This window comes from Nitrospirota bacterium, assembly GCA_030684575.1.
Classification (GTDB): domain Bacteria; phylum Nitrospirota; class Nitrospiria; order Nitrospirales; family Nitrospiraceae; genus Palsa-1315.
In genome coordinates, this window is sequence record JAUXVD010000003.1 from 170,856 (window position 1) to 228,526 (window position 57,671).

General features: G+C 56.3%; 51 protein-coding genes and 1 pseudogene (2 of these 52 cut by a window edge). 44 read left to right on the forward strand and 8 right to left on the reverse strand.

Annotated features, from left to right (window positions below; all coding sequences use genetic code 11):
* From Q8N00_01145 to Q8N00_01165, 5 genes are all read left to right on the forward strand, one after another.
* Positions 1 to 161 carry the 3' portion of a polysaccharide biosynthesis/export family protein gene (locus Q8N00_01145; GenBank protein MDP2381389.1) on the forward strand. The gene continues 454 nt to the left of window position 1, outside the view, so only the last 161 of its 615 coding nucleotides appear in the window; its start codon lies off the left edge, out of view; it ends in the stop codon at positions 159 to 161.
* A 110-nt stretch (positions 162 to 271) separates the two neighbouring features.
* Positions 272 to 1,411: a hypothetical protein gene (locus Q8N00_01150; GenBank protein ID MDP2381390.1), complete on the forward strand. Its 1,140-nt coding sequence runs from the start codon at positions 272 to 274 to the stop codon at positions 1,409 to 1,411.
* Positions 1,412 to 1,420: 9 nt separating this feature from the next.
* Complete coding sequence (locus Q8N00_01155) at positions 1,421 to 3,193, forward strand: Wzz/FepE/Etk N-terminal domain-containing protein (GenBank protein ID MDP2381391.1); 1,773 nt, start codon at positions 1,421 to 1,423, stop codon at positions 3,191 to 3,193.
* A gap of 15 nt (positions 3,194 to 3,208) precedes the next feature.
* Entirely contained in the window at positions 3,209 to 4,039 is an 831-nt protein-coding gene (locus Q8N00_01160; GenBank protein MDP2381392.1) for a CpsD/CapB family tyrosine-protein kinase, read from the forward strand.
* Positions 4,040 to 4,074: 35 nt separating this feature from the next.
* Positions 4,075 to 5,493 carry an AAA family ATPase gene (locus Q8N00_01165; GenBank protein MDP2381393.1) on the forward strand — a complete coding sequence of 473 codons (1,419 nt, stop codon included), beginning with the start codon at positions 4,075 to 4,077 and terminating at the stop codon, positions 5,491 to 5,493.
* A gap of 21 nt (positions 5,494 to 5,514) precedes the next feature.
* Here Q8N00_01165 and Q8N00_01170 read toward each other — a convergent pair whose 3' ends face one another.
* Positions 5,515 to 9,201 carry an aldo/keto reductase gene (locus Q8N00_01170; GenBank protein ID MDP2381394.1) on the reverse strand — a complete coding sequence of 1,229 codons (3,687 nt, stop codon included), beginning with the start codon at positions 9,199 to 9,201 and terminating at the stop codon, positions 5,515 to 5,517.
* A 431-nt stretch (positions 9,202 to 9,632) separates the two neighbouring features.
* Between Q8N00_01170 and Q8N00_01175 the strand changes: the two genes are divergently transcribed.
* From Q8N00_01175 to rnd, 3 genes are all read left to right on the forward strand, one after another.
* Entirely contained in the window at positions 9,633 to 11,075 is a 1,443-nt protein-coding gene (locus tag Q8N00_01175) for an NAD-dependent malic enzyme (protein ID MDP2381395.1), read from the forward strand.
* A 95-nt stretch (positions 11,076 to 11,170) separates the two neighbouring features.
* Positions 11,171 to 11,800, forward strand: a complete 630-nt coding sequence (locus Q8N00_01180) for a DnaJ domain-containing protein (protein MDP2381396.1) — start codon at positions 11,171 to 11,173, stop codon at positions 11,798 to 11,800.
* A 7-nt stretch (positions 11,801 to 11,807) separates the two neighbouring features.
* Positions 11,808 to 13,022: a ribonuclease D gene (gene rnd / locus Q8N00_01185; protein ID MDP2381397.1), complete on the forward strand. Its 1,215-nt coding sequence runs from the start codon at positions 11,808 to 11,810 to the stop codon at positions 13,020 to 13,022.
* Positions 13,023 to 13,063: 41 nt separating this feature from the next.
* On the opposite strand, the gene arsC is transcribed toward rnd, so the two are convergent.
* Positions 13,064 to 13,414, reverse strand: coding sequence for an arsenate reductase (glutaredoxin) (gene arsC, locus Q8N00_01190; protein MDP2381398.1), 351 nt, complete (start codon positions 13,412 to 13,414; stop codon positions 13,064 to 13,066).
* Positions 13,415 to 13,506: 92 nt separating this feature from the next.
* Between arsC and Q8N00_01195 the strand changes: the two genes are divergently transcribed.
* Entirely contained in the window at positions 13,507 to 13,884 is a 378-nt protein-coding gene (locus Q8N00_01195; protein ID MDP2381399.1) for a hypothetical protein, read from the forward strand.
* 10 nt (positions 13,885 to 13,894) lie between these two features.
* On the opposite strand, the gene Q8N00_01200 is transcribed toward Q8N00_01195, so the two are convergent.
* Complete coding sequence (locus Q8N00_01200; protein ID MDP2381400.1) at positions 13,895 to 14,284, reverse strand: hypothetical protein; 390 nt, start codon at positions 14,282 to 14,284, stop codon at positions 13,895 to 13,897.
* A 285-nt stretch (positions 14,285 to 14,569) separates the two neighbouring features.
* Here Q8N00_01200 and Q8N00_01205 point away from each other — a divergent pair, with 285 nt between their 5' ends.
* The 4 genes from Q8N00_01205 (at position 14,570) to Q8N00_01220 (ending at position 19,494) form a co-directional block, all read left to right on the forward strand.
* Positions 14,570 to 15,703, forward strand: a complete 1,134-nt coding sequence (locus tag Q8N00_01205; protein ID MDP2381401.1) for a citrate synthase — start codon at positions 14,570 to 14,572, stop codon at positions 15,701 to 15,703.
* A 110-nt stretch (positions 15,704 to 15,813) separates the two neighbouring features.
* Complete coding sequence (locus tag Q8N00_01210) at positions 15,814 to 16,263, forward strand: Hsp20/alpha crystallin family protein (GenBank protein MDP2381402.1); 450 nt, start codon at positions 15,814 to 15,816, stop codon at positions 16,261 to 16,263.
* Between the two features lie 333 nt (positions 16,264 to 16,596).
* Entirely contained in the window at positions 16,597 to 18,039 is a 1,443-nt protein-coding gene (locus Q8N00_01215; GenBank protein MDP2381403.1) for a class II fumarate hydratase, read from the forward strand.
* A gap of 96 nt (positions 18,040 to 18,135) precedes the next feature.
* A complete protein-coding gene (locus Q8N00_01220; GenBank protein ID MDP2381404.1) occupies positions 18,136 to 19,494 on the forward strand; it encodes an FAD-dependent oxidoreductase in 1,359 nt (452 codons plus the stop codon).
* Positions 19,495 to 19,519: 25 nt separating this feature from the next.
* On the opposite strand, the gene Q8N00_01225 is transcribed toward Q8N00_01220, so the two are convergent.
* Positions 19,520 to 20,380: an NAD(+)/NADH kinase gene (locus Q8N00_01225; GenBank protein ID MDP2381405.1), complete on the reverse strand. Its 861-nt coding sequence runs from the start codon at positions 20,378 to 20,380 to the stop codon at positions 19,520 to 19,522.
* 255 nt (positions 20,381 to 20,635) lie between these two features.
* Between Q8N00_01225 and Q8N00_01230 the strand changes: the two genes are divergently transcribed.
* From Q8N00_01230 to thiE, 14 genes are all read left to right on the forward strand, one after another.
* Complete coding sequence (locus Q8N00_01230) at positions 20,636 to 23,062, forward strand: ATP-dependent Clp protease ATP-binding subunit (GenBank protein MDP2381406.1); 2,427 nt, start codon at positions 20,636 to 20,638, stop codon at positions 23,060 to 23,062.
* 95 nt (positions 23,063 to 23,157) lie between these two features.
* Entirely contained in the window at positions 23,158 to 24,264 is a 1,107-nt protein-coding gene (tsaD, locus tag Q8N00_01235; GenBank protein ID MDP2381407.1) for a tRNA (adenosine(37)-N6)-threonylcarbamoyltransferase complex transferase subunit TsaD, read from the forward strand.
* Positions 24,221 to 25,972, forward strand: coding sequence for a GTPase HflX (hflX, locus tag Q8N00_01240; protein MDP2381408.1), 1,752 nt, complete (start codon positions 24,221 to 24,223; stop codon positions 25,970 to 25,972). The genes tsaD and hflX overlap by 44 nt, the downstream gene beginning before the upstream one ends.
* A 32-nt stretch (positions 25,973 to 26,004) precedes the next feature.
* Entirely contained in the window at positions 26,005 to 26,667 is a 663-nt protein-coding gene (nth, locus tag Q8N00_01245) for an endonuclease III (protein MDP2381409.1), read from the forward strand.
* Positions 26,668 to 26,675: 8 nt separating this feature from the next.
* On the forward strand, positions 26,676 to 27,542 hold the full coding sequence (locus Q8N00_01250; GenBank protein MDP2381410.1) for a YicC/YloC family endoribonuclease: 867 nt from the start codon (positions 26,676 to 26,678) through the stop codon (positions 27,540 to 27,542).
* Positions 27,539 to 28,228, forward strand: a complete 690-nt coding sequence (gmk, locus tag Q8N00_01255; GenBank protein MDP2381411.1) for a guanylate kinase — start codon at positions 27,539 to 27,541, stop codon at positions 28,226 to 28,228. Before Q8N00_01250 ends, gmk begins: the two co-directional genes overlap by 4 nt.
* A 41-nt stretch (positions 28,229 to 28,269) precedes the next feature.
* Positions 28,270 to 28,626: a DNA-directed RNA polymerase subunit omega gene (locus tag Q8N00_01260; GenBank protein ID MDP2381412.1), complete on the forward strand. Its 357-nt coding sequence runs from the start codon at positions 28,270 to 28,272 to the stop codon at positions 28,624 to 28,626.
* A 3-nt stretch (positions 28,627 to 28,629) separates the two neighbouring features.
* Complete coding sequence (gene coaBC / locus Q8N00_01265) at positions 28,630 to 29,892, forward strand: bifunctional phosphopantothenoylcysteine decarboxylase/phosphopantothenate--cysteine ligase CoaBC (protein MDP2381413.1); 1,263 nt, start codon at positions 28,630 to 28,632, stop codon at positions 29,890 to 29,892.
* A gap of 6 nt (positions 29,893 to 29,898) precedes the next feature.
* Complete coding sequence (locus tag Q8N00_01270) at positions 29,899 to 30,744, forward strand: tetratricopeptide repeat protein (protein MDP2381414.1); 846 nt, start codon at positions 29,899 to 29,901, stop codon at positions 30,742 to 30,744.
* A gap of 108 nt (positions 30,745 to 30,852) precedes the next feature.
* Positions 30,853 to 31,350, forward strand: coding sequence for a type II 3-dehydroquinate dehydratase (gene aroQ / locus Q8N00_01275; GenBank protein MDP2381415.1), 498 nt, complete (start codon positions 30,853 to 30,855; stop codon positions 31,348 to 31,350).
* 47 nt (positions 31,351 to 31,397) lie between these two features.
* On the forward strand, positions 31,398 to 31,958 hold the full coding sequence (efp, locus tag Q8N00_01280) for an elongation factor P (protein MDP2381416.1): 561 nt from the start codon (positions 31,398 to 31,400) through the stop codon (positions 31,956 to 31,958).
* Positions 31,955 to 32,527 carry an acetyl-CoA carboxylase biotin carboxyl carrier protein gene (accB, locus tag Q8N00_01285; protein MDP2381417.1) on the forward strand — a complete coding sequence of 191 codons (573 nt, stop codon included), beginning with the start codon at positions 31,955 to 31,957 and terminating at the stop codon, positions 32,525 to 32,527. Before efp ends, accB begins: the two co-directional genes overlap by 4 nt.
* Positions 32,528 to 32,561: 34 nt before the next feature.
* Entirely contained in the window at positions 32,562 to 33,902 is a 1,341-nt protein-coding gene (gene accC, locus Q8N00_01290) for an acetyl-CoA carboxylase biotin carboxylase subunit (GenBank protein ID MDP2381418.1), read from the forward strand.
* A gap of 72 nt (positions 33,903 to 33,974) precedes the next feature.
* Complete coding sequence (thiE, locus tag Q8N00_01295) at positions 33,975 to 34,631, forward strand: thiamine phosphate synthase (protein MDP2381419.1); 657 nt, start codon at positions 33,975 to 33,977, stop codon at positions 34,629 to 34,631.
* Here the strand turns inward: thiE and bioD are convergent.
* From bioD to Q8N00_01310, 3 genes are all read right to left on the reverse strand, one after another.
* A complete protein-coding gene (gene bioD, locus Q8N00_01300; GenBank protein ID MDP2381420.1) occupies positions 34,582 to 35,352 on the reverse strand; it encodes a dethiobiotin synthase in 771 nt (256 codons plus the stop codon). The genes thiE and bioD overlap by 50 nt on opposite strands.
* A gap of 172 nt (positions 35,353 to 35,524) precedes the next feature.
* Positions 35,525 to 36,271 carry an SDR family NAD(P)-dependent oxidoreductase gene (locus Q8N00_01305; GenBank protein ID MDP2381421.1) on the reverse strand — a complete coding sequence of 249 codons (747 nt, stop codon included), beginning with the start codon at positions 36,269 to 36,271 and terminating at the stop codon, positions 35,525 to 35,527.
* A 922-nt stretch (positions 36,272 to 37,193) separates the two neighbouring features.
* On the reverse strand, positions 37,194 to 40,157 hold the full coding sequence (locus Q8N00_01310; protein ID MDP2381422.1) for a proline dehydrogenase family protein: 2,964 nt from the start codon (positions 40,155 to 40,157) through the stop codon (positions 37,194 to 37,196).
* A gap of 154 nt (positions 40,158 to 40,311) precedes the next feature.
* On the opposite strand from Q8N00_01310, the gene Q8N00_01315 reads away from it, so the two are divergent.
* From Q8N00_01315 to Q8N00_01365, 11 genes are all read left to right on the forward strand, one after another.
* A complete protein-coding gene (locus tag Q8N00_01315; protein ID MDP2381423.1) occupies positions 40,312 to 41,175 on the forward strand; it encodes a fatty acid desaturase in 864 nt (287 codons plus the stop codon).
* A gap of 176 nt (positions 41,176 to 41,351) precedes the next feature.
* Positions 41,352 to 42,227, forward strand: coding sequence for an Mrp/NBP35 family ATP-binding protein (locus Q8N00_01320; protein MDP2381424.1), 876 nt, complete (start codon positions 41,352 to 41,354; stop codon positions 42,225 to 42,227).
* Positions 42,228 to 42,254: 27 nt separating this feature from the next.
* Positions 42,255 to 42,560 carry a Rieske (2Fe-2S) protein gene (locus Q8N00_01325; protein MDP2381425.1) on the forward strand — a complete coding sequence of 102 codons (306 nt, stop codon included), beginning with the start codon at positions 42,255 to 42,257 and terminating at the stop codon, positions 42,558 to 42,560.
* Between the two features lie 31 nt (positions 42,561 to 42,591).
* A complete protein-coding gene (locus Q8N00_01330) occupies positions 42,592 to 42,957 on the forward strand; it encodes a hypothetical protein (GenBank protein MDP2381426.1) in 366 nt (121 codons plus the stop codon).
* 22 nt (positions 42,958 to 42,979) lie between these two features.
* A complete protein-coding gene (locus Q8N00_01335; protein MDP2381427.1) occupies positions 42,980 to 43,345 on the forward strand; it encodes a hypothetical protein in 366 nt (121 codons plus the stop codon).
* Positions 43,346 to 43,347: 2 nt separating this feature from the next.
* A complete protein-coding gene (lipA, locus tag Q8N00_01340) occupies positions 43,348 to 44,280 on the forward strand; it encodes a lipoyl synthase (protein MDP2381428.1) in 933 nt (310 codons plus the stop codon).
* A 78-nt stretch (positions 44,281 to 44,358) separates the two neighbouring features.
* Entirely contained in the window at positions 44,359 to 44,745 is a 387-nt protein-coding gene (locus Q8N00_01345; GenBank protein MDP2381429.1) for a nuclear transport factor 2 family protein, read from the forward strand.
* A gap of 225 nt (positions 44,746 to 44,970) precedes the next feature.
* Entirely contained in the window at positions 44,971 to 45,441 is a 471-nt protein-coding gene (locus Q8N00_01350) for a hypothetical protein (GenBank protein ID MDP2381430.1), read from the forward strand.
* An 807-nt stretch (positions 45,442 to 46,248) separates the two neighbouring features.
* Entirely contained in the window at positions 46,249 to 47,022 is a 774-nt protein-coding gene (locus Q8N00_01355) for a DsbA family protein (protein ID MDP2381431.1), read from the forward strand.
* 130 nt (positions 47,023 to 47,152) lie between these two features.
* Positions 47,153 to 48,088, forward strand: a complete 936-nt coding sequence (locus Q8N00_01360) for a PAN domain-containing protein (protein ID MDP2381432.1) — start codon at positions 47,153 to 47,155, stop codon at positions 48,086 to 48,088.
* 137 nt (positions 48,089 to 48,225) lie between these two features.
* Positions 48,226 to 51,138, forward strand: coding sequence for an FG-GAP-like repeat-containing protein (locus Q8N00_01365; protein MDP2381433.1), 2,913 nt, complete (start codon positions 48,226 to 48,228; stop codon positions 51,136 to 51,138).
* Positions 51,139 to 51,379: 241 nt separating this feature from the next.
* Here Q8N00_01365 and pgm read toward each other — a convergent pair whose 3' ends face one another.
* Entirely contained in the window at positions 51,380 to 53,029 is a 1,650-nt protein-coding gene (pgm, locus tag Q8N00_01370; protein MDP2381434.1) for a phosphoglucomutase (alpha-D-glucose-1,6-bisphosphate-dependent), read from the reverse strand.
* 269 nt (positions 53,030 to 53,298) lie between these two features.
* On the opposite strand from pgm, the pseudogene Q8N00_01375 reads away from it, so the two are divergent.
* From Q8N00_01375 to Q8N00_01400, 6 genes and pseudogenes are all read left to right on the forward strand, one after another.
* Positions 53,299 to 53,628 (forward strand): annotated as a pseudogene (locus tag Q8N00_01375) (IS3 family transposase).
* Between the two features lie 305 nt (positions 53,629 to 53,933).
* A complete protein-coding gene (locus tag Q8N00_01380; protein MDP2381435.1) occupies positions 53,934 to 54,176 on the forward strand; it encodes a hypothetical protein in 243 nt (80 codons plus the stop codon).
* Positions 54,167 to 54,454: a hypothetical protein gene (locus Q8N00_01385; GenBank protein MDP2381436.1), complete on the forward strand. Its 288-nt coding sequence runs from the start codon at positions 54,167 to 54,169 to the stop codon at positions 54,452 to 54,454. The genes Q8N00_01380 and Q8N00_01385 overlap by 10 nt, the downstream gene beginning before the upstream one ends.
* A gap of 141 nt (positions 54,455 to 54,595) precedes the next feature.
* Positions 54,596 to 55,942: a cytochrome ubiquinol oxidase subunit I gene (locus Q8N00_01390; protein MDP2381437.1), complete on the forward strand. Its 1,347-nt coding sequence runs from the start codon at positions 54,596 to 54,598 to the stop codon at positions 55,940 to 55,942.
* An 11-nt stretch (positions 55,943 to 55,953) separates the two neighbouring features.
* Positions 55,954 to 56,988, forward strand: coding sequence for a cytochrome d ubiquinol oxidase subunit II (cydB, locus tag Q8N00_01395; protein ID MDP2381438.1), 1,035 nt, complete (start codon positions 55,954 to 55,956; stop codon positions 56,986 to 56,988).
* A 445-nt stretch (positions 56,989 to 57,433) separates the two neighbouring features.
* Positions 57,434 to 57,671: the 5' portion of a hypothetical protein gene (locus Q8N00_01400; GenBank protein MDP2381439.1), read on the forward strand. The gene runs 50 nt beyond the window's last position; only the first 238 of its 288 coding nucleotides appear in the window; its start codon is at positions 57,434 to 57,436; the stop codon falls past the right edge of the window.

The following is a 57,671-nucleotide window of genomic DNA, read 5'->3' on the forward strand; positions in this document are numbered from 1 at the left end:
GCGGGTTAACCCCGTTTGCCGCGGAGAATGACATCAAGATCGTGCGTCGGATCAAGGGACGCCAACAAACCTTTCCCTTTCGATATGGAGATGTGCGAAGGGGGAATGATCTCGAACAGAATATTCTTCTGCAACGCGGCGACGTCGTCATGGTGCCCTAAGGGTTGTGAGTTATATGCGATGGAATGATGTGGGTGGAGTCGGTGGTCGTTCGAGCAGGTGGAAGAACGCCTGTCGGTCGATCGTGTGGGTCTGTCTTCTAGGATGTGGAGTGGTAGGCCAAAGCGAGGCGGCCGAGTGGTCAGTATTGCCCTCGATTGGAGTCAAGGGACTGTACAACGACAATTTGCTGTTGACGCCACTGCCTCACAGCGAGACCTATGGTTATTGGGTGTCACCTGCAGCCGAACTGGCAGGGAAGACGGAACGCCTTGAAGTCAGTGGCCGGGTCGCTGCCGATTTCGTGTCCTACTATGGAGGGGAGGACAGCCGATTTACCAATGTCTTTCTTCCGGTGGCCGTGCGCTATAAGACCGAGCGAGATCTACTTGGGTTCACCGGGGGATTTACCCGCGACAATACGTTGATGGGTGAGCTTCTGACGACCGGCGTTGTCTTGCGATTTACACAGCGGAACCAGTGGAATGCCGCACCAACTTGGACTCGGACCTTGACGGAGAAGCTTTCCGTACAAAGCTCTTTTCAGTTTACCGATACCACGTATGAGAATGGCTTGCGTCTTGGCCTGGCAGACTATCAACTCCTTGGTGGAGCCGGTGGGCTGCTCTATCAGTTGACCGAACAGGACCAACTCCAACTTACCGGTTCGTACGTGAACTTCCATACGACCAACGCCCCCTCTGCATTTCGCGCCAGCTTTCCTGGTGCAAACCTGAGCCTGACCCATGCCTTTACGGAGACCCTGACCGGGACAGTGTACGGAGGCCCTCGTTTCGTGAGTTCATCCGTCACGGCGGTCAACGACAAAGTGACGTCTCAGAGCACCGTTTGGCTGTATGGCGCCAGCCTCGCGAAACAGTTTGAACGCACGTCGATTCAAGTGAACATGGCTCGGGATATTGTGCCGAGCGGGTTTGGCTTGCTGCTTCAAACGGACCGTGCAGGCGTGACCCTGTCGCATAATATTTCCGAAACACTGACTGGCTCCATCAACGGATCAGGGTATCTCGTCTCAGGCATCACGAAGCTCGCGGGAGGGAGCAGCTTTCCGGATGCCCGCTACTTCACGGCCACTCCCGCGATCGCCTGGAAGTTTCTGGAGTGGTGGAAGCTTGAGGTTTCCTATACGTGGCGACGACGCGAAGTGGATGGCTTCTCGGACTCAGCGATGTCCAATGCCACGATGTTCATGTTAACCTACTACCCTCCAAAGCTGTCGTTTTCCAACTAGACGTTTTACATGATGACAAACAGACCGGGCACACAGGAATCCGAACCCAGCCAGAGCCTCCAGTCCTACGTGGCTATGTTTCATCGTCGCCGGACGTTGATTGTCCTGGTTGCGACGGTGTTGTGTGTCCTCAGTCTCGCCGTCGCTTTTTTGTGGCCGCCGGTCTACAAGTCTATGGCGATGATACTGATCGAGGAACAGGAAATTCCATCAGAGCTCGTCCATTCGACGATTACCAGTTATGCCGATCAGCGTATCGAAACCATCAAACAACAAGTCATAAGCCGGACGACTCTGTGGAAGGTCGTGGAGCAATTCAATCTCTATCCGGACATGCGGCGGAGCAGCCCCGTTGAAGAAGTTGTGAAGCAATTCGCCAAAGACATCGCCGTCGAAGTGATCAGCGCCGACGTCGTGGACAAACGGACCCAACATCCCACGAAGGCGACCATTGCCTTCACCGTGGCGTACCAGAGTAGTTCGCCAGATTTGGCTCAGCAGGTCGCCCAGGAGCTGACCAGTCTGTTTCTGGGGGAAAATCTCAAGAGCCGTGAGCGTCAGGCGCAGGAGACCACCGCCTTCCTTCAACAAGAGGCGGAGAATTTGTCCAGGCACATCGGCGAAATCGATGGAAAGATTGCCCAGTTCAAGCGGCGGGCGAGCGGGGCGTTGCCGGAACTGATGCCGCTGAATTTGCAGCTCATGAGTCAGTCCGATCGAGAGCTCATGGACATCGACCAGCAGATTCGAACGCTTGAGGAGCGCAAAAGCTATCTTGAGGGGGAACTTGCAACCATCAAACCGAACACCCCGATCATGTCCGTAAGCGGAGAACGGATACTGGACTCATCCGAGCGCTTGCGAGGCCTGCGAGCAGAATATGCCGGCGCATCGGCCAATCTATCCTTCGACCACCCCGACATTATCAAGATGAAGCAGGAAATAGAGTCCCTCGAAAAGGAGACGGGGCAACTCCCTGAGGTTGAGGAAGCGGCCAAGCAGCTGACCAACGCCCGTGCGACGCTGGCCATCGCATCGGAGCGGCTTGGGAAAGAGCATCCAGATGTCGTGCAGGCTCAGAGAAAGATCGTTGCGCTTGAAGCGGAAGTCGGGCGGCTCAACGTGGTGACACGCAAGAGCGCTGCGCAACGACCGGAGAACCCGGCCTACATCAATCTCCAGGCCCAGCTGAACTCCGCTACCTCTTCCCTCGGCGCTCTGCGGGCGACGCGCGCGGCAGTGAAGCAGCGGCTCGAGGATTTTGCCACCCGCCTCGAACGGACTCCCCAGATGGAGCCCGACTACCTCTTCCTGACGCGCGACCGTGATACTTCGGGGCAGAAGTATCAGGAGATCCGGTCCAGGCTCCTCGAAGCGAAGGTCTCGGAAGGCTTAGAGGTTCGTCAAAAAGGCGAGAGGTTTTCTCTCATCGACCCGCCCACTCTGCCGGAGAAACCGGATAAGCCCAATCGGATCGCCATTGTTATTCTTGGGTTTATGTTCGCGATCGGCGGTGGCATCGGTTCCGGAGCCGTCGCGGAATTGCTGGACCATTCGATACGGACACCGGAGCAGCTTGCGCTGTTAACTCAGGCGTTTCCGCTATCCGTGATTCCCTTCATGCCGAACGAAGATGACCTCGCCAGGGCGATCACCCGGCATCGGCTCATGAAAACGGCAGGTCTCACTGTGCTGCTGACCGCCCTCCTGCTGATGCATCTCTTTTGGCGTCCGTTGGATGTCTTGTGGTTTGCCGCGCTCAAACGATTTGGCCTAGAGTAGGGGGAGGAGACATTGATGGACCGATTTCGAACGGCACTGCAGCTCCACAAAGACCAACAGGGTCAGTCTGGAAACAGGCCATCTACAGGAAAGGATGCCGCCGGCCATCAGCCCCCTCCTCCCATTGTCTATACCAAGACGAGGTCGCTGGCTATTCCACTTTCTGTGCTTCGCCAGCGGCGAGTGATGGCGGCATACGACAAGGGCCCCTTCGTCGACGCATTTAAGATTTTGCGAACTCAGGTCATGCATCGCCTTCGTGAAAATGCCTGGAATGTGTTGGGTGTCACCAGTCCGGGCCACAATGAAGGCAAGACGTTGACTGCAGTGAACTTGGCGGTGAGCCTTGCGATGGAGACAGCCCAGACGGTGCTTCTCGTCGACGCGAACCTCCGTCACCCTAGCGTCCATGAGGTCTTTGGCCTCAATGATTGTCCAGGCCTTGCAGACTACCTGCTGGACAACCAGCCACTTGAAGATCTCTTGGTCCATCCTGGGATCGGCCGATTCGTCCTGCTGCCGGGAGGAAGGGCGGTCTCCAATTCGACCGAAATTCTCACCTCGCCTAAAATGCTGGCGTTAGTTGAAGAGCTGAAACATCGCTACCCCTCGCGGATCGTGATATTCGATCTGCCCCCGCTGCTGCACACGGCCGATGTGCTCGCCTTCTCTCCCTACACGGATGCGCTGCTCCTGGTCGTGGAGGAGGGAAAGACGACGACCGAGGAGGTGCAACGTGCCCTGTCGCTGGTTAAAAAATCCCGTCCCGTGTTGGGAACGGTACTGAATAAGGCCGGGCAATTGGCCGCGACTCCTGCTAGCATGAAACAGTTACTGTCCCTGTAGCGCGGAAATCACCGAGGCCAGATCGCGAGCACTGTATGTACGAATCATTTTACGGACTTCGGGCGAAACCTTTCGCGCTCCTGCCGGACGGAGAGTCTCTCTATCCAGGATCGACCCATCGCGCCGCCTATAGCCTCCTGGAATACGGCCTGGTCAACGAAGCGCCGTTCATGGTCCTGACCGGGGAACCGGGAATGGGCAAGACCTCGCTCCTGCGAAAGTTGATTGCGGAGCATCACGACAAGTATTCGATTGGTTTTGTGACCAATGCGCGGTACGACGTGGAGCATCTCCTGCCTTGGATCCTCCTTGCTCTTGGCCTCAGCCAGAAGCGGTTGGACCCCGTGGAGGCCTACCATGTATTTTCAGAGTTTATGACTCGGGAATCGAAGCGAAACCGTCGCGTGCTGCTCATTGTCGACGAAGCGCAAAGTCTGGGGTCCGAGCTGCTGGAAGAATTGCGGCTCCTCTCCAATTTGAACGACGGTAAATCCCTGAAGCTGCAAGTCATTCTTTCCGGACAGCCCGACCTCCACACACTCTTGCAGCGGATCGACATGACACAATTCGCCCAACGTATTGTGGTCGATCATCACCTGGAGCCCTTCACCGAGGACGAGACCAGCCAGTATATCCTCCATCGATTGCACAAGGCCGGCGGCACCCAGACCATATTCACCGAGAGGGCCTGCGTGCTTGTCCATCGGTTGAGCAAGGGCATCCCTCGTTTGATCAATCAGATCTGTGATATCTCACTGACGTATGGTTTCGCGGAACAAACCGGCGTCGTCACGCACAATCTCGTCGCCCAGGCTGCCCTCGATCGAACCAGAGGCGGGATTCTTCCGCTCGGCAAGGTCGACGAACTCAGTGCTCTGGCAACCGCTACTGACGACTCAGCGGGCACTCCTATTGCGGCGCTCCAGCTGAACGTGCCGTCGTTTCGGCCAGAGGCATCAGTCGAGGATCCCCCTGTTCACCAATCGGTGGTAGCTCCGGATGTCCTCTACGGGCAGGCCGTGACATTGAGAAAAGAGAGACGCTTCAAAGAGGCCATCGAGGCGTTCAATCGTGTCAGTCAGGATCTATCGTATACGTTTAAGGCTACGGCACAAGCGGGGCTCTGTTATACGGAGTTGGAAGAATACCCTGCAGCGATCGAGACATTTCGCAGGGCATTGAGCGATCCGTCCGGGTCTCGCAATGAGGTCATCAATGTACAGTACTTCCTCGCACGAACTCTGGAATCGATCGGAGAGAGAGAGGAGGCGTTAATCCTCTACCAGCGCATTGTCCGGTCCAGTCCGGCGTTTAAAGACACCGCTGCGCGGGTGAAGCAATTGACGGTGCAGAACAAACGTCTCAAGAATGGAATCCGTCACGCGGACAGCAATGGCACGTGGTTCAGCCATGCGCTCGACAGCCTACAGCACCTGATCGGCAGCCGCCGATAGCAGAGAAGCATTTCCCGCGCACTACTGCCCGAGCTTGCTCATCGTATCGTACAGTCGTGTGACGTCCGTGAGCCCTTCCCACCGCAGAATTTCCATCGAGTCACTGACGTACCCGGGTGACCGCATCCCATTCAACACCGCGGTCACTCCTGGTGTGCTGGCCAACACCCATAAGGACTTTCGTGACAGCGACTCGTTATGCCGTGCCTGAGGCAGGAGGGGATTGAGGGCTGCCGATATTGAGGCCGCTCTCGTACGACTGCGCTCGGTCGCTTCTCTGCGGAGTCCACCCAACAGGGTGAGCAATTGCGGTACATAGCGATTGCGCCAGGCCTCCCACTGTGCAGTCGCCGTTCCGGTGAGTTGTTGAGAGAGGGCCTGCATCACTTGATTGAAATGAGGCGCGATCATTTGATGCTCGATCTGCTCCCAATGTTCCAGTCCTTGAATCTGAGGCCGCACGCGGGTCAGTTCACTCGCCCAGGTGAAGAAGTCGGCAGGGGGCATGCCTTGACCTCTCTGTTGAAGGTTTGGGGCAATGTCCTTGCGGTATTCCTCTTCAAGCGCTGCAACCGTTTGGCATTGCCGCTCGAAATCTACGGGATCGCCTTGGAGTGGAAAATCTGCCAACCGAAGCACCCCGCTCTTTTTCGTCGGCATGGCATTGAGCGGGCGATTGACCAAGACCGCGATACCTTCTTGCTGCGCCAGCGCCAACACCGTCTCCTGCTGATCCCTGCCGGTATTTGGCGTCAGTAGGGCGCCTGCTTCATAGAGATTCATGGGGCATTGCAGCACCCCGAAGTGATGGCGCTCCAGGCCCAGTGCTTTCGCAGCAGATCGTGCCGCGTCGTATAGGCGAGAGAGCGACGTCGCCTCGGCATTCGACGGATCTGCCGTGACCGTATTCGAGGACACGCCGTAATAACTGATCCGTCCTGCCGCGACTTGCGACTCGAAAAATGTGAAGGCCTGTTCGATCCGTCGATAAAAGGCTTCCCGCGCCATCACGAGATCGCCACCGTCATGATGGGCGGCTTCGGACAGAAAGTATTCCGGATTATGGAGTAAGCAGATATCGAGCGTGGCAAGCCCGAGCCGGTCCAGTGACAGGGTCAGCTGATCGGCTAGATACTCCGGATGGATACAATGCCAGATGCCCTCGCCATATTTGACCATGTCAGGGTAGGGGCGTCCGGCCTGTTCTCGCGTCTCCGCCTGTTTGAGATTCTGCCCCTGCACGTAGCCGATCTTCGAGACGACGATCACTTCCTCTCGCGTCAGCTCTCCGCTTTTGAACAATTCGTCTAAGACAGAACCGACCAGGCGCTCACTATCGCCATCCATATAATTCGTCGAGGTGTCGATGAGATTGACACCCTCTCGTAACGCCGTCTTCAGCGCCTCTCGCTGTTCCGGTTCCCTGGTATCGACCCGATAGGTGCCAAATCCCAGCCGGGATGTCGTGAAGCCGCTGCTGCCGAACCGGCCATACCCATGTTCCATGTGACCGGCATGGCGTGATTGGCTGACCAGGCGTGCGGCATATCTGGCTGTCCCTTCAGGGCTTGCGGCCCCTGGGTGTGCGGTTCCTTGCAACAGTGTCTGTGGGGCTGTTTGATCCGTTCGTCGCGACTCGGCCCGCAATGCCTCGGTGACATCCTGTGGATCGGTGAGGGGACGCTGGCATGAAAAATTGCGGCAGATATAGAGGGCAGCTTTTCCTTCTACCAACCCCTTGCCGGAGAGCAGGGGATGAGTGGACGGCTTGCCGGTTCCATCGCTGGAGGCAATCACACGATGTGGAAGGAACACCTCGCGCACCGCGCGCTGCAGTGCCTCCAATGCCGGATCGTTCGGGGCTCCTACAAACGCTAATTCAACCGGCCCTTCGGCCAGGAGATCCACAACGGCGAGACTTTTCGCGAAGGCCCTCGGATAGCGGGCCATCTGGCGGCCGTAGACACGAATCCCGGCAATCGCCGCCTCGCGCAGATCCTGGCGATCGTAGTGGTACGAAAGCCTGGCAAGGGCGGAGACTGTCACGGCGTTGCCACTGGGCGTTGCACCGTCCGCGCCCTCGCGCGCTCGGATAATCAGCGGTTCATGCGTCTTCGCAGTCGTGTAGAAGCCTCCCTGGTCCTCATCGCGAAACGAGTCCACGATCCGTTCTGCCAATTGAAGCGCGGCGGCGAGATAGCGTTCCTGCCCGCAGGCTTCATAGAGGTCGATCAATCCTTCTGCGAGATAGGCATAGTCTTCCAGGACTCCGTCGAGATGGGCCCGGCCCTTCCGCGACGTGCGGAGGAGCGTGCCATCGGAGGTCCGATGTGTCTGCAAGAGAAAGTCTGCTGCCTTCATGGCTCCATCGATGTAGCGGCGATTTCCGAATACTCGGCCTGCTTCAGCCATTGCCGAGATCATCATGCCGTTCCAGGCGGTAATGATTTTATCATCGAGTCCTGGCGGAACTCGCTCCTGGCGCGCGCGATAGAGGAGGGGGCGCACGCGAAGGATGGTTTCGTCGAGTTCATCGACGGTGAGATCTAATTCCTTCGTCACGGCCTTGATGGGCCGCAGCCGATTCGGAATGCTCCGATGTTCCCAATTGCCCTGATCGGTAATGTCGTAATAGGCGCAGAGTCTTCGAGTGTCTTCGGCATTCTGCAGCACGGCCTGAATTTCTGCCGGTGTCCAGATAAAAAACTTTCCTTCGACGCCTTCCGAGTCCGCATCCGTCGCGGAGTAGAATCCTCCGGCAGGATCGGTCATCTCCCGGAGAATATAATCGAGCACGTCCGTTGTGACCTGTCGATAGGAGGCTTGTTGGGTGACTTGGTAGGCTTCCACGTAGGTCTTGGCCAGCAGGGCATTGTCATAGAGCATCTTTTCGAAATGAGGAACCAGCCATCGCTCGTCGGTGGAGTACCGCGCGAACCCGCCACCGATATGATCGTAGATCCCGCCTGCCGCCATCGCATCGAGCGTGCGGGTGACCATCTGCAACGTGCGGTTCTCTCCTGTTCGACGATAACAACGAAGGAGCAACGAGAGCCCCGCGGAAGGTGGAAATTTCGGGGCACTGCCGAATCCGCCGTGCTGCTCGTCGAAATCCTCGAGAAATTGAGCCACCGCGTCATCCAGTACGGAGGCACTCACGGAAACGGGCGATACCGCCGTGAGTTCCTTCTTCAATCGTTCGGTCAATTGACGCGCTTGATTCGTGAGCGCGGCGGCATCCTTCTCCCATGATTCGGCAATTTTCTTGAGCAGGCTAGGAAACCCGGGACGGCCCCATCGATCGTCGGGCGGGAAATAGGTCCCGGCGAAAAACGGTTCCTGGTCTGGCGTCAGAAAGACCGTCATCGGCCATCCGCCCTGGCCGCGATTCATGGTTACCGTCGCCTGCATGTAGATCTCGTCGAGATCGGGGCGTTCCTCCCGATCGACTTTGATACAGATAAAGTGCCGGTTCATGAGCGCGGCAATGGCCTCGTTCTCGAACGATTCCCGTTCCATCACGTGACACCAGTGACAGGCCGAATAACCGATAGACAGGAGTATGGGACGATTGTGTGTTTTCGATGCCTGTAAGGCCTCCGGTCCCCAGGGATACCAGTCGACCGGGTTCGTGGCATGCTGGAGGAGATAGGGACTGGTTTCGTGAATGAGGCGATTCGTCTTGCCGGAGTTCGATGGATTAGTCATGGCTCACGGTAGCATCAGCCTCAGAGAGGGGTCAACCGGTGGAAAAGGAAGAGGCCTGCAATCTCATGATTGCAGGCCTCTTCAGAGTCGTTCAAGTCAGGCTTGCCTACTCAGACAAATGACGTATGCCGTCATTACCTGCCCTTGTCCTTCTTCTCTTCGCCGGCGAAGGAAGGCGCGCTGAACGTCACTGCCACTGCCACTGCCATGATTGCCATCAACATGCTCTTCATAGTCTGTCACCCCCGTTGAATGTTAGTGTTAGGATGCGGTCTACCCATCCACGTAGGGTAAACGGGCGCACGGTAGCGAAAATAGCCCCCGTTATCAACCGGGAATGTCGGTATGTTGTTGCCGAGCCGATGACACGAATACACAGGATTTTCCGGCTCGAACTTCCCCTATGGTAGGCTGTTGATGAAGGACCGACCATGACCGACATTGGGCCCTATTCCAACTACCGCCTGACTGTTCGCCTCCAGCTCGCCAACACCCCGGGCATGTTCGCAAAAGTGGCTGCGCTCTTGGCCGAAGAAGGTGCCAACCTCGGCGCAGTCGACATTGTCTCGGCCACCGCCGATTGTATGGTACGCGACGTGACTTTCGACGTCCGGGACGAAGCCCATGGGGAGAAGGTGCTTGCCCGGGTTGGGGCATTGCCAGACGTACGAGTCCTTTCCGCGTCAGACCGGATCTTCCTGCTGCATCTCGGTGGGAAAATCCGAGTTCAAAGCAAGGTCCCCGTTACGACAAGGAATGTCCTGTCGATGGTCTATACGCCAGGCGTCGGTCGCGTCTCCCAAGCTATCGCGAAGGACAAAACCAAAGCCTATGCCTTTACGAGTAAAAGCAACACGGTCGCCGTAGTCACCGACGGGTCTGCGGTGCTGGGCCTGGGGAATCTCGGCCCGGAGGCAGCGTTACCCGTGATGGAAGGCAAGGCCATGCTGTTCAAGGAATTTGCGGGAATCGACGCCTGGCCGATTTGTTTGAATACGCAAGATCCCGATGAGATCGTTCGCACAGTTCAGGCGATTGCTCCAGGGTTCGGCGCGATCAACCTGGAAGATATCAGTTCACCTCGTTGTTTCGAGATCGAACGCCGCTTAAAGACATCTCTGGATATTCCGGTTATGCATGACGACCAGCATGGCACTGCCGTGGTGCTCCTTGCCGCATTGACCAATGCGCTCACCGTCACGGGAAAACGGATAGAGGACATCCGCGTGGTCGTCAACGGTCTCGGGGCCGCTGGAACCGCCTGCTGTAGAATGTTGCTGGCGGCAGGTCTCTCGCATCTGATCGGATGTGAAGCTCGAGGGATCGTCTTACGAGGAGACGGCGAACAATTACGGGCCTGCCGAACGGATCTCGCCGCCTGTATGACTCACGACCGTCCCCAGGGCTCACTGCGAGAAGCCCTCAAGGGAGCCGATGTCTTCATTGGCTTATCCGTCGGCAACGTCGTCACAGCGGAAGATCTGGATCTGATGGCAGCTGATCGCATCGTCTTTGCGATGGCCAATCCCGACCCGGAAGTCCCTCCTCAATTGGCGGCCTCCCACTGCCGGATCTTTGCGACCGGGCGTTCGGACTATCCGAATCAAATCAACAACGCGCTCGCATTTCCAGGTATCTTTCGCGGGGCGCTGGATGTGCAGGCGCGCGACATCAACGAAGCGATGAAACTCGCTGCGGCCAAGGCCCTGGCTGAGACCATTCCCGCGTCGGCTCTGAGCGAGGACTACATCATCCCAAGCGTGTTCGATAAGGACGTCGTGCCACGTGTGGCCAAAGCCGTGGCGGCCGCTGCACGTGACTCGGGCGTCGCCCGCCGCCGCACCAAAATCAGCGACGACTTCGCCTCGCGCTGACCCGTATCCCGCGTCGATCACGCTATTTCCCTGGCCCTTCTGGCACGCAACCTGGCTGTGCTACAATGCGCGCCCAGGGAGCGAGTCCGGTTCAGATGGCATTTTCACAAAGCAAACTTATTAAGTTTCAGAGCGGGATGAGGCGACGGATCGATTCGTTGCGTCCGAAGGCCGAAGAGAGCTTGGATCTCGCCGTCGACACGATGATGCAGGAGCGAGTCGATAGCTTCTTTCGTGTGGAAGAGGGGCTGGAGGAAATCATCAAGACGCTGGTCCAGATTGAAGAAGAACTTGGGGAGATTCGCGATCTTTCCGGCGCTATGCGCCTGGAATCCCGGCTTGAGTTTGTCGAAGACCGCTGGGACGATTTTGATAGCGAGATACGAGAACGCCCCCGTCGCCGCCGCAAGAAAGTCAGCCTGGCCGATATGTTGAAAGCCGCCGGTGGGGGAGGCGACCCATCGCAAGGGCCCAGCGGCATCAACAACGCAATGGATGCCTATGCCGCGATGGGCGTCGAGTTCGGGAGTTCGCTCGCCGAAGTCACCGCGTCGTTTCGTCACAAGGCGAAACAGCTCCATCCCGATTCGAATAACGGCGATCGGAGCGCCGAACCGGAACTCCGCCGCATGCTGGAAGCCTATCAGTTCCTGAAGGAATACTTGAGCCTCAGTAACGTCGAGCCGCCACGGAGGCCGGACGCCACCTATAACCCAACTGAATGAGAGCCTTGTGACATCTAAACCACCGATGCAGTATGTGACCGACCAGCATGCCCTTGAAACCCTCTGCCTCACCTTACGGCAGAGTCCTCGATTGGCACTGGATACGGAATTCGTCGGGGAAGACACCTTTATCCCGCGGCTCGAACTGATCCAAGTCGCCACGGCCGCAACCGCCGCCGTCATCGATTTTCCCGCCGTGCAGGCGAGCGGATCGCTCGACGCCTTCTGGGAGCTCGTCTGCGACCCGAAGATTGAAAAAATTGTGCATGCCGGACGGCAGGATCTCGATCTCTTTGCCACCCATGCCGGACAGATCCCGAAGCCGTTTTTCGATACGCAGATCGCCGCCGCCATGGTCGGATATGGCGCCCAAGTCGCCTATGCCAACCTGGTCCAGCGCCTCCACGGCACGAAGCTGGAGAAAGCCCATACCTTTACGAACTGGAGCGCGCGACCGCTTTCCGATGACCAGATCGCCTATGCCCTAGAAGATGTCGAGTTTCTGCTGCCGATTCATACGCACTTACAGGATCGCCTCAACAGCCTTGGCCGGTTGGAGTGGGTCAGTGAGGAGTTTGCCCGCCTCGAGTCGGCGGTCGGTGAAAAGAGTCGCGAGCCTCAAGAGCGCTACCAGCGCATACGCGGGTGGGATACACTCAGGCCCAAAGGAGCCGTGGTGCTTCGTGAATTAGCGGCCTGGCGAGAAGCGGAAGCCCGACGCCGGAATGTGCCTCGCGGACGTGTCATGCGGGACGAGGTCCTGCTCCAACTCGCACGCCATCCGCCCAAATCGGTGCATGAACTCCGTGGTCTCCGCGGCGTCCATGCTTCCGAGGTCGACAGGCATGGCGAACAACTGTTGGCCACCATCAACGCCGCCTTGGCTCTGCCACCGTCGGTCTGGCCTGAGGTTCCACGCGAACGGAAGCCGGACCCTGAGTCGACGGGCATCGTCGAATTGCTACAAGCCGTGCTGAAGGCCCGTGCGGCAGAGCAGGGAATCGCCCCCACCATGTTGGCCACCAGTTCAGATCTCCAAATACTCGTGGAAGCCAAACAGAACCGGAGCACTCTCGATGTCCCCATTCTTCGTGGCTGGCGCCGGCAACTGGTCGGGGACCTGCTCCTCAAAGTGCTGGATGGCGACGTCATCATCACCGTAGACCGAACCTCCGGTGCGCTCCGCATGTCCCAGGACGGTCTCTCAATCGCAGCAAGCTGACGGGTTCGACCGGCGCATCAACATGAAACGTCGCGTGACGGCTACAGCAGCTCTTTCACCGACTCCGCGGGTCTGGCCAAGATGACCCGCTCGCCTTTTTCGACAATCGGACGCTGAATGAGATCAGGATGGGCGATCATCACGTCGAGCCATTCATCGTCTGACAGATTCTTTTTGGCCAACCCCAGTTCTTTATAAATCTCTTCTTTGGTCCGCAAGATATGTTTGGGCGTGAGCCCCGCCTTCTTTAATAGGCGTTTAAGGAGCGCCTTTGTGAATGGCGTCTCGTAGTAGTTGATGGCTGTAAAGGGTGTGCCACTCTCTTTTAATAATTGCACCGCCTGGCGGCAGGTGCTGCAAGTCGGTTTCTGGTAAATTGTGACCTCGGCCATGCTACACTCCTTGTTCCAGCGTCTTCACTGCCTTGACGCCATTTTTACCCATGTGATACATCATCATCGATCGCCTCGACTGAATGTCTACTATGCCAACACCAATTTTCGGAACGAGCTCCACCGGTCAGTTTTCCTGTGCCTCAGACCTGCAACATACCTTACGGGATCTCCGCACGAAGCGGAAGGGACAGCCGGTCTTCGTCCTCGGCCATGTATTGGCTAGAAAAGGGCAGGAAGGCGTCTTCGAGGTCTTTAACGACCGCCTCGCCATCGTGAAGTTTTCCGACGGCGGTGCGATCGGGTATGACCCGCTGGAGCTGCTCTTACCCACCGATATCGACGACAAAGGCATTGCGTACTTCGAAATTCGCCCCTGCCGGCAGTGCGAACAACTCTTCTCCCTGACAGCCCAGGAATGCGACGCCGCAGAAGAGCCCACCTCTTGTCCTGAATGCCGTTGCGCCTAGCCACGCTCATCTAGTCGACGAACGGGGCGATCTCGATCGCTTTCTTAATCAGACAATCGCCCGCAAACGACTGCAGCGACATCGGCAACATGCTGGCGTTGACGACATGCACCGTGACAACCTGAAAGCCTTCAGTCACTTTGTATCCTTGAATTTTCATCGCATGACAGATTTCGAGCTTTTTCCAAATCAGATTATTCAGGATCGTCTCCGACGCCAGTAGCGTGAGATCAGAAACTGCGTCATTGATGGAGACTTTCGCCGGTATCCGTGCCTTGTCTTTCGGCGCCTCTCTCACGACGGCAAAGGCCAGAACCTCTCCGTCAGCCTGAGCCAAGGAGCCTGTCCCGGCAGCAATCAGGCAGGACAGCGCGAGCAGTAACGACAGCTTCTGAGTCATCGCTTCCCTCCTTGGTATACCCACTTCCTTACGTGAATCGATCACACCTGGATGGTCCAGGCGGACGTCGCAAGGGAGGGAGCGGCCATGCCTCCGTGGCTCGCGGCTCGTTCCTGCCGACGAAGAACAGGACCGGTAAGGACATCGGGCGTTCCCTCTTCATGCATAGCTGGCAAATGCAGTATGCCAATCGGTCGAAGCCATTTCAAGATCACGCCAAGGCCAAACATGATAAACTCGCTCGACGCGTTCTCACTCTTGCGACGTAGGTGAAGGAGCACGATTATGCCTCATGATTTTATGCCGGGGCTCGCGGGCGTGCCTGCAGCCAAATCTGCAATTAGCGATGTAGACGGCCAACGCGGTGTGCTGGAATATCGCGGCATTCGTGTTGAAGAATTATGTCGTCGATCCTCCTATCTTGAAACCGCCTATCTGTTGCTCTTCGGTCACCTGCCTACTGCGACGGAGTTTGCACAATGGCAGGAAGATATCGTCCATCACCGCCGCGTGAAGTTCAAGATCATCGACCTCCTGAAATGCTTGCCGGAACAGGGCCATCCCATGGATGCCTTGCAAGCAGCCGTTGCGGCCTTGGGCATGTTTTATCCTGGCAGGAACGTGCAAGACATCGAGAACAACTACTGGTCGGCCGTCAGACTTGTGGCCAAATTGCCCACGATCGTTGCCGCATGGGCGCGCCTTCGGCATGGAAACGAATATATTCCACCGCGCGACGATCTCGGCTTTTCCGAAAACTTCCTCTATATGCTGACGGAGAAGGAGCCACTTCCTCTCTGGGCCGAGATTTTCGACGACTGCCTGATCCTCCATGCGGAACATACGATGAATGCCTCAACCTTCACCGGCATGGTCACGGCTTCGACGCTGGCCGATCCCTATACGGTCGTGGCCTCCGCGATTGGGGCGCTGAAGGGGCCGTTGCATGGCGGAGCCAATGAAGAAGTCGTGCAGATGCTGAAGCTGATCGGCGAACCGGGGAAGGTTCGATCGTACCTTGAAGAACGGAAAGGCGAGAAGCAGAAACTGATGGGCTTCGGCCACCGGGTGTACAAGGTGAAAGATCCCCGGGCAACAATCCTCCAGACGCTCTGTGAACGGCTCTTCAAGGCATCCGGCAGTTCACCGTTGTATGAGGTTGCCCTGGAGGTCGAGCTGGTCGCGGAAGAGCTGCTGAAGGGGAAGGGGATTTATCCCAATGTCGACTTCTATTCGGGAATTCTCTACGAGAAAATGGGCATCGAGACCGATCTCTTCACACCCCTGTTCGCGATGGCTCGGGTCTCAGGGTGGTTAGCCCATTGGCTGGAACAGCTGAAGGAAAATAAACTCTACCGACCGGGCCAAATCTACTCCGGCGAGCACAACCGAACCTATGTCCCCATGGGCGAACGCTAGCCTTCCCCCCTTGACTCTGTGGCAGCCAGAGTTATCTCGTTCGGTGAGACGAACGGCGCGCGCACAGAGTCATTCTGAGACAGTCCATATATATGAGAGGGAGGTCTGCTATGACACTCGTACGGTGGGATCCGTTTCATGAACTTGAAGAGATGTCGAATCGGTTACATCGAATGTACAGCCGTCCGGCTCCGCCGCAGACGAACGGCAAGGAAGCGATCGTCGTCGCCGACTGGGCGCCATCCGTGGATGTCAGCGAAACGGACGGAGCGTACCAGATCAAGGCGGAGATTCCTGACGTGAAGAAAGAGGATGTGAAGGTGACGCTGGAAGATGGTGTGCTCACCATCCAGGGCGAGCGCAAGTTTGAAAAAGAAGAGCAGGGAAAGAAATACCATCGGGTCGAGCGGTCCTACGGGAGTTTCGTTCGCAGCTTTACCTTGCCCGATCTCGTCGATGAGGCGAAGGTAAAGGCCGAGTTCAAGGACGGCCTCTTGAACCTCACGCTGCCGAAGTCCGAAAAGATTAAGCCGAAAGCGATTGAGGTTACGGTCGGCTAATCGGTCCCCATCCCTTCCGGCTGGAATAGAGGCCCGCTTCGGCGGGCCTCTTCTTTTGGCTGACGACTCTCACCATTCCCAAGGACGGCTAGAAAAGTCGTTGCAGGTGGAATACCTTGAGGAGGCTCAAAAAGGCTGTTCAGCAAGGCCGCAGACGATGAATGCACCGAAGGCGTAGCCCCTGGCTACGTTGAGGATGCATTCGAGTCGAGAGCGCAGCTGACGGACTTTTTCAGCGTCCGCTCGATCGACCAACGCCCTTGTGCAAGCAGGTAGCCAACGTTTATCATGTCGCCCGCGGCAGTTGAGAACACTTACAACGGAGTAGGACGCATGAAGAAAATAGCGGCAGCGACTCAATCATTACCTGCGACGAGAATGGAACGCGATACCATGGGCGAACTGGCTGTGCCGGCCACGGCCTATTATGGTGTCCAGACCGCCCGCGCCATTGAGAACTTCCCGATCAGCTCGTTACGATTTCCCCGCGCCATGATCCGGGCCATGGGCATGGTCAAGCGCGCTGCCGCGACGGTCAATCAGTCGCTGGGGCTCCTCGACAAAAAACCGGCAGATGCGATCAAGCTGGCCGCAACTGAAGTCGTCGACGGGAAGCTCGATGCCGAGTTCCCCGTCGACATTTTCCAGACCGGCTCAGGCACCTCGACGAACATGAACACCAACGAGGTGATCTCCAATCGTGCCACCGAGCTGTTAGGCGGAGCCAGAGGCAGTAAGTTGGTACATCCCAACGATCACGTCAATCTGGGCCAATCCAGCAACGACGTGATTCCCACGGCCATTCACATTGCCGCCGGGGAGATGATGCAGCAGCAGCTCATTCCCGCACTCACCCGTTTACAGAAATCGCTCGCGCGCAAAGCCAAGGAGTTCGACAAGATCGTCAAGATTGGCCGTACCCATTTGCAGGATGCCACGCCGGTGCGGTTGGGCCAGGAGTTCGGCGGCTATGCACGCCAGATTGAATTGGGCATTCAACGAGTCCGGCGGGCACAAGAAGCGCTCAGCGAAGTCGCGCTCGGCGGCACCGCGGTCGGCACGGGGCTCAATTGCCATCCGAAATTCCCAGCCAAGGTCATGGCCATCGTGTCGAAAGAAACCGGTTGCACGTTTAAAGAAGCGAAGAACCATTTTGAAGCGCAGTCCGCACAGGATTCGCTGGTCGAGGCGAGCGGGGAATTAAAGACTATCGCGGTCAGCCTGATGAAGATTGCCAACGATATTCGTTGGCTCGGTTCCGGTCCGCGTTGCGGACTCGGCGAAATCAATCTGCCGGAGACACAGCCCGGTTCGTCCATCATGCCGGGCAAAGTCAATCCGGTGATTGCCGAATCCGTCACAATGGTCTGCGCCCAGGTGATCGGCAACGACGTGACTGTCACAGTGGGGGGCCAGGCCGCCAACTTTGAGCTGATCGTCATGTTGCCGGTGATGGCCTACAATGTATTGCAGTCCATCGAACTCCTCTCGACCGCCTCCACCAATTTCGCCGTCAAATGTATCGACGGCATTAAAGCGAACGAAGAACGCTGCCGGAGCCTGATCGAGGAAAGCCTGGCCATGTGTACGGCCCTGGCCCCTGAAATCGGGTACGAAGCGGCGGCAAAACTCGCCAAGGATGCCTACAAGTCAGGCAAGACCGTGCGGCAAATGGCCAAAGAGCAGAAAGTACTTTCTGAAAAACGTCTCACCGAGTTGCTCGATCCCTGGCGCATGACCATGCCTGGCGGACCAGTAGGGAGCGCTGGAGGGTAGACTTCCCTTTGACAGCTCAAAATGCCCTATGCTAAAGTCCGCGGAACTGTTGATCTTCTAGACATTTATCTGTCAATTTAATCTAGGAAATTACGCATGAGCGCAACGAATTCCCATGTGATTATTGTGGTCGGCGCAGGGCCGGCAGGTATGGCGGCAGCCAGTTCTTTGGCAAAGGCCGGCCATGAAGTGATTATTCTCAATCGGGACATTAAGTTCGGTGGATTAGCCGAATATGGAATTTTCCCTGCGAAACTCAAGCTTCGCGGGGGCTTGAAGAAGCAATACTGGGACCTGCTTAAACAACCCAATGTCCATTACTTTGGCAATGTCTCGGTCGGCAAGGGGAAAGACCTCACGGTCGAGGACGTGCGTGCCCTCGGTGCGAGTGCCGTCGTCTTTGCGATCGGCGCGCAGGGCACTAAAGCGATCGGCGTGGAAGGGGATTCGGCCCAGGGCGTGTTTCACGCGAAGGATGTGGTCTACCACTTCAATCGGCTCCCGGGGTTCGGCGATCGTCCATTTGAGATGGGGAAACATGTGGCGATCATCGGGGCCGGCGATGTGATGGTCGATATCGCTCATTGGCTGACCCGCTATAAAAAAGTTGAGCGCGTGACGGCCATCGTGCGGCGTGGACCGGCTGAGCGTAAGTATAATCCGAAAGAAATTCGTGCGGTCTGTGCCAACATGGATGTAGACGGAATCACCAAGGAAGTGGCCAGGATTAAGGACCGCCTCGCTGCGGTCGGCCAGAACGCGGACGAGATCCTCAAGTCTCTGACAGACGAGTTTGTCAAGTGCGAACCGAAAGTCAGCGACACTAAAATGGGCTTCAAGTTCTTGGCTTCGCCGAAACGTATCCTGGTGGATGCCAACAATCGCGTGCGCGGGCTGGAGATGGAAGACAATAAGCTGGAGTCGAAAGGGACTGATACGGCGGCCGTCGGGCTGAAGCAGTTATATGAGTTCCCCTGTGACGCGGTGATCTTCGCGGTCGGCGACAAGGTCGATGAGACCGTCGGGCTCCCCTATAAGAGTGGCCTATTTGTGACGAACCCCACCAAGACCACCAACGATCCAGACGATGCGCTCTTTCAGGCCTTCGATGAGACGACCGGCAAAGTTGTGGACGGTGTCTTCCTGACTGGTTGGGCCAGGAAAGCCAGCGAAGGGTTGGTCGGCATCGCGAAGCGTGACGGAGATTGGTGCGCGGAAGTCGTGACCCGCTATCTCTCATCCAACGTGCCGCATAGCCATTCCGGGGCGAAGGTCGTCCTGGATAAGCTGGCGACAGCCCTCGTGCACCATAAGAGTCACCCGGTCGATGCGAAGGGGCTCCGCGCACTTGAATCGATTGAGCATACGCACCAGGGTGAAACCGATTGTATCGGGGTGTTCAAATACGCAAGCAACAGGGAGATGATCGATCTGATCGAGAAGGGGAAGTCGTAACGAGGCCACGAGCCATCAGCTTGCGCTAGCCGTCCCCCCACTTCAGCTTTTCACGCAAGACTTCATAGTATCCGCTTTCCGGGAAACGAATCAGTCTCGTCCGGTGTTCGGACATCTTGAGCTCAACCGTATCGCCCTGGACCATCGCCACGCCGACTTGCCCGTCTGACGTCGCCATCGCACCATCGTCTCTACTCGTCAACGTGATTTCAATTTCTGCGGTTCCTGGAACGATCAGCGGACGATGCGTCAGGGTGTGAGGACAGATGGGGGTCACCATGAGTGATTGGACTGCCGGGTCAATGATTGGCCCTCCAGCCGAGAGAGAGTAGGCGGTCGATCCTGTTGGTGTACTGACGATGACGCCATCGCCACGCAAATTCGTGACGAACTGGCCTTGAATGGAAATCTTCACCTCGATCATCCGGGCCAGGGTCCCTTTGCTAATCACGACATCGTTCAGCACCACGCCACGTGCGACGGTTTCTCCATGCCGATGGATATGCGTCTGGAGCATCAACCGCTCATCGAGTACGAAGTCATTGGCAAAGACGCGTTCAAGGGAGGGATACAAGTTCTCCAGCCGGACTTCGGTTAAGAATCCCAAGCCTCCCATATTGACGCCGAGGATCGGGATGCTTCGTTCCCCGGCAAGCCTGGCCGCGTTGAGCATGGTTCCATCGCCGCCTAGGACGAGCAGCACATCCGCTTTGCTTGCCAGTTGAGTTTTCTGCAGACCCCCTTGCTCGCCGAGCAAGGCTGCCGATGTCGTATCTAAGATGACACCAATACTTTGGGCCCTGAGCCAGGTGACGACGTCCTGCAGGGTATTTTTGATTTCGGGAAACTTTGGCTTGGTTAAGATCCCGATACTTTTATTTTTCATTGCGAGAGCCCTGACATACCGCTATTAAGATACTGGTGAAAAAGTCCGAGATTGTATCGGGAGGGTTCTTTTGAAGTCAACGAACCGGATCCGCTCAAGCCGCCATCTCCAGAATGGGATCTCGTCGAATTTCAGGCTTGTGTGATTGTCTCGTAGCCTTGACACCCAAAATCCTTCTAGTTAAGATTAGGTCAAGTTTTTCGATAGGTTTGCGCAGATGGAACTGGTCATAGGTTTCACCTAAAAGGAGGCAGGATGTTCGAACGATTCACGGACAAGGGTCGGAAGATCATCATCCTCGCACGGGAAGAGGCTGAGCGTCACCAAAACGACTACCTCGGGACCGAGCATCTCGTCCTCGCGATTCTCCGTGAGTCCGATGGGATTGCGCTGATGATCTTGAAAAAGATGGGGCTCTCGACTGAACAAATCCGTTTGGAAATTGAACGGAATTTGCCAGGAGGGGGGACCACGATGACCTTTGGGGAAATCCCATTCAGCCCCCGGGTCAAAAAAGTTATCGAATACGGGGTCGAAGAAGCCCGTCTCCTTGGACACAATCATATCGGCAGTGAACACCTCTTATTGGGTCTGCTCCGAGAAGAGGAAGGGATCGGCGGGAAAATCCTTCGCAGCTTAGGCGCCAATCTCCTGACCGCCCGACAGTTGACTGTCACATTCTTACGGAAGTCCGCCCCTCGCGAGCGCGACCGGAAGAGCAACACTCCGGCACTCGACGAGTTCGGGCGTGACCTGACCCAGTTGGCCCAGGAAGGGCATCTGGATCCTGTCATCGGTCGCGCCGACGAAATCGAGCGTGTATTACAGATTTTGAGCCGCCGGTCGAAAAACAATCCTGTACTCATCGGTGAAGCCGGGGTCGGCAAGACCGCTATTGTCGAAGGTCTTGCCCAGCGGATCGTTCAGTCTGAAGTGCCGGACAACCTTCTCTCACGGCGCGTCATTGCACTCGACCTCGGAGCATTGGTTGCGGGGACAAAGTATCGCGGCCAATTCGAGGAACGACTGAAGGTCGTCATGAAGGAAATCGTCCAGGCCGGCAACATCATCATCTTCATTGATGAACTCCATACCTTGGTGGGAGCTGGGGCGGCAGAGGGATCGATCGATGCGTCCAACATGCTCAAGCCGGCATTGTCGCGTGGGGAGATTCAGTGCATCGGTGCCACGACGCTTGATGAATACCGAAAGCACATTGAGAAAGACGGGGCGCTCAAGCGGCGATTCCAGCCGATTCACGTGCAACCCCCAAGTATTGATGAAACGGTATTGATCATCCAGGGCCTTCGCGATCGGTACGAAGAACATCATGGCGTCGAAATTTCCGAAGAAGCTATTCTGGAAGCAGTCAAGCTGTCCGACCGCTACATCAGTGATCGTTTCCTTCCGGATAAGGCCATCGATTTGATCGACGAGACTGGCTCGCGGGCAAAGCTACAAACCTATGCATTGCCCACTGAGCTGAAGGCGATGGAGCAAGAGCTGAAAAAGGTTTCTCGCGAAAAAGAGCAGGCGATCTCCTTGCAGAACTTCGAGGAAGCCGTTCGTCATCGCGAGGAAGAAGAACGGCTGCGTAAGCTGCTCGACGAATCCAAGCGCGAGTGGAAGAAGAATCAGGAGAAGAATAAGCCGACGATCGGCAAAGAAGATGTGGCGTATGTCGTCTCCAAGATGACCGGTATTCCGCTCTTCAAGCTTGAAGAGGAAGAGTCGAACAAGCTGTTGCGCATGGAGGAGTTCCTTCACAAGCGCGTGATTGGTCAGAACGAGGCCATCTCGGCCGTGGCCAGAGCCATTCGGCGGTCACGTGCAGGCCTCAAAGAGGCACGGAAGCCAATCGGCTCGTTTATTTTCCTGGGACCCACCGGGGTTGGGAAAACTGAATTGGCACGGACGTTAGCGGGGTTCCTCTTCAACAGTGAAGATGCACTCATTCGAATCGACATGTCGGAATATCAGGAAAAGTTCACCAGTACGCGACTCTTTGGGGCGCCTCCTGGATACGTGGGATATGAAGAGGGTGGTCAGTTGACTGAACGGGTTCGCCGTCGGCCCTATTCGGTGGTGCTTTTCGACGAAATCGAAAAGGCTCACCCGGATGTGTTCAATATCCTGCTACAGGTATTGGACGACGGGGTGTTGACCGACAGTCTCGGGCGCAAGGTCGACTTCAAGAATTGCGTCATCATCATGACCTCTAATATCGGGACGAAGATGATCCAGAAGGGCGTCTCGCTCGGATTCCAGAGCACGGAAGGCGATCAGGAGCGCCATAAGAAGGAAGAAGTTTTGGGAGAATTGCGCCGCTCGTTCAGTCCGGAGTTCCTGAACCGGATCGACGAAATCGTGGTCTTCCATCAATTGGACAAGACCCATCTTACCAGTATTCTCGATATCCTCTTGGGGGAACTCAACCTTCGTCTTCTTGATAAGGGTGTGGAACTTGAAGTCGAGGATGATGTGAAGCAATGGCTGATCAAAGAAGGCTATGAACCGCTGTACGGAGCCAGGCCGATGCGTCGGACTATTCAGCGCGCGATCGGTGATCCGCTCTCTGAAGAGATGATCAAGGGACGGTTTAAGGAATGCCGTAAAATCCGCGTCGTGCTTCGCGATGGCGCTCCGGCATTCATTGCGCAGGAGGCCATGGCTGGGGTTTAGGCACACAGCCTTGATCTGATCGATGTTAGGACATTGAGTACGGTATGGCCCTTGTGGCGTCAGCGCCACAAGGGCCATGTTATTTGCCCCTCAGCATGAGACCTGTTCGTCGTTTCGTTCACGTGATAGGTAATGATGTCATGATTGTGACGCTTGATCAGCCTCTCAACGCCTGGATGCCAGGACCTATCCTTGGCATCGAGACGTCCTGCGATGAAACCGCGGCATCGGTGCTTGCTGCAGATGGCACCGTCCTTTCAAATATTATTACGTCACAACATGCCGTTCATCAGCGATTCGGTGGTGTCGTGCCTGAGCTCGCCTCCCGTGCTCATATTGAATCTATTGAAGTTGTCTCAGCTGAGGCACTACAGCAAGCTGGTTTGGTATGGACTGATCTCTCTGGAATCGCTGTCACTCAAGGGCCTGGTCTGGCTGGTGCGCTTCTCGTCGGGGTCAACTATGCAAAAGCATTGGCCTATGCCTTGAGTATTCCCGTAGTTGGTGTAAGCCACCTTGAGGGTCACATTGCCTCCGCCTGGTTGCAAGATCCAACATTTCCATTGCCCTGCGTGGTCCTGGTTGTCTCCGGCGGGCATACCCATCTGTATTTCAGGGAAGCCAGCGGCCACCACCGACTGCTTGGCGCAACTAAAGACGATGCAGCAGGGGAGGCCTTTGACAAAGGCGCTCAGTTGCTTGGACTGGAGTATCCTGGAGGGCCAGCCATAGATCGCTTGGCGCGACAGGGAAATCCGGACGCAATAACCTTTCCAAGATCCTATCTTAAGAAGGGTAGTCTGGACTTCAGTTTCAGCGGCCTCAAGACATCTTTGCTGTATATAGTTCAAGCAATGGATGAGCAATATAGAGCGGATAAACTGGCTGACCTTGCGGCAGGGTATCAGGAAGCTATTGTCGCCATCCTGGTTGAGAAGGCCTTTGCCGCAGTTCAATCTTCCGGCACTCGTGCATTGGCCGTTGTCGGCGGGGTGTCTGCAAATTCACGCTTGCGCCTGCTGCTCCAAGAGCGAGCCGCATCCGAGGGTCTGCTGTTGAGCCTTCCTCCGCTTAGCTATTGCACCGATAATGCTGCGATGATCGCAGCGGCAGGGAGACAGGCTCTGTGCGCAGGAGCGCGGGCCCCCCTAGATCTGGATGCTCACGCCTCAATGGTTTCACCATTGGCGCACGCGATCTAAATCTATAGAGAAGGATACGACGCTCATTCCTGAAATCTACGGACAAGTCCTGGGTCTCCGTGCCGGCCAGCTCGCCATGCTTGAACGGCTCTATCGTCGACGTATGCCCGTGGATGACGTTCTCTCATCTGAAGCGGCAAAAATCCTTGCGCAGTTCACGCACGAGATTCGCCGTCCCATCGGTCTGGTCATCACCAGGCGTGGTGCCGTGCAAGACGTCCTAGTCGGCGCTGGGACCGAGCCCTCTCCAACGACGTTGACCACCTTTCGTGCGAGTCCGCAATCGCTGAGGGGCCTTCGTCTAATTCGCTCGAGCGTGAAAGAGGAGCCCATCACTCAAGAAGACCTCAGCATGCTGGGCCTGCTTCGACTCGACATGATCGGAACGTTGGCCGTCACGCCCAAAGGGGAACCGGGTTTGCTTTCTCTGGCCCATCTGAATCCACCTGGTCCTGAAAAATCCTTATATACGCTGCTGAAGCCCACGTTGGTCCATCAATGCCCGGTGAGTTTTGAAACCTTCATTCACGATCTGGAGTCGGATCTACAACGTCAGGGTGCATCGCACACGATGGCCCAGGGGCAAACTGCCATCCTCGTGAGCGCCTCGCCCAAAAGCAAGGCCGAGCAGGAAGAACGCCTCGCTGAGCTTGCAGAATTGGCGTCCTCTGCGGATCTCACGGTCATCGACCGGTTAGTGCAACGGACACAGGGTGGCCACCATCGGTTTCAATTAGGAAGCGGTAAGCTCAAAGATGTGCTAACGCAAGCGATGCAGCAGGGAGCGGATCTACTCATTTTCGATCAAGACTTAGCTCCAGGACAGTTACGTGCGATTGCGGAGATCAGCGACCTGCCGGTCATCGATCGGACCCAGCTGATTCTCGACATCTTTGCGCAACGCGCGCATAGCCGGGAAGGCAAGGTGCAAGTCGAGCTGGCGCAACTTCGCTATATGCTGCCGCGTCTTTCCGGTCAGGGTATAAGCCTCTCGCGTTTGGGCGGGGGCATCGGCAGCAGGGGACCAGGTGAAACGAAGCTCGAAACCGACCGACGCCGTATCCGAGAGCGTATCGACTATTTGGAGAAAGAGATTGAGGGCTTTGCCCGCCACCAAGATCAGCGTCGCTCGCGCCGCGTCCGGCAAGATTTCCCGGTTCTGTCCATCGTGGGCTACACGAACGCCGGCAAATCCACATTGCTCAACGTCCTCACGCGCAGTCAGGTGAGCGCAGCCCCACGCGTTTTTGAAACGCTCGACACCACCAGCCGGAGGCTCCGTTTCCCTCATGGCCGGGAAGTGATCATCACCGACACGGTGGGATTCATTCGCGACCTGCCCAAAGATCTCCTCGCTGCCTTCAGGACGACTCTGGACGAGTTGCGCGATGCCGACCTCCTTCTCCACGTGGTTGATGCAGGGACCAAAGATCTGGACGCCCATATCGCCGCCGTCGATACCGTGCTGAACAGCCTCACTCTTGATGAGATTCCGCAGATTCTGGTCTTCAATAAATGCGATCAGCTTCCACCAGGACAAGCAGAGGTTCTCTGTCAACGTTATGGGGCGATTGGAGTTTCAGCCCTGCATTCGGAGACCTTGCGCCCGCTCATTCGGCTGCTTGAAGAACGGGTGGCCGTGCTTGTTCCAGAGGAGGGCTTTTCCAGAAAATCCACGCCCCCAATCCCGCTTGCATCTCAGTCCTAACTCACGGCACAATCGCAGGTCGTCTACCAGCCATGACTACGAAATCCTTACCAGCCGTGGATCGCCGAGAACGCCTCAAGACCATCGCCAAGGCCCTCCAGCGTACGATGCCGGCCCCTCAAATGGAACTCGACCACCGGTCGCCGTGGGAGCTGCTTGTGGCCACGATCCTTTCCGCGCAATGTACCGATCGGCGAGTTAATCAGGTGACGCCGGCGCTCTTTCGCCGCTATCCGGGACCGGCAGAACTGGCAGGGGCGGATCATCTCGAAGTTGAGCAGCTCATTCACTCAACCGGCTTCTTTAAAAGTAAGGCCAAGCATCTGATTGGCTGCAGCAAGGCTGTGACCGAGCGTTTCTACGAACAAGTCCCTCAGACGATGGAAACATTGATCACCTTGCCTGGCGTCGGGAGAAAGACGGCGAACGTCATACTCGGAAATGCCTTCGGCCAGCCCGGCATCGTCGTCGATACTCACGTGAAACGTGTGGCCAAGCGGCTTGCTCTGAGCAAATCTGATAATCCAGAACGTGTAGAAGAGGATCTGCAGCAACTGATGCCGAAGTCCCAATGGACGGCCGTCTCGCAGCGATTGCTGTTACATGGCCGATATATCTGCCTCGCGAGAAAGCCCCGGTGCGGTACCTGTCCGGTTTATCAACAGTGCTCATGGAAAGAGAAAGGCCCGCAATGATTCATAGTATGACTGGCTTCGGTCGTCGGCAGGCTCCTTGGCAAGACGGGTCCGTGACGGTCGAAATGCGCTCCGTCAACCATCGCTTTCTTGAAATTGCCTGCCGCCTTCCCCGGCCCCTGAGCCACTTGGAAGACGCCTTCAAAAAGTCTATCCAGCAACGCTGTACCCGTGGCCGCGTCGACATCACGGTGACGGTCCAGGCCGGCAAAGGCCGCGCCGGAAGTGTCAATCTTGACCAGGCGCTCGCAAAGCAGTACCATCAGGCCTTCCTCACTCTCAAGAAATCCCTGAAGCTGAGCGGGTCGGTCGATCTGGCGCTCATGGCTGGGCTCCGTGACGTGGTGTCGGTGTCGGATCAACCAACGGAAGACCCGAAACTGGCGAAGCTCGTGCAGCAACTGATGACCAAGGCGCTGACGGACCTTGCGGAGATGCGAACGAGCGAAGGGAAGGCTCTGGCTGAGGATATGCGCGCGCGGGTCCAGACCATTCGGAGCCACAAAGACCTGGTCGCAGCACGGACCCCGCTGTTGGCCCAAGAGGCCTTTGTCCGCATGAAAGCCCGTGTGGAGAAGCTCCTGGGGTCGGACATCTCTGATCCCCCGCGGCTTTATCAGGAATTGGCAGTCTATGCGGATCGTGGCGACATTACGGAAGAAATAGTCAGATTGGACTCGCATATGATACAGTTTGAGCAGACGCTCACTCGTGCAGAATCTGTTGGCAAGACACTCGACTTCCTGCTCCAGGAAATCGGGCGAGAGGTCAACACGATCGGTTCCAAAGCCAACGACGCAGAAATTGCGGGTCATGTGGTGCAGATGAAGGCCGAACTTGAACGTATTCGCGAACAGGTCCAAAACGTCGAATGAGTATTAGTACCACCACAAGTTCTCCTGCGCCCGTGTCAGGCCAACCGCGATCCTCGACGGATCGGCGTGGGATTCTTTTCATTATCTCTGCCCCGTCTGGCACCGGGAAAACGACGCTCTGCAAGCAGCTTACGACGAACCTTCCCGATCTGTGGCACTCAATTTCTTATACGACAAGGCAGCCACGGCTCGGCGAAGAGCATGGCCGCGAATATTACTTCATCGACGAACAGCCGTTCCAAGAGATGATCGATCGGAATGAGTTTGTCGAGTGGGCCCGTGTGTACGGGAACCTCTACGGCACGCCATGGAAATCGCTGACCGAAAAGATCGATCAGGGGATCGATGTCTTGCTGGAGATCGACGTGCAAGGGGCGATGCAGGTCAGGAAGCGGTTTGAGGACTCGGTATCGATTTTTATTCTTCCCCCCTCAATGGCCGTCCTCCGATCCCGGCTGCAAACCAGGGCCTCCGACTCAGCGGAAGAGATCCAACGACGCCTGCATAAAGTCAAAGAAGAGGTCTGGAGCTTTCGGGAGTACGCCTACATCGTCCGGAACGACGACATCGACCGATCGATTCGCGATCTTGAAAGTATCTTCTGGTCGGAGCGTCTGAAGACGAAACGATTGAATATGACGTGGCTCGAAAATAACTTCATTCTCGACGACGAACAGAAATCCTGAACTCGCAACGATTGTTCATTACACAAAGGAGCATTGCAGCCATGATCGACATGTTGAGACTTTTGCCACAATACGCACCAGGTGAATTTGACTCCCGCCACCGGCTCGCAATCATCGCAGGTCAACGGGCGAAGCATATCTTGCAAGGATCGCGTCATGCCGCCTCGCGCTTCAACAAGGAAACGACCATTGCCCTCGATGAAGTTCTCCGAGGACAAACGACATACCTCGTCGGTCAAGAGGCCCGGGATGCGATGAAGGAATCGAAGCGCGGCAAAGAAGGTGAAATGGAGCGCATCGCCATGATGACCGGCGACGATGCGAAGGAGATCAAAAAAGAACTGAGCGTCTATGTCGACGATACCCCGAAGGCGGTAGTGGGGACGAGCGAGGAGTAATACGTGGAAATCTCCGGCTCTACAGGGCCGACGTTGGTCGGGAGACGGATCGTGCTCGGCGTGACGGGCAGCATTGCCGCGTATAAGGCGGTCTTGTTGCTACGAACCTTGCTCCGTGAAGGAGCGGTTGTGCACGTCGTGATGACGCAATCGGCTACGAAATTCGTCACTCCGCTGACGTTTGAAGTGCTCTCAGGCCATCCCGTCTCGACGGAGGTGTTCGAGGCGCATCAGGAGATGAAGCACTTATCGTTGCCTGAGCAGGCAGATGCCATTGTGATTGCGCCGGCCACGGCCAATTGCCTGGCCAAGGTAGCTCTGGGGTTGGGTGACGATTTACTCTCGACCATGCTTCTCACGGCACAATGTCCCTTGATTGTGGCACCCGCTATGGATGGAGGGATGTGGACACATCCTTCTGTCACAGAGCACGTGCGGATATTGCGTGCCAGAGGGACCATGGTTGTGGATCCCGAAGAAGGCCCCCTTGCCTCAGGACGGATCGGGCAAGGCCGTTTGGCAGAGGAAAACAGGATTCTAGAGGCACTTCACGCAGCATTGGTGCCACTACGCGATTGGCAGGGGCACCGCATCCTGGTTTCGGCAGGCCCAACGCAGGAGCCGATCGATCCCGTACGATTCATTTCAAACCGCTCATCCGGGAAAATGGGTTATGCTATCGCCGAGGCCGCCCAGGCAAGGGGAGCCCAGGTAGTCCTTGTGACTGGGCCTACGGCTCTTTCTCTTCCGAAAGGCGTCGAGGTTGTTTCGGTCTCCACGGCTCAAGAAATGACACAAGCCCTGTCGATACGTCTGGCCTGGTCCTCCGCTGTGATCATGGCTGCCGCCGTTGCGGACTTTCGCCCCAAACACCCTGCTTCACAAAAAATGAAGAAACAAGGGCTGGCCGACCAGACCCTTGATCTCGAGCGAACCACCGACATCCTGGCTTCCTTATCCGCCCAGCGGACTACGCAACTTATCGTTGGCTTTGCCGCCGAGACCTGCGATCTGATCGCTCACGCGACAGACAAGCTTATGGCCAAAGGGCTCGACCTCATTGTGGCAAACGATGTCACGATGGCAGGCGCGGGGTTCGGCAGTGAACAGAATGCTGCTACGTTAATCGATCGGGAGGGGGCTGTTACCGAACTGCCGTTGATGCCAAAGCGTGCGCTTGCTGACGCGATCCTGAATCGGGCGTATGAACTGCTTCGCACCAGAGCGTCAGAACAGGCGCCAAAGCCGGTTGTAGGAGGACGCTAATACACCATGGCACAGAATCAGCAATCAGCCGAGACGGCGATGGAGATTGATCGACTGGCCATCCAATTGGCCAAAGATCCGCAATCCAAAGCGTTCCTGCCCTTGGCTGAAGAATATGGCAAAGTCGGCATGTGGCAGGAAGCCGCAGGTGTTCTCGAAGACGGGTTGAAATATTATCCCGGCTTCATTACGGCGATGGTCGCGCTCGGTCGTGCCTATGATCAGATGGGGCAGCCCACCAAGGCTAAGGCGATTCTAGAAGAATCCATCAAATTAAGTCCTGAGAACCTGCGCGCGCATCGGACTTTGATCAAGATCTACGTGGGCCAGGAACAACATGCCTTGGCTCTGCAATCCTGCGCTGTCATCTTGCGAGTTAATCCGCGGGATGAGGAGGCGCTCTCAGTTCAATCGGCGCTTGGTAAACCCCTGACTCTTAAAAAAGAGCCGGAGAGACCAAAGCCGGCTGATCCGGTCACACACAACAGCTCCGTGCAAGAGGTGCCGGTCGCTCCAATTGTTTCTGATCCACTCAAGGCCGCCATTCCCGAAGTTGGTACGCTACATGAAGACCCATCAGTTTCTACGTCAATCAAATTAGAGGCCGTGGCGCCGGATCCACTGATCGTCGATTCGGAGCTGATGGAGACGGTCCTCCATACGCACGATGACATAGGCGAACAACTCGCGTTGCCAGAGCAGGATACTCAACTCAGCGCCGTTGAGGCGATGTCTTCTCCATCTCCTCATACCGAAGTCGTGGCTCAATTAGAGGCTTGGCTTCGCACCATTCAATCACGGCGTCGAGACCGAGACACGACGAATAGGCCTCTCTCCAAGACTTCCCAATAATTTTGCGAGTTTGACCGGTTTGAGGCGGACTGCTACAATGCCGCCCGGCTGGACTGTGGCAGGAGGAATCGCTCTCACCTATCGAGTAGTTGAAGATACAGAGTCATGCTGCGCATACGAATATTACATGGTCCAAACCTCAATCTCCTCGGGAGCAGAGAACAGTCCATTTACGGCACCCTCTCACTTGATGCCATCAACTCAACCATTGCAACGCTGGCAAAAGAGTTGAACGTGAAGGTGGACATACGCCAGTCGAATCACGAGGGAGAGTTGGTCACCTGGATTCAAGAGTCTCGGATAGGATACGACGGGATCATTATCAACCCGGCCGCCTATACTCATACAAGCATTGCGATCCGGGATGCGATTGCGGCGGTCAACCTGCCCACGGTGGAAGTGCATTTGTCTAATGTCCATCAGCGGGAAGAGTTTCGCCATCACTCATATATTGCAGGAGTCGCGCTTGGGCAGATTACCGGTTTAGGTGTGACGGGTTATCTCCTTGCCCTTCGTGGGCTTCAGGACCATCTAACCGCGTCCAAACGCCAGAAGAAGACATCCGTACCAGCGACAGCGCGACGGACGACAACAGGAACGAAATAATTACAGAGCGCGTCGAGTGGACGCAGACAGTGTGAAGGGAGTATCGAGTGATTTCCACGACCGATTTTCGCGGTGGCGTACGGCTGATGGTCGATAACCAGCCATTTTATATCATTGAGTTTCAGCATGTAAAACCAGGTAAGGGTGGAGCCTTTGTACGCACCAAGCTCAAGGGCTATCTCACGGGTAGTGTGATCGACCGTACTTTTCGTTCAGGGGAACGGTTCGAAGAGCCGAAGCTCGATGAACGGGATATGCAATTTCTTTACGCAACCGACGATGCCTATACCTTCATGGACACGGATTCATACGAGCAATTGACGTTCGAAAAGGGCAAGCTCGGTGACAATGCCGATCTCTTGAAGGAGAACATGATCGTAAAGATTCTCGTGTACGAGCATCGCCCGATCGATGTTGAGCTGCCGAACTTTATTGAATTAAAAGTTACGGACACCGAACCGGGTTTCCGTGGCGATACTGCGACGGGCGGCACGAAACTCGCCACCCTGGAAACTGGCGCTACCCTCAAGGTGCCGCTCTATTTAGAAAGTGGGACTGTGATCAAAATTGATACGCGGACGCGCGCCTACGTGGAGCGTGTTCGGTGAGCACGCAGAAATCGAGCAAGTCAAAGAAACGAGGGAAGCCGATTATTCTCCCTCAGGCCTTTGCGACTCCTCCAGGTGTCCAGGGCACTCCCTTGTTATCAGGGCAGCAGAGTAAACACATCCAGGAGCTGATCGACCTGCTCAAGAAGAATAATCTGACAGAACTGGAGCTGGAGCGGGAAGGCCTCAGAATCCGTGTTCGCCATGAGGTCGAGGTCAGAACGATCACGACCAGCGTTGCCGACCATGGCGTATCCGGCAAGGCCTCCGCGTCTCAACCCTCTGGTGCGGTAGCGGTGCAGACTGAAGATACGACCGGCATGATTACCATTGCATCTCCGATTGTCGGCACGTTTTATCGGTCCCCATCACCTGATGCCGATCCCTACGTCGAAGAGGGCGACTTTGTGAAAAAGGGCCAGGTGCTCTGTATCGTTGAAGCGATGAAGTTAATGAACGAGATCGAATCCGAGGTAGAAGGTCGCATCACGAAAATTCTGGCTGAAAGTACGAAGCCGGTGGAGTATGGCCAGGCACTCTTCCTCGTCGATCCGACAGCCACACCCTAATCCCTCTTCCCTCGACCCACATCGGAGTACTGGCGTGTTCAAGAAAGTATTGATAGCCAATCGCGGTGAGATTGCCCTCCGGGTGATTCGCGCCTGTAAAGAGCTCGGCATTAAGACCGTGGCAATTTTCTCCGAGGCGGATGCGGCAAGCCTTCATGTGCGCGCAGCCGATGAAAAGATCTGCGTCGGGCCTCCTGACGCAGCCCTCAGTTATCGAAACATTCCCAACGTCCTGAGTGCCGCCGAGATCACCGGGGCAGATGCCATTCACCCCGGTTACGGATTCCTCTCCGAGAATGCTCACTTCGCCGAAGTCTGCGAATCCATCGGGGTCAAATTTATCGGTCCGACATCCGAACACATCGCGCTTCTGGGCGATAAAGCCAAAGCGCGAGAAATCGTCGCCCGCCGAGGTCTCCCAGTCACACCGGGCAGCCCGGGCGAGCTCAAAAGCGAACAGGAAGCGCTCGAAGCCGCCACCAAGATCGGGTATCCCGTCATCATCAAAGCCTCTTCCGGTGGGGGCGGGCGCGGTATGCGTGTCGTCAATAAGGCCGAAGACCTCGCGCGTGCATTTCAAGCCGCGCAAGCAGAGGCAAAGACCACGTTCGGCAACGATGCCGTCTATCTCGAACGCTATTTCCTCGAGCCGCGCCATATTGAAGTGCAAATTGCCGCCGACCACCGTGGGCATGTCGTGCATCTTGGCGAGCGCGATTGCTCGATCCAACGACGGCATCAGAAGTTGCTCGAAGAAACCCCGTCGCCCGCTGTCGACGAGAAGCTCCGCCGTGAGATCTGCCGTGTCGCCGTCGAAGCCGTGAAAGCCGTGCATTACCGGAATGTCGGGACCGTCGAGTTCCTCCTCGATAAGGACCGCAACTTCTTCTTCATGGAAGTGAATACCCGCATTCAGGTGGAACATGCGATCACGGAGATGGTGACGGGTATCGATCTCATCAAGGAGCAGATCACACTTGCGGATGGACAATCTCTCTCATTCAAGCAGCAAGACATCAAGCTCAACGGACATAGCCTCGAATGTCGCATCAACGCGGAAGATCCTGAAAAGTTTACGCCCTGTCCGGGGATGATCACCAAGTACAGCGCGCCAGGGGGATTCGGCGTGCGTGTCGACTCGGCCATGGAATCGAACATGATGGTCGTTCCATTCTACGATTCCATGATCGCCAAGGTCATTACCCATGGCCGAGACCGGCAGGAATGCATCGCCCGCATGCGCCGCGCCCTCGACGAATTCGTCATCGAAGGTATCAAGACGACTATTCCACTGCACAAGCGCATCCTCAACGACCCTGATTTTCAGAAGGGGCACGTCTCTACCACGTTTCTCGAACGATTCCTCGTCAGTTAATCAAGCCCGGTTTGACGACATCAGGCCAATCGACTGGCAGCGCGTCGTGCTTCCAGCTAGAATTCTTCAAGAATGACCGGCCCCATCCACTCCATGCACAACCGCCTCTACATCATTCTCGATCCGTCGGTCTGTCCTGGCCGCCCCCTGGTGGAGGTCCTGACGATCGCAGCTGAGGCCGGCGCATCGCTCTTTCAATATCGCAACAAAACCGCTTCGATGAAGGCCGCCTACGCGGAGGCCCTGATCCTCAGACGAGCCGCAGCACAGGCCGGGGTTCTCTTTATCGTGAACGATCGCTGCGACTTGGCATTGGCGGTGGATGCTGATGGCGTGCATTTGGGGCAGGGGGATTTGCCACTCGATATGGCAAGGAAGGTGATGGGGCCGGACAAGTTGATCGGGATCTCTACGCATAATACGGATCAGGTCATAGCAGCCCGCGCAGGGAAACCGGACTACCTTGGATTTGGCCCAATCTTCAAACCTGGCTCCAAGCAAGACCACGACCCGCTTGTGGGGCTTGAGGGGTTACGGACGGTGCGGTCGTCCACGGCGTTACCTGTCTTTGCCATTGGGGGAATTCAGGTCGAGCAGGTTCAGGCAGTCATGCAGGCAGGAGCGGATGGAGTGGCCGTCATCTCAGCCATCTTGAAAGCCACAGATGTTCGAGAGGCCGTCAGGAGTTTTCTCGACCGGATGCCGTCACCAGCTTCGCCAGCGTCATAATCTCTACTGTCCACGCGAGTGAGATCATACCGTCGTTCCAATTCTGTTGTATGCGTGAGCGATAGGGGACTGGACCCACCACAGGAATGTTCGCGAGATGTTGAAGGAGGGTCAGGGTCGATTGCTCCTGCATGCGCGCGATCTTCGTGCGCACAGGCCGAGGTTGATTCAAGACCAAGGCAATGACATTGATCTTTCGTTGGCGGAGGGCGTGAAGTGTTAATAAGGCATGATTGATCCCGCCCAACCCTGATCGGCCCACCACGATGACAGGAAGCCCCATGCGCTGTATGAGGTCTAATCCATCGATGCTGTTCGTTATCGGCACATGTATCCCACCGGCGCCTTCCACCGCCACAAAGTCGTGCTTCTGACAGAGGGCATGGAACGCTCGCAGAATGGTGGCCAGCCGTATCGTCTGTTGTTCTGCGCGCGCAGCGGAGAGGGGCGCCATCGGGAGTCGAAAGACATAGGGACTGACTTCTGTCATGGGATCATGGCATTCAGCGGCTCGTCGCAAGCGCGCGCCATCAGACCGAGCTCTGGTCGATCGCGCGACCCCTGTCTCAACCGGCTTCATGACACCGATATCGATTCCTCGTTGCCTTAGATGCGACACAAGTGCAGCGGTGACGAGCGTTTTCCCGACTCCAGTATCGGTCCCGGTGATAAAGACCCCGCGCGGGCTGGAATCATGATGATGTATGTTGGTTCGTCGCATAGCGTGGATTCTCGCCTATTATAAAATCACTTTGGCAACTCGTTCACGCAGAATGCTCAAAAAGGCTGTCCATCAAGGCCGCAGCGAGTGAAGGTCCGAGGCGTACCCGGCAGGGTACGTTGAGGGTCTGAACGATGCGAGAACGATGCTGGCGGACTTTTTCAGCATTCTGCTAAAGCAATCGGCTATCGCAATTCCACACTTGTCCCGACACATCGTTGAGTTGAGCTAGATAGAAGACGGTCTTGGCCACTTCTTCGCGTGACGGTGGCCGGCCTAACAGATGGTCTTCCCATTGATCGTTCTCCGGCATGGCTCCATCGAACAAATCCGTCTTCTGCCAGCCAGGCAAGAGGAGGTTGACACGAACGTTGCCTGCTCCCCATTCTTTCGCTGCGGTCTGCACCAGACCGATGAGCCCGGATTTTGACGCGGCATAGGCAGCCTGCCCGGTTGAGCCATGGGACCCGGCATGTGATCCAATGACAACGATCGACCCACCACCATGAGCGAGAAGGGGAGGGGCCATGGCACGGAGGCAGTGAAATGTTCCTGTCAAATTCGTGGCCATCACGTCGGCCCACGCGTCTTCATGTTGTCGAAGCAGGAGTTGGCTCCCTCCGATTCCAGCATTACAGATAAACACCGACGGCATCGGGACCTGTCGACAGGAGGCCTCCACCATCTGTTGCACCGACTGTGACTCGCGAATATCGGCGACGTACAATGCCCCAACGCCACCAGCGTCTTTTACGTGAGAGAGTGTGTCCTCAGCCGCAGATTTATTGCGATGGTAATGCACCCCGATAGACCAGCCAGCGGCAGCAAAGGCTAGGCTGATCGCTCGGCCAATTCCGCCTGATGCACCGGTCACCAGTACTGCACGTTGGGGGAGGCTTGCACCCGCGTGGCTTTTCATAGGTCCGCGATTATGGGGAGGATATCGCATGAAGGCAAGCCTCCAGCTCGACCGGAATACACGCCGATCTTCTTGCTGCCTCCAGGATTCCTATGGTACGGTCACGGGATCGCTCAACCAGTGGAGAACTTCACGCATGTCGCTCACTACGCCTGGATCTCGAATGGCCATCATGTTGGGAACCGCCCTGCTGTTCGCTTGTGCCACCTGGTCAGAGCGACTCGCAGCAGAAGAGGCCAGTATGATTGCCCAGTCCGCCGACTATTTCCCCGATCAGATCGGGAACGAATGGCACTATAGCGGCCAGATTACTGAGGGACCGCTGCAAACGATCGAACATAGGTTTTTCTCTAACGTGTCTTCGGTCACCGGTACGAAAACCATCAAGGGCATGACGGTCACCATGTTTCACGATACGAATCCAGGCAACCATGGCCCCTCGGACAGTTTCTACCGGCGTGACAGTGTTGGCATCGTCTATCACGGTTCTGAGCCTGGTACGCCCTTGGAAAAACAGCTCGTGCCCTATCAGATCGTGCGTTTTCCCATGAAGGCGGCGACCTCGTTTCAGCAGTTCACCCGCAAAGGGCTGGACTTTGGCACCGATATGGATCGTGACGGCGAGAATGAAAAGGTCGACGCACAGGGTGACTCTACGGTGGTAGGGCAGGAGTCAGTGACCGTACCGGCCGGCACCTTCAAAGACGCGGTAAAGATGGAAGCGCGCATGTATATGCAAATTCATCTCTCCGGGTCGAAGAAGACGGCACAGGGCACCGATGTGATGACCGCCTGGTTTGTGAAGGGTGTAGGATTGGTCAAATACGTCGAACGGCAGGAACTCACTTCATTGGAAGACCGGGGCGTGATCACGGATATTAGCGAGGAGCTGGAATCCTACAAGATCAAGCCACCGAAGGCCTCACTCGGCCGGCGCGAATCCCCGACGGAGGGTTTGTTCGCTGATCACACGGGTCACGACGAATTGCGTCAGGTACTCTTCACCTCCGGCCTTCGCTCCGACTCCGGAGAGCCGATGGCCTCCAAACGGCTGGCGGCCGACTAACGCACCGGTGATCGGACGATTCAGATAGAGATTCCCGACATCGAACCGTTGCCGTGCCAACTCCAGATTGACGGGGCTTCGTGAGTAGACGCCACCGGTGAGGGCATAGGCCGTCGCATTCGCCATCGTGAGTGCGTCCTGAAATGAGGCAGCCTTCATCACCGCGAGAATCGGCCCGAAGATTTCCTCCTGGGCGACTCGATCGGTCGGCGCGACATCGGCGAAGACCGTCGGTCCGATATACCACCCAGGTCCCGTCACAGTCCCTTCCACCAGCAAGCGGGCTTCCTTCTTTCCAATCTCGATGTAATCCTGCACCTTCGCCTGCGCTCGACGATCGATCAGCGGCCCAACCTGGGTGCCAGGCTCTTCCGGATTTCCGACCGTCAAGCTCGACACCGCCTCTTTGAGGCGAACCAGAAAACTATCGTAGATCGCCTCATGGACGATTGCCCGCGAACAGGCGGAGCATTTCTGTCCTGCATAGCCGGTGAACGATGCGATCACTCCGGTAATCGCATCATCGAGGTCTGCGGACTCATCGACGATGATCGCGTTTTTCCCTCCCATTTCTGCAAATACCCGCTTGACCATCTGTTGCCCAGTGATCTGAGTCCCGGCGTCTTTCAAAATGGCAAGACCTACGTCCTTCGACCCGGTAAAGACAATCGTGGCGACCTCTGGATGGTGGACTAATGCCTGTCCAATGTCCGGCCCACCAGGTAAGCAGCTGAGTACCCCCTTAGGCACACCGGCCTCGTGCAAAATCTCTGTGAGCCAGTGCCCCATCATGGGCGAACGTTCGGAGGGTTTGAAAATGACAGGATTTCCCGTCACGAGTGCCGCCGACACCATGCCGGCAGGAATCGCGAATGGAAAATTCCATGGCGCAATGACGGCGGTGACTCCACGAGGATGATAGACCCGTTGGTTGAGTTCGCCCGGCTCCTGCCCTAACTGTCTTGGGGGAGCGAGCCTCATCCAGTCCGCTGCATAAAACTCCAGAAAGTCGATGGCTTCGGCAAGATCCGCATCTGCCTCGCGCCACGGCTTCCCGCATTCCAGTATTTCCCAGGCAGCCAACTCGTGACGCCGCATTCGCATGAGCGCGGCCGCTGCACGCAAAATCTCCACACGCCGCGTTGCTGTGGTGGTACGCCAGGAATCCCATGCCTGCATCGCCCGGCCTACAGTCTGTTCAACGTCAGCCATACTGGCGCTGGACAACCGACCTACGACTTCATCAGGGCGGGCAGGATTACGAGATTCAATGAGAGGCCCCGTGAGGCGCAATCCCTGGAACGACGATGACCATTGGCGGCCCAGTTGTGACCGCACGGTCGTCAGGGCCTGCTGCATGGCCGCTCGGTGTTCTGCCTGCGCAAAATCACGCTGTGGTTCATTCCGAAACTTCAGCTTGTCGGCTTGCTGAGATGGGAGGGATGGTGTCTGAGGTTGCTCCTCAAGAGCAGGCGGTGATAACTGCCTGCGGAGCGACTGGGACTCCACATATTCCTTGCGGAGGAATGATTCATTCGACGTGTTTTCCAATAATCGCCTGACGAGATAGGCCATGCCCGGCAATAGATCGCCCACCGGGGTATAGAGTCGCAGCCGCCGCCCATGTTGTAATATGGCATGCTGAAAGGGCTCGGCCATGCCATAGATCATCTGATATTCCCAGGTCTCAGGAGAGAGTCCGAGCGACTCCGCAACCGCCTCGATATAGGCCAGCGTGCGGAGATTGTGTGTGCCGAAGGCCGGTCGAATAAGCGACGGATGAGATAAGAGGAGTTGCGTCAGCGACTCATAATTCGCATCCGTCTCCGCCTTCTGTTCAAAGAGCGGAACAGCCCAGCCTCGTTGCCGATAGCGGATGGTATCCGAATCCCAATAGGCCCCTTTCACCAGCCGAATGGTGATGGGCACCCCACGTCGATGAACCCATGACAGCAGACCCTCGATATCTCGAGTCGTGTCACGATGGTAGGCTTGTAACGCCAGACCCGCATGAGGATAGTTTGTGTAAGAAGGCTCGGTCAAAAGTCTGGTGAAGATATCGAGTAGCAAGGTTTTTGTATCGGCTTGCTCCATGTCGAATATCAACGAAGCGGGGAGGCGCATCGCCAGATCGAGGATGGGTCGAAGCCGCGCCGCCACTGAACGGTAGCTGCCTTCCGGGTCGATCGGGTCAAGATGCGGAGAGAGGGCGGATATTTTGAGCGAGAGTTGTACTCGTGGGATGGGCCCGAGATGGTCGCGCTCTAATAGGGAGATCGATGGCCATACCTCCGCGACTCGTGCCAATTGAGTGAGGGCATTCAGGCAGCGGTCGCGATACCGATCAGCCTCATCGTTGCTGATGGTGGCCTCACCCAACAAATCGACGGACCAGGCCCGGCCCTCCTTCCATAGATCTGCCAATCGCGGCTTCGCATCTTCGACCGTCGCTCCGGCAATAAAGGTCTTCGCCATCTGCTCAACCTGGCTTCTGATGGCCTTACCACTGAGGCGAGCCCCCAGGCTGGTGGAGGCAAGGACGTTGAGCCCCCATTGCGCGCCGAAGAGTCGCGTCTCTCCATCGCCTAAATATTCGCGAGCTAAGGTCACCACCTGTTCATCATCGATGACCGATGGCAGGGCATCGATGAATCGAAATAACTGTGTTTTAAAAGCACTGTCATGCATGGCCAGGTTGAGGGCCTGGTGTGACCACCAGTGGCGCGTGAAGACCGTAGGAGTTCGGCCGGCAGAGAGACGAGCGAGCTGTTCACCGATGCGATGAACGATTGATTCAAGAGGAGATGAAGCGGTCGACATCGAGACCCCACTCGCCGTGAGATACAGGGACATCGTCAGTATACACTCTGCGCATTCTGTTGAAACATTTGGATAAATTAAGTATGATGTTTGAGTGCTTCACCCCCCATGAGGAGGTTCGATGAAGCGAGGGAGAGCTCTCCAAGGAGATCGAATGGCTGCTACAACAACCGACACCGCATTGACCGAAGATGTGTTTGTTCCGTTAAATTTCGTGCTGTTTTGCGCGATCGTTGCCGCCACGGTGGTCGGTATTCCACTCTATGGCTATTATTATGGATTCAGCCTCTTTGACTGGATCCTGTCCTTTGTGATGTACATCGTCACGGGCATGGGTATCACGGTCGGCTATCATCGGCTGGTGTCGCACCAGAGTTTCGAATGTCCAGACTGGGTCAAGGCCTGTATCCTCGTCGCCGGCGGGTGGGCGCTTCAAAACTCCGCCCTGAAGTGGGGCGGCGACCATATCCGCCATCATGCCAAGACCGATCAAATAGAAGATCCCTACAACGTGACCAAGGGTTTCTGGCACAGCCACTGCGGCTGGCTCTTTTATAATACCCCCCATCGTACGGAGAAATACGAGATCCGTCTGCGCCGCGATCCAATCGTGATGTGGCAACATCGCTACTACTGGCCCATCGTGGTCACCGGACTCCTGCTGCCTTTTGCCCTCGGTGTCGCCTGGCATGGTAGCTGGCAGGGCGGCATTGCCGCCTTTCTCTTGGGAGGCCTCTTTCGCATGTTCATGGTGTTGAACTCGACCTTCACCATTAACTCACTCTGCCACATGATCGGGACACAGCCCCACGGCACACAGGACAGCAGCCGCGATAGCTGGCTGATCTCCTTTGTCAGTTTTGGCGAGGGGTATCATAACTTTCACCACACCTATGCCCGCGATTTTCGCAATGGACCGAAGTGGTACAATTTCGATCCCTCGAAGTGGATCATTTACACCCTCTGGATGCTCGGATTGGCTCACAACCTGCGCCGTAACGATCCCACCGTCGGGTAGTCCGGTTGCAACACCTTCACTGCCTGGGAATCCATCGTTTCCGATGGATTCCCCCATTGAGCCATTCCTCTTCGCACAATAGGCCCATTTTCTTTCTCCCTCCTATTCGCTTATGATGGCGAGGCTGGCCCAAGAGCCAGTTGAATTCGACTGTGCCTCTAGAGAAGGAGTATTCCATGGCTGATGAACAACCTGCCGGACCGCAGACTGGTCACGGGAAAGACAATCTGATTCCAGGCGTGAAATACGTCGTTGCTGTGAGCAGCGGAAAGGGCGGGGTCGGTAAGTCGACCGTCTCTGTCAATCTGGCCGTGGCTCTCGCCTTAACTGGCGCCAAGGTTGGACTTCTCGACGCGGATATCTATGGTCCCAACATTCCCATGATGATGGGAGTGAGTAAACCACCGGAACAGAAAGACGGCAAGATCGTTCCCGCCGAAAGTCACGGCGTGAAACTCATCTCCATGGGCTTCTTCGTCCCGGAAGACACGGCGGTCGTCTGGCGCGGACCCATGATCCACACGGCTATTCAGCAGCTATTTCGCGACGTATTGTGGGGCGAACTCGATTATCTGCTCATCGATCTGCCGCCTGGCACCGGAGATGCGCAGCTCACTTTGACGCAATTGGTTCCGTTGACCGGTGCCGTCACCGTGACGACGCCGCAGGAAGTGGCGCTGCACGATGTCCGCAAGGGCATGATGATGTTCAAAAAGGTGAACGTGCCACTCCTCGGCATTGTAGAGAACATGAGTTACTTCCTCTGCGGCCATTGCGGCGAACGGACAGAAATATTTTCGCACGGAGGAGGGGAGCGAGCTGCCGCGACACTGGGTATCCCGTTTCTCGGCCGAGTGCCCATCGACCCGGCGATTCGAGACGGCGGTGACTCTGGCAACCCGATCGTCGTGGCCGATCCAGCCTCTCCACAATCGGCTGCGTTTCGTGAGATCGCACAGAAAATTGTAGCCGGGATCACCGGGGCAACAACGGCGGTTCCACCGATCGAAAGCCTGTTGAGTAAACTCAAGAAACCATTTGCGAAATCATAATCGACAGACGAAAGGATGGGACTGGCGATGGGAGAGTTCGTACGAGTAACCGGGACTACCGATGTGAAGCCGGGCCATGGGATCGTCGCAGAAGTGAACGGAAAGACCCTTGCGGTGTTCAACGTGGACGGCACCTATCACGCCATCGACAATACCTGCCTCCATCGGGGCGGCCCGCTCGGCGAGGGGGATGTCGAAGGGTCCGTCGTTACGTGTCCTTGGCATGGTTGGCAATTTGATGTCACCACTGGTGTCTGCGTGGCCAATCCATCGGCGAAAGTGGAACGGTATGACGTACAGGTCGACGGCAGCGACGTGAAGGTGCGTCTCTAACTCTCTTATTCGGAAAGGGGGCTCACGTATCATGGCAACCTCCACTCAAGAACTCATTGATGTAACCGCCGCGCTTACGCGTCTGTATGTATTCCTGGCTCAATACCTCGACCGCTGCTATGACGATGCAGCCCGTAAGAGTTATCCTGACGCAGAGCTGCAAGGTCACTTGATCGAGACCAGACGTCAACTCATGGAAATCCTGGCCGTCAATCCAGTTGTGAAGAATACGCTCGCGCAGGACTGCGATCGTATTTTGGCGTTGGGGGCATCCTGTCTGAAGGGCGGCGCGGCAGATACCAAGACCCGCGACGCGATCCAGGAGGAACGGGCCATCCTTAAAAATAAGACCGTCGCCTTAAGCGATCTTGTCGCCGTCTTCCGTGCCATGGACTAACAGCTGTCGATCGGCATTCGACATGGAGGAGCGCTTCGACAAACATCAGTTGGCTGGGCTCGATGCCCGAGAGCGAGGCTTTAGCCGGCCAGTCCTGTTTGTCCAGGTGGAGGAAGGCTATCGAGCGATCCTGCGTTATGAAACGATCTTGCGAGAAACGGATCTCCATTCGTCGCAGGATGACGCATTGCGCAGGCTCATTCACCTCTTGCATTCCGACGGATATCGGCAACTACGAACCCAGATGAGTTTTCGGAACGGAGTCTATCTCGGTTCACAAGAGCTCTGGGTCGAGTATCCCGACCCGGTATCAGCGCCGGAGCCATTTGGATTCATCGCGAGAATCTTGAACCGGTTTCGTATCCGCGCTACTCACGAATCGTCATAGCCATGAGCTTTATTCCTCTCGATCAGCTTCGATCATCATCCAAGGCCTTCAGCCTTCAGCCTTCAGCCGTGAGCCCTTCCACTCGCCTTCCGCCCTGGTTCAAAGTCCACGCGACAACCGGTCCGGACTACCTCGACATCAAGCAGACGATGGACCGGCTCAAACTCCATACCATTTGCGAAGAAGCTCGTTGTCCGAACCGTTGGGAATGTTGGAACGCGCGCACGGCGACCTTCCTGATCCTGGGAGATATCTGTACCAGGCGCTGCCACTACTGTTCAGTGGAGACTGGCCGACCGAAGGCAATCGACCATGGAGAACCGCTACGCGTCGCGGAGGCGGTTCAGGCCTTGGGCCTGAGACATGCGGTGATCACATCGGTGAACCGGGATGAATTAGCAGATGGCGGCTCGGCCATCTTTGCCGAAACAATCCGACAAACCAGGCAGCTCAATGCGCACTGCACGATTGAGGTCTTGATTCCTGATTTCGAAGGGAATGAGACTGCCCTCGCGACGGTCTGCGCCGAGAAGCCGGAGATTCTCAATCACAACATCGAAACCGTCAGACGCTTGTTCCCCTCCCTCAGGCCCCAGGGGAAATATCAGCGCTCGATCGAGCTCCTCGGCAAGGCGAAGCAATTGGGCATGCGCACCAAGTCCGGGTTGATCCTCGGGATGGGAGAAACCATTGACGAGGCCCGCGACGTCATGCGCGATCTCCGATCCGTCGGTTGCGATATCATGACCATCGGTCAATACCTTCAGCCGACAAGAGAGCACCTGCCCGTTGCTCGGTACTACGACCCCAGCGACTTTGCGGTCTTGAAAGAGGAGGGGATGGCCCTCGGCTTTACCCATGTCGAATCAGGTCCGCTTGTCCGTAGCTCCTACCATGCTGAACAGCATCTCTCCACGGCAGATCATTCAGCGTAGATCCAACATGGCGTATGCCGCGTAGGAGCAGTCAGCGCGAGACATGACCCTGCCGTGAGATTTCATGAAGGAGCGTTCATGACGCCTGAGGCGATGCAGATGCTCATTGCCCGTTATTTTGCCGCGACGCGCGCGATGGATGTCGATGCCTGGCTGGCCTGCTTTGCGGATGATGCCGTCAGCTACGATCCCTATGGGTCGCCGCCTATCCAGGGGAAGGATGCGCTTCGAACGTATTTCCTCTCCGTCACGACCGCATTCACGGAAATTGGCTTTACTGAAGACTTTCTTGCCGTCACAGGCAACCGCGCAGCCATGAAGTTTACGGCTCGTGGAGTCGCAGCTAACGGGAAAACGGCAACTTGTGAGGGCATCGATGTCTTCGAAGTCAACGACGGTGGCGCCATTCAAACGATGTGGGGTTATTGGGATCCCGTTCGCATGATGGCGCAACTTGAGGCATGAGCTCACAGGAGCGCGAGCCAGTCTCATAGAGGAGGAGTGTTGATCACGGCTTCTGCGCTCATCGCCGGTCGATTCATTCACTTTGACCAATAGGAACTTCGTCACTTTGCGGCAATATTGTATGCCCCCTCTTTGGATGGAGGTTCGCTCAATTCCTTTGACAAGGTTCAACCACTACAAATAGTACAGGATGAACCTTTTGCCCCTACAGGAAGGAGACTTGCAATGCATTTAGCAACGAGTCGTATGTTTCTCTCCAGTTGGCTAGTCGTAGTCTTCGCCTGTCTTATGGCAGCACCCCTCTCTGCAGGACGTGCGATCCCCGATCCGTGTAAGCTCATCACCCTCGCAGAACTGGAAGAAATTGTGGGGAAAATTAGCAAGGGACCGACGCCGTCCGACCCCAGTTCAGGCGAAGTGTCCTGTGAGTATACGGTCGCGAAAGATTCGAGCTGGTTCATGATCAATCTCCACGAAGGAAACTTCGATGCCATGCGAAAAAGCTTCGGTGGTAAATCACCTGCCCCAGTGCCTGAGGTAGCGAAAGATGCGTTCCTCAACGAGCAGTATTCAGATTTTTCTGCTGAACTCTTTGCCAAAAAAGGAGACCTGGCATTGGGAGTGAGCATGCCGAAGGGTCCTTCCGCTGCCGCCAAGATCAAGGCTGTTGCCCAAAAGGCCCTCCCTCGCCTCTAGCGGTCGACGCCGAATGGATCCACCCTGGGGTCTGTCTTGCGTGAAGTGGCCCAGGAGAGATCGGACTCACGGAACTCCTGCGCCTTGCTCATGCAGGGGCCCTCTCCATTTCAGCATCGTGCCAGGCTGGAGAGGGGAACTGCCGCTGCCTCTATCCAGAAAATGTGAGTTCCAGTGAAGATGCTGACATAAAACCAATACAGCGACGACGGATGCCCTATGCAGCGATTGACCCAGCGCACATGTATTGCCTATTCTTGTTGTCTTACAGGCCCATAACTCGGTGTTCCGCTAGGTTGCATGTCTCGGCTCTGAGGAGACTTCACTTGAGAGTCGAAACGTCCATCGCACAACCTCGCGTATCGCTTTCTCCATACCTATATCTATCGAACCTTTCTGAGTATCCGTCCGACTTATTGTCCAGAACCAATAGGCTTGTCTGCTCCATGCCAAGGTCACGATGATACAGACAGTGCTGGGTATATTCATGTTCATGAGTCTGTTGGCCGGCTCTCCTCACGTCCAGGCGGCGGAGATTTCCTCCAATACTCCAATTGTAATCGAGACGCACGAGGAGCAGCGTAGGGGGCAGCCTGCCAGCACCACCAGGATGACACCTCAATCTCTCTCAGACCATGCAGCTGCATACCAACAGAGTGCTGCGCCGAACTGCGAAGGGGAGGCGCCCACCGCCAGCTCTGTCACCGCCCTGCTCGGTCGGATCATCCGCTCCTCCGGCACCATTCGTGGCGTGCAATGTCCGATACCACCGGTTCCCGAGCCTATGCCATCACAGGAGACTCATCCATGATCGAGCAGTTTACGTCTGTGCCACGCCGATGCAGTGAGTCAGCGATCTGTGTCCTGACTCTGTTTCTACTCATGCCGCCGTCGTTGTCGTTTGCCGAACCAGCTGCTTCAGCTGATCCCGCATCAAAGCAGGACATGGAACGGATAATCGAGCAGTACATTCGCACACATCCGGAAGTCATCGAGCAATCGCTGCAAACCTTAGAGGCGAGGCGGCTGGAAGACGAGCGACAACGCTCAAAGATAGCCCTCGCCACCAGGCAAAACGACTTATTGCATGATCCCGCGTCGCCCGTCAGCGGCAATCCAGCAGGGGAGGTGACCCTGGTTGAGTTCTTCGACTACCGATGCGGCTATTGCAAACGCGTGGCCGGCGCCGTGACGCAATTGCAACAAGACGATGCGCGAGTGAAGGTCGTATATAAAGACCTCCCGATTCTTGGCGAAGCCTCTGAACTCGCAGCAAAAGCGGCGCTTGCCTCGAAGGCGCAAGGCAAACATCAGGCCTTTCATGAAGCGCTCTTGGCCGCCAATGGCGATATCACGAAAGACTCGATCCTGTCGATCGCCGGAGAGGTCGGGTTGGACGCGAAACGCCTTGAAACCGATATGGCCAACCCGGAATGGCAGTCAGCGATCGATCGTAACCGCGCTCTAGCGCGAGACCTTGGTATCAATGGTACGCCGGGCTTCATTGTCGGTACGGAACTCGTGCCTGGTGCATTAGATCTAACGGGATTACAAGATCTCATTACACGGGCAGAGAGGTGAGGGAGAAATCGCTGGACGGAGATTACGTGAGAAATTCAGTGGACATGGCCAGTTCGATCCTACCGTCACCAGTCCACAAGAGCCCTCGATGTGCCAGGCAGCTTGAGGTGTATGAGCCAGGAGGTATTCCATGAAGGTGAGAGACCATGCCCTGCCCCTGTTCTTCGTCTGTGCCGTCACATTCACTGGCTGCGCCACTGAACAGACGGTCGGCAGGAGCGAGGCATCGTCATCACCTCCCACCGCATCCACTTGGGCGACAACCATTGAGCTTATTAAGCCGGTCCATTTCAGCTCTGCCGATGGAGCGGGCCTCCTAGCTCCAGCTGGACAATATGTGGTGGACGCGACCGCTCAATCACAGGTGCGTCTGATGCCAGAACAGGGCACCTCGCCCTTCGTCCTGACGGCGGCGTTACAAGCCCACGACATCGACATCGCTACCCCTGTTGCGGTGACCTTTTCCGAGCGGGAGGATGAGCCCCATGTGTTGCTCCTCTTGCCTGACGGACGAGCCCTGGACGCGATTGGCTCGTTCAACGGCGTTCGCTCACGCGAGGTCATTCGCACGAATCGCCTCTACAGCCTTTACGCTGAAGCCGGGGTCGTACGCCTCGGCTCCCGCGTCGTGGAAACCCTGCCTTCTGACGGACCCGCATCTACCTCCTCGCACCCTCGAGCAGGACTCGGCTCATTCAACGAGCTCAGTTCAGTTGGTGATACTGAGTCCATGCGGATGCAACTGTATATGGAGCGCCGGTCGAAGTTTAACGAGACGCTTTCGAACATCCTCGCGAAACAGAATCAGCCGTTTCAATTTGAGGTTGACTGGGACCGTCCGGGCGGCGATTACGCACAGCGAGCGGAGCCCACACCAGAGTCTTGTCGACTTGTGTGCGCCGCCAATCCAAGTTGCCAAGCGTTTACCTTTGTGAAAGCGGCTTCTGGCGCGGCGCTAGGACAATGTTTCCTGAAACGGACGGAGCCACCCCCTGTGGCCAACAGGGGGTGTATCTCAGGGAAACGGACCAGCTTGCAGGAGGGGATAATAAAAAATATGAAATAGCAATCCTATCACTCAGAGGGAGGATGCCGATGAGGCATCTCATCGTAATTCCTCGGAACAGCGCAAGGCAAAGGTTCCAGGAACCGTATCCTTGGCTTCTAGGTTTTTAGCGGAACGGACCATCTCCAGGAGAACCTATGATACGTAAATACACAGCCCTCGCGGCAGTGGGTACAGCGATCTTTTCAGCGGTTGCCTGGATGACCGTTCTCGCCCTTACCTCCTGGGCGGGCTCATCGTCGGCTGTCACGTTGCATCAACCGGTTCATTTCATAGCGTCGGACGGCAGCGACCTCACCGTCGACGCCGGAAGCTACGAGGTGGATATGTCGGTCGGGGCGCAGCTCAGATTGCATGCGAAAGATGGAACGCCTTTCTTCCTCGATGCGCAGGCGACAACTCATGGCGAAACGATTGATTCGCCGCTGGCCGTGACCGTCTCAGGCGACGCCCCAGACCTGGTTCACATTGTCCTTCTCTTGCCGAACGGCCAGGCCTGGGATGTGCCAGGTACATTCTCCGGCGCTCGGCCGCGAGGCACTCAATTCCTGCTTGCCTCCTCATCGCAGATCAAGTTTTCAGTCGCGCAAACAGCACCACCCGTACAGTCGGTCGTGCCATTCGAGGGTGCCAAAGGGCATGTCCTTCAAGAGCTGGTTTCTCCCCAATTAGGCAACTTGCAATTCGAAGTCATGAAGCAATCACCCACGTTTTCCGTGGTTAGTTACGGGGGCAAATGTCTGGATTTCGGCGCTCCACCACAAATAGTTGGAGCGCCCGTGTTCCTCTACGAATGTAATGGGACGATAGCCCAGCAGGTTCTTGTGCAGGAGATCAATGAACAGCATGATGTGATTCTCCGAGCCGGCTCGAAGGTGATCGGTGTGAAGGGAGGAAATTCGGCTCCACCTGTCCTCTCTCGCGGCATCGATCAGACATTCTTGGGACAGCTTCAAGGTCAGGTGTTTGCGGTTATGGCACAACAGCCGACATTGGAACTTCAGGATGAGCAAAACCGCCAAACAGTGCTGTCGTCCGGGGCCGGTCAGGTCTTCGCGCTCGACGGTGACAGCGTCATCTTGGCCTCGGATCGGACTCGTGTGGTGGAAGTTCTGAAAAATCGTGGTGCCAATCGGACTCCTCTCGTCTTAGGCGCTCGAGATCTTGCAGATAACGAGTTCTGGACCTTTGTGGCCACCGACAAGAGCAACCGGAAGCCCACCAGCGGATTTGTGCGTGTGCCGCAGGAAATGAGTTTTGTCAGCGCCTTGGAGCAGGCACATTGGGGTACCGTCATTGAAATCGCGCCTGGCACCTCGATCGAGTTGAGAGACTACCCCAATCCCTATAATCCGGCGCTGGACTATGCCCATGTGCACCTTGGGGGTGGCATAACCATTCGCGGCGATCGACGTGGTACCCTCCTCGGGCCTGAACTGTCGATGCGGAAGGTCACGAAAGGAGCGATGATCGCAGTTGAAGGCCCTGATGTACGTATCACTGGACTGCGGTTGCGAGGACCAAGCCGGGATACAGACATTGATCAAACCCCCGTCTGGGGAATTCTTATCGAGCAAGACCATCTCCACGTCAGAATGATCATCGACCATAACGACATCTCGGACTGGCCGGGCGCAGCGGTGACTGTCACTGGGGCCGCAGAGCCTGGAATCTGCACGGACAAGGGGGACCCGAGAGGTTCACGGCTCAATAACCTCCGCGTAGTGCGCAATTTCATTCACCATAACCAAAAGCAGAATGCGGGATACGGTGTTCGGGCCGAGCAGAACTCGTTCCCGCTGATAGAGGGCAACACCTTCGTCTCGAACCGTCACGCCATCAAGGCATCTGGATGGGGATGCACCAGCTATCTCGCCTGGAACAACCTTGTGCTCTGGGCCGCGCCGACACAGACTAAAGCCGTGGTTGCAAGATGGACCGCTCATGACTTTGATGTGCACGGAACCGGTGACAACGGGTTTGGTGGCCGCGCAGGGCAGTACTTCGAGATTGCAGGGAATACGTTCTTGGGCACCCAATACAAACATGAGAATTTCGACCTGCGTGGCGAACCGACTTACCGAGTCGAGTTTCATCGCAACGTGTCGCTGCGAAGCCGAGAAGACTCCGTCGTCTGCAGTAATTGCGAGGCAAAGAATAAACTCCTCGTATATGACAATAATCAGTTCAAAACGAATCCAAATCCAACGACTCGACTAGGCGTGGGAGATTTCGACGGCGACGGAACGGACGATGTCTTTCTCGCCACTGGGGCGGCATGGTATTACGCGCCTGCAGGCAATGCCGAGTGGCGTTTTCTCAATGCGCAGACGGACGGAATTGTGAACTTACGTTTTGGAGATTTCGACGGAGATGGACGCACGGATGTCTTCACTCAGCGTGGACGCGACTGGCTCATCTCCTGGGGCGGGGCCTCGCCATGGGAAAAGATCAACGAAAGCAATCCTGCACTGAGCGAGTTTCGTGTCGGCGATTTCATCGGTGATAAACGTGCCGATATTTTTTATGCCGACGGGCAGCGTTGGTGGGTCTCCGATGGCGGAGTTGGCCCGTTCGTCAATACGCAGGATTCAAGCAAACGAACCGCCGATCTTGGGTTTGGGGATTTCAACGGCGATGGCAAGATGGATGTCGTGGGCGTCGAGAGCGGCAAGTGGAAGGTCTCGTTGAACGCCACTGGACCGTGGGATGGCTTTCCATTGCGCGCGGCACTGACGAAAACAATGGCGGGGCTGATGATTGCCGATCTCAATGGCGACGGCCGTGCCGATATTGTTACCGCTGAGCTTGGCATCAAGATGAATGGCACCCAAGGCATTCCTGTCTGGAAGTGGAAAGTCTCCTGGGCAGGCACAGGTAATTGGACAGCGCTTCGCACGGTCTATGGCCCTCCGGTTGGGATCGGGCGATTCGATGCAGGGCGTGGCGCAGATATCCTGTTCTGGGGAAGCACAACCGTCAACACCCTCTATATGCTCTCCTCAGGAGTGGGCACTCCTATTCTGCAAAGCCGGCAGGATATGCGCTGAGGGGCCTCACGCACATACCTTAGAATCGTACGAAGTAGGGGAGAGTCGCCAGGACGACACCGACAGCGACGAGAACATATAGGTTGGCAATACCGTAGGGGACCACACAGAGCGCCATGCCGACGATTAGCGGACAATGGCTCGTTGTCTCTTTCCTTAAAGACAATATCCACAACTGATCGACCAGAAAAGCATGCTCCACATGAGACCGGCCGTGCTGCTCACCTTAAACAGCTTCCTTTTACGTGGCAGATGCCAGTACCTGTGTAATCAGCGCCTGGGCCTCTTCCTGTATCCGCGTGAGGTGGGCTTGCCCTCGGAAACTTTCCGCATAGAGCTTATAGACGTCTTCGGTACCGGACGGGCGAGCCGCAAACCAGCCTTGTTCAGTGACGACTTTCAGTCCACCAATTGCGGCACCATTGCCAGGGGCTGTCGTCAGTTTGGCTACGATGTTGTCGCCGGCTAGCTCAGTTGCCTGCACCTGGTCCGGCGACAGTTTCGAGAGGATCGTTTTCTGCGCAGGTGTCGCGGCTGCATCGATCCGTTGGTACAAGGGTTCTCCGAGTTCTTTGGTCAGTTCTCGATACAGCTCACCAGGATCACGGCCGGTCTTCGCCATCATCTCTGCCGCCAATAGGTTCATGATGATGCCGTCTTTGTCCGTCGACCAGACCGTGCCGTCGCGACGGAGGAATGACGCCCCCGCGCTTTCTTCACCGCCAAAGCCGAGCGAGCCGTCTAATAATCCCTTCACGAACCATTTGAAGCCGACCGGCACTTCAATGAGCCTGCGCCCGAGTTTGGCCGCAACACGATCGATGAGACTACTACTGACCAACGTCTTCCCGATCGCGGCCTCGGTCTTCCATCCAGGACGGCTCGTGAAAAGATAGGAGATTGAGACGGCCAGATAATGGTTGGGGTTCATCAGGCCAGCGGAGCGGGTGACGATGCCATGTCGGTCATTGTCTGCATCGTTCCCGAACGCGACATCGAACCGGTCTTTCAGCGCGATGAGGTTCGCCATCGCAAAGGGCGAGGAACAGTCCATTCGAATCTTGCCGTCCCAATCAAGCGGCATAAAACGGAAGGTCGGATCGACGGCGGGATTGACAATCTCAATGTGTAAGCCATATCGCTCTGCGATCGGCTGCCAGTAGGCGACGCCGGATCCGCCCAGCGGATCGATGCCAAGTTTCAAGCCGGATGATCGAAGCATCTCCATGTCGATAATCTGTGCGAGATCATCGATGAAGGTGCCGAGGTAATTATAGGGCTTGGTCGTCGCCGCTCGTCTGGCTCTGGCATAGTGGAGGCGGGCCACTCCATGGAGATCGACATTCATCAGGGCGTTGGCACGGTCCTCGATCCACTTCGTCACGACGGTGTCAGCCGGTCCACCATGTGGCGGATTGTATTTGATCCCGCCATCTTCCGGCGGATTGTGCGAGGGGGTGATGACAATACCATCGGCCAATCCTGCGATTTTTCCTCGATTGTAGGTGAGGATGGCGTGGGAGATGACCGGGGTCGGTGTATAGCCGCCATCCTGGTCCACCATGACCTCGACCCCATTGGCTGCCAGCACCTCCAGGACGCTCGCAAAGGCCGGCTCCGACAAGGCATGTGTATCCATTCCCAGGTAGAGTGGGCCGCTGATGTTCTCCATCTTGCGATATTCGTAAATGGCCTGTGCGACTGCGACGATATGGACTTCGTTAAAGGATCGCTTGAAGGATGTTCCTCGATGCCCTGAGGTCCCAAATGCGACGCGCTGCTCTCGTACGTTCGCATCGGGCTTTTCTGTGTAGTAGGCCGTGATGAGACGAGGGATATTAACGAGCATCGATGCCGGTGCCGGTTGACCTTCGAGAGGATGGTGAGCCACGAGATGATCCTTTGATACAGGTTAGGAATAGGGAGTCTTCGCGCTGTGGACCTCTGTGACAGTACCTCTTTCACGCCAAGATGATCAACTGAAGGAGAGGAAGATCTCGGTTGAATGAAGAAGGGTCTTGTCTCTTAATCAAAAGGCCTGTCCGTGGACATACAAGTCGTTACAGCCCTCACGTATAAGTCCTACAGCTGCTCTCGTCAGTATCGTGTTTCCCCAGATCAGATCGAGAAGTGCATGTGCTGACAGAGACGCCATCCACGATCTAGCGGCAAGGCAAGCATGAGGCCGTGTTGCATCACTCCGATCTGGGGAACCTGTACACCAGTGAGCCCTTCAAGCGGAATATGGCCGGCCACGGCGCGATCTATGGCATGAGCCGAGCCGGCAACTGCTTGGACAATGCCGCGATGGGGAGCTGCTTCTCCTCGCTCAAGACCGAACACGCCGTGACGAAAACGTATCGCACGCGAGACCAAGCCAAAGCGGACCTGTTCGATTACAGTGACCGCTGCTATCATCCTAGGCGGTGGCACTCGACGTTGGGCTATCTCAGTCCGATGGAGTTCGAACGACAGTCGGAATTAGTGTAGATTGGGATCAACTAAACCGGCAGCAGCCCACCGATCCCGGCTCCAATCAGCAGGCGAGTACCGCCACGAGGCCCACCGAAATCTTCTTCTCTCGAGCGACGTTCAATCATGGATACCAGTCCGTACGGAGCAACATTGGGAAGGGTGCTGCAGGTTTCCAGGACATGTGCGGCGTACAAGCCAGTCTTAATCCCGGAACTGATCCGTTGTATCATCGGACTTTCAACCGATTCCCTTGCACGCTAGTCGGCCCGCTGGTTACAGGCTGTTCGAACGAGGTATGATAGCCGGGGGGCGGACGTCTGATGAGCATGCAATGGTTCAAAGGCGTCCTGGTCTGGGTCGTGGTGGCCGACGTCGTCATGGTCGGCCTGACGATCTTCGTCCTTCATGTGTTCGATCGACAGATCATCGAACAGACGGGGGCCCAGGACCTTCACGAAGAGTTTCTCCGTGATGCAAAATCCGTGAAACGGATCATGAGTAAGGCCGGTGATTTCTACGATATTACCGCGCTGATGAAGTGTTTCAAGACATCATGGAACTGAGTCCAGGCATTCGACGCCTCTCGGTGTTCGAACTCCTGCCTGACTCCAGTACGCGCATCTATACTAGCGATCCCACTTCCGCCCCTCTGATGCTCAGTATTTATGAACGGCATGAAATCGCTGCCGGTCGTTCAGTGACTCAATTCGACATGGAAGGATCTGATCGGGGATGGGTGTTCGCCGCGCGCCTACTCGTGGATGGGGAAGTCGTGGGCGCGCTACGTGGTCATTTTTCGCTCTGGGGGTACGACAGGCTCATTCGCCAAGAAGGGGAATAAGGTGTCCGAGGGCGGGCGATCTCCTTGCCAGTGCCTCGGACGGAGTGATATGCCTGGCGCTGCAAGGCCCCTTCTGTCGCAAGCCGCCACGTCATAGGGCCCGACGATTTTTGAACGATTGATCCGTTTCTAGAGGATTCTATGGCCAATGCGCTGCTCTATGACCGTCTGCAATTCGCCTTTACCGTCACGTTTCATTATCTCTTTCCGCAATTGACGATGGGGTTGGCGCTGCTGTTGCTGTACCTGAGGAGCCGGGCGCTCGCCATCGGGGACGACCATTACCAGCAGGTCGCGAGGTTCTGGACAAAGATCTTTGCCTTGAGTTTTGCTTTCGGTGTCGTGACCGGGATCCCGCTGGAATTCCAGTTCGGTACCAATTGGGCGAAATTCTCTAATTTCGCCGGCGGTGTGATCGGCCAGACGCTGGCGATGGAGGGACTGTTTGCGTTTGTTCTGGAGTCGTCGTTTCTTGGCATCGTGCTGTTTGGGGAGGGGCGGTTTAGCCGCCAGGTGCAATGGGCTGCATCGTTGATGCTCTTTCTCGGTTCCTGGCTTTCCGGTTATTTCATTCTGGCGACGAACGCGTGGATGCAACATCCGGTCGCCTACACGGTCGCCCCCGATGGACGGTTGTTCGTCGATAGTCTTTCCGGCCTGCTCACGAATCCTTGGCTGTTCTGGCAATATGCCCACAACATGACGGCCGCAGTCGTGACCGCCTCGTGTGTCATGGCTGCGGTCGGTTCATTCTATCTTCTGTCCGGTCAGTATGTGAGCTACGCGAAGACCTTCCTCCGTATCGGCGTGGTGACGGGCGCCATCGCCACCGCGCTGATGATCTTTCCGACCGGCCACGAGAACGCCAGGCAGGTTTTTGAGCATCAACCGGTCAAGGGCGCCGCATTCGAAGGGCTCTTCAAGACCGAGCGAGGCGGCGCCGATATGATGCTCATCGGCCAACCGAATATCGAAACTATGACGATCGACAACCCGCTCGTCGTGCCGGATGCGTTGAGTTTTGTGCTCTTCTACGAACTCTATGCCACGGTGAAAGGGCTCGATGCCTTTCCACGTCCTGAGTGGCCAGACAATGTGGCGCTGCTTTACTATGCCTACCATATAATGGCCGGGCTCGGAACCATGTTGGTATCGGTTATGGGATTGGCGCTGCTCTGGCTTTGGCGGGGGCGATTGTTTACCGCGAACTGGCTGCTCTGGCTACTCATGCTTGCTGCGCCGTTTCCCTATCTCGCCACCACGGCCGGCTGGATGACCGCCGAACTCGGTCGTCAACCCTGGCTGGTATACGGCCTGCTCCGCACGGCTGACGGCGTCTCACCGCTGGTGCATTCCGGCAACGCGCTGTTTACGCTCCTCGGATTTCTCGGGATCTATCTCGTATTGGGGTTACTCTTCCTCTTCCTGATCGTGGAAACAATCAGGCATGGCCCGGCACGCGTGTCACCTGAATCGTCGCACTCATAGGAACCGGTACGATGGAAACCTTCTGGTATGTTGCCGTGACGTTGATGCTGGCTGTGTATGTTGTTCTTGACGGTTTCGACTTCGGCCTGGGCATCGTCTATCGTCTCGTCGCGAAAACTGAAGCGCACCGGCGTGCAGCGTTGGTCTCCATCGGCCCTATCTGGAACGGCAACGAAGTATGGCTGATCGCCGCGGGCGGTCTGTTGTTCTTCGCCTTTCCCAAAGCCTATGCATCGGGGTTCAGTGGATTCTATCTGGCGTTGCATATGGTCTTGTGGTTGCTGATCGCCCGCGGACTTGCGCTTGAACTCCGCTCGCACGTGGATCACCCATTGTGGCGGCAGTTTTGGGATGTGGCGTTTGCGGGAGCGAGCCTGCTATTGGCTGTCGTGTTCGGCGTGGCCTTGGGAAATCTTATTCGCGGCGTGCCGTTGAATCACGAAGGCTATTTCTTCGTAGTGCTCTGGACAAATTTCATGACAGGACCGCAGCCGGGTATACTCGATTGGTTCACCATCCTCATAGGGTCCACAAGCGCGGCGATCCTTGCCCTTCACGGCGCAAGTTATCTGGCTGTAAAAACGGAAGGCGAGTTGCGGGAACGGGCGAGACGAGCGGCCTGGCTGACTGGACCGGTCGTGGTCATTCTGGTCGGACTGGCCCTGACCGCCGTTCCCTTTGTTCAACCTCTAGTCTATCTCAACTATGCCGCCCATCCCATCGGCCATGTCTTTCCCTTTCTCTGCATAGCGACGCTCGTGTCGGCTCTTGAGATGCGAAGACGCAATTGGGATGCGGGAGCATTTTCCGCGACGAGTCTCTTCATCCTCGCGATGCTGGCCAGCACGGCCTGGGGGCTGTACCCGAACATTCTGATTGCCACGGATGATCTTACCAACAGCTTGACCGTCACCAATGCCACTGCCGGCGACTATGGGATGCAGGTCGGTCTTTGGTGGTTCCTGATCGGATTTAGTCTGCTCCTTACCTATCAAGCCTATGCGCATCGGGCGTTCTGGGGAAAGGTCAAGCTCGACGAGGACTAACCCTGCTTGCTCTGTACGTTCGCTCGCTCGCACTCACCCAACTACCAGCCTATCGGCTAGGACTAGGCCACGGCCCGTTCTTCTAAGGCCGCCGGAACTAGAAAACCGAATCTCCAAATGCACCGATTGGCAAAGAATCTTCCTCTCATTGATCTGTGTCATCTTGGCACAGTGCGCCACAATACTTCATTCTTCATCGTCCTCCTTCAGGCTTGCTAACCTACCTCATGCAGTAAGCACACGATAAGTGGCCTTCTATTCGAACGTGCCTGACCCGAATAAAATCATGAGGGTTGGCATCGACATTGCTGACTGGACTGATAGGTATGTGCGAAACGCGAGATTCCCATCACCGTTGAGGGTCACAAAGAGTTACGGAAGCAAACGCCGATTTGGAATGGTTCGACGACGGGCCTTATTTTTTCTCTAACCTACAGGAGACAGTATGAAAAGGCATCTCGCTCTGTTCCTGTTCACGCTGATCAGCAGTATCGGAATCGCGACCCTGTCGTACGCAGCAGGCTCTATGCCTGTTGAGGGGGATATCCTGAAGATTGAGGGGGAGTATTACACGGTGCATGATACGGTCGGCCACAACGTGCGCCTGCATGTGAACAAGACGACTCATCTGGAGGGCGCCTTCAAGGTCGGGGACAAGGTCGAGGCTTACGTCACGGATAAGG

Excerpts from the sequence above, each read along its gene's own strand:
- Q8N00_01155 (MDP2381391.1), top strand. The coding sequence starts at position 1,421 with ATGATGACAAACAGACCGGGCACACAGGAATCCGAACCCAGCCAGAGC.
- Q8N00_01160 (MDP2381392.1), top strand. The coding sequence starts at position 3,209 with ATGGACCGATTTCGAACGGCACTGCAGCTCCACAAAGACCAACAGGGT.
- Q8N00_01165 (MDP2381393.1), top strand. The coding sequence starts at position 4,075 with ATGTACGAATCATTTTACGGACTTCGGGCGAAACCTTTCGCGCTCCTG.
- Q8N00_01170 (MDP2381394.1), bottom strand. The coding sequence starts at position 9,201 with ATGACTAATCCATCGAACTCCGGCAAGACGAATCGCCTCATTCACGAA.
- Q8N00_01175 (MDP2381395.1), top strand. The coding sequence starts at position 9,633 with ATGACCGACATTGGGCCCTATTCCAACTACCGCCTGACTGTTCGCCTC.
- Q8N00_01180 (MDP2381396.1), top strand. The coding sequence starts at position 11,171 with ATGGCATTTTCACAAAGCAAACTTATTAAGTTTCAGAGCGGGATGAGG.
- arsC (MDP2381398.1), bottom strand. The coding sequence starts at position 13,414 with ATGGCCGAGGTCACAATTTACCAGAAACCGACTTGCAGCACCTGCCGC.
- Q8N00_01195 (MDP2381399.1), top strand. The coding sequence starts at position 13,507 with ATGCCAACACCAATTTTCGGAACGAGCTCCACCGGTCAGTTTTCCTGT.
- Q8N00_01200 (MDP2381400.1), bottom strand. The coding sequence starts at position 14,284 with ATGACTCAGAAGCTGTCGTTACTGCTCGCGCTGTCCTGCCTGATTGCT.
- Q8N00_01205 (MDP2381401.1), top strand. The coding sequence starts at position 14,570 with ATGCCTCATGATTTTATGCCGGGGCTCGCGGGCGTGCCTGCAGCCAAA.
- Q8N00_01210 (MDP2381402.1), top strand. The coding sequence starts at position 15,814 with ATGACACTCGTACGGTGGGATCCGTTTCATGAACTTGAAGAGATGTCG.
- Q8N00_01215 (MDP2381403.1), top strand. The coding sequence starts at position 16,597 with ATGAAGAAAATAGCGGCAGCGACTCAATCATTACCTGCGACGAGAATG.
- Q8N00_01220 (MDP2381404.1), top strand. The coding sequence starts at position 18,136 with ATGAGCGCAACGAATTCCCATGTGATTATTGTGGTCGGCGCAGGGCCG.
- Q8N00_01225 (MDP2381405.1), bottom strand. The coding sequence starts at position 20,380 with ATGAAAAATAAAAGTATCGGGATCTTAACCAAGCCAAAGTTTCCCGAA.
- Q8N00_01230 (MDP2381406.1), top strand. The coding sequence starts at position 20,636 with ATGTTCGAACGATTCACGGACAAGGGTCGGAAGATCATCATCCTCGCA.
- tsaD (MDP2381407.1), top strand. The coding sequence starts at position 23,158 with ATGAGACCTGTTCGTCGTTTCGTTCACGTGATAGGTAATGATGTCATG.
- hflX (MDP2381408.1), top strand. The coding sequence starts at position 24,221 with ATGCTCACGCCTCAATGGTTTCACCATTGGCGCACGCGATCTAAATCT.
- nth (MDP2381409.1), top strand. The coding sequence starts at position 26,005 with ATGACTACGAAATCCTTACCAGCCGTGGATCGCCGAGAACGCCTCAAG.
- Q8N00_01250 (MDP2381410.1), top strand. The coding sequence starts at position 26,676 with ATGACTGGCTTCGGTCGTCGGCAGGCTCCTTGGCAAGACGGGTCCGTG.
- gmk (MDP2381411.1), top strand. The coding sequence starts at position 27,539 with ATGAGTATTAGTACCACCACAAGTTCTCCTGCGCCCGTGTCAGGCCAA.
- Q8N00_01260 (MDP2381412.1), top strand. The coding sequence starts at position 28,270 with ATGATCGACATGTTGAGACTTTTGCCACAATACGCACCAGGTGAATTT.
- Q8N00_01270 (MDP2381414.1), top strand. The coding sequence starts at position 29,899 with ATGGCACAGAATCAGCAATCAGCCGAGACGGCGATGGAGATTGATCGA.
- thiE (MDP2381419.1), top strand. The coding sequence starts at position 33,975 with ATGACCGGCCCCATCCACTCCATGCACAACCGCCTCTACATCATTCTC.
- bioD (MDP2381420.1), bottom strand. The coding sequence starts at position 35,352 with ATGCGACGAACCAACATACATCATCATGATTCCAGCCCGCGCGGGGTC.
- Q8N00_01305 (MDP2381421.1), bottom strand. The coding sequence starts at position 36,271 with ATGAAAAGCCACGCGGGTGCAAGCCTCCCCCAACGTGCAGTACTGGTG.
- Q8N00_01310 (MDP2381422.1), bottom strand. The coding sequence starts at position 40,157 with ATGTCGACCGCTTCATCTCCTCTTGAATCAATCGTTCATCGCATCGGT.
- Q8N00_01315 (MDP2381423.1), top strand. The coding sequence starts at position 40,312 with ATGGCTGCTACAACAACCGACACCGCATTGACCGAAGATGTGTTTGTT.
- Q8N00_01320 (MDP2381424.1), top strand. The coding sequence starts at position 41,352 with ATGGCTGATGAACAACCTGCCGGACCGCAGACTGGTCACGGGAAAGAC.
- Q8N00_01325 (MDP2381425.1), top strand. The coding sequence starts at position 42,255 with ATGGGAGAGTTCGTACGAGTAACCGGGACTACCGATGTGAAGCCGGGC.
- Q8N00_01330 (MDP2381426.1), top strand. The coding sequence starts at position 42,592 with ATGGCAACCTCCACTCAAGAACTCATTGATGTAACCGCCGCGCTTACG.
- Q8N00_01335 (MDP2381427.1), top strand. The coding sequence starts at position 42,980 with ATGGAGGAGCGCTTCGACAAACATCAGTTGGCTGGGCTCGATGCCCGA.
- lipA (MDP2381428.1), top strand. The coding sequence starts at position 43,348 with ATGAGCTTTATTCCTCTCGATCAGCTTCGATCATCATCCAAGGCCTTC.
- Q8N00_01345 (MDP2381429.1), top strand. The coding sequence starts at position 44,359 with ATGACGCCTGAGGCGATGCAGATGCTCATTGCCCGTTATTTTGCCGCG.
- Q8N00_01350 (MDP2381430.1), top strand. The coding sequence starts at position 44,971 with ATGCATTTAGCAACGAGTCGTATGTTTCTCTCCAGTTGGCTAGTCGTA.
- Q8N00_01355 (MDP2381431.1), top strand. The coding sequence starts at position 46,249 with ATGATCGAGCAGTTTACGTCTGTGCCACGCCGATGCAGTGAGTCAGCG.
- Q8N00_01360 (MDP2381432.1), top strand. The coding sequence starts at position 47,153 with ATGAAGGTGAGAGACCATGCCCTGCCCCTGTTCTTCGTCTGTGCCGTC.
- Q8N00_01365 (MDP2381433.1), top strand. The coding sequence starts at position 48,226 with ATGATACGTAAATACACAGCCCTCGCGGCAGTGGGTACAGCGATCTTT.
- Q8N00_01380 (MDP2381435.1), top strand. The coding sequence starts at position 53,934 with ATGAGCATGCAATGGTTCAAAGGCGTCCTGGTCTGGGTCGTGGTGGCC.
- Q8N00_01385 (MDP2381436.1), top strand. The coding sequence starts at position 54,167 with ATGGAACTGAGTCCAGGCATTCGACGCCTCTCGGTGTTCGAACTCCTG.
- Q8N00_01390 (MDP2381437.1), top strand. The coding sequence starts at position 54,596 with ATGGCCAATGCGCTGCTCTATGACCGTCTGCAATTCGCCTTTACCGTC.
- cydB (MDP2381438.1), top strand. The coding sequence starts at position 55,954 with ATGGAAACCTTCTGGTATGTTGCCGTGACGTTGATGCTGGCTGTGTAT.